The organism is Nocardia brasiliensis NBRC 14402 (assembly GCF_000308475.2).
In the GTDB taxonomy this organism is placed as follows: Bacteria; Actinomycetota; Actinomycetes; order Mycobacteriales; family Mycobacteriaceae; genus Nocardia; species Nocardia brasiliensis.
Genome location: NZ_BAFT02000098.1, coordinates 1 through 57,671, shown reverse-complemented (window position 1 = coordinate 57,671; position 57,671 = coordinate 1). Strand labels below are relative to the sequence as shown.

Here is a 57,671-nt window from a genome sequence, read left to right as displayed (position 1 = left end):
TGTCGCAATGGATCTGGTGGTACTGCTCGCCCCGATCGCGCTGGCGTTCGTGGTGTGGGCGGGGACGAGCTGGTTGATCACCGGCCAGGCGTTCCAGCAGTTCACCTCGCAGTACGGCAACACCGCCATTCTCGCCCAGTCCGGTGCCACGTCGGCCGCGGAAAAGACCGCGGCGCTGCACTATTCGATCGCCTCGATGCTGGTCCTCGGTCCCGCGCTGCCGTTGCTGCTGCCGCTGGCCTGTGCGCTCGCGGCGCGCAGAAGGGACCTGGCGGTGACCGTCCCGATCCTGTTGTGCGGCGCGGTGCTCGCCTTCCAGACGATGAGCTACCTGTCCGGGTCGACGTTCGCGTTCCTGCGCTTCTATGTGGCCGCCATCCCGTTGGCGGCGGTGCTCGCCCTGTGTATCGCACCGGCACGGGATCGGCCGCCGAGCCATCGGCCGGGCCCGCACGCCCTCGCCCCGCCCCCGCGGCGCCACGCGCCGGTGGCGGCGTTGGTCGCGACCGTGGTGCTGCTGGGGGCGGGACTGCCGGTGACCGTGGCGGGGATGAACAACCATGACCTGGCGGTGCAGGAGTACGCACTCGGGGCCGTCGTGTTCCCGCAGCGGGACAACGCCTCTGCGCGCTACGCCGACAAACGCCGGATCGCCGCGACCTTCGGCACCGGACGCAAGGTCGCCGAGTATCTCGATGCGCTGCACCTGCCGCGCGGGTCGGTGCTGATGGACACCGTTTTCGGGTTCTCGGTGGTGATCGCCTCGGCGCGCCCGGACCAGTTCGTCGTGCCCTCGGACCGGGATTTCGTGCGGGTGCTCAACCGGCCCGCCGAACGCGGTGTGCGGTACATCCTCGCGGTGCCCGCCACCGGGCGCGGCGTATCGGACGCGGTCAACCGGCGCTATCCGACGCTCTACGAGAACGGCGCGGAGATCGCCACGTTGACCCTGGAGGTGCCCAACGATGGTGCGGGCGAGCCCGATTGGCGGTTGTACCGGGTGCTCGGCGCGTCCTGAACGGGCTCAGCCGACGGTGCTCCGTTCGGCGATCAGTGACCAGAGCGGATCCTCGGGGCCGACGTCGAAGGTGCACTGCTCCGGCCGGGGGTCGGGCACGAACGCCCAGACCAGCGCACCCGCCGAGCCCGCGGCGCGCTGACCCGCCATGCTCGTCGCGATGCTGTCCCGCCGGGCCGACAGGCTGCGGCAGGATCCCGCGTGCTCGCCGATCTCGGCCACCAGCAACGGTTTTCCGAGTTCTCGCGCCTGCCGCAGCCTGGTCGCCAACCCGTCACGCTGGTCGCCCGGCAGCGCGACGTCGTCGTCGGAGTAGTCGTGGTACTCCAGCACATCGATCTGCGGCGACATCCCGACATCCGCGTATTCGGTACCGGCCGTGCCGCATTGGCCGCCGCCGATGAAGCCGGCGAAGATCAGGCGCTGCGGGTCGAGGGAGCGGATCAGCGCGCCGGAATCGTCCATGAACCGTCGTAGCACCAGCGCGGCGTCGCGCGGACAGCTGCGAGCCCGTTCGGAACAGTTGCCCGCGCCGCACATGCTCGGCTCGGGCTCGCCGACGACCTCCCAGCCCGCGAGCACCGGGGAACTGCGCCACCGGTGCACGGCGGCGGTGATCCACTCGCGAGTGCTGAACACGTTCCGTCCGGGAATCGGCGTCGTCTCGGTCCAGCCGTGTACATACCAGCTGCGCTGCTTGAACGTCTGGTCGTCGCAGTCGCCGTTCTGCGGTACGAGCACCGGCAGGAGCAGCTGACCGTGCCGCTGTGCCGCCGCGAACACCGCGTCGGCGGCCGAAAAGTCCAGTCGCCCGGTCGATTTGCTGACGGCGAGGGCCTGGAAGATGCCGACCCGGGTCAACGCGTTCGGCGGTAGCTTGCCGAAATAGTCGTCGAGATCGACCTGTGCGCCGCAGCCGATATTGATCGCCCAATCCGTGGCCAGCTGCGGGGCGTTGAAACCGGCGGGCCACCAGGGCTGTCCGCGGAGCAGCAGTGTGCTGCCGTCGCGGCCGACCACCGCTTCGGCCGGCGGTGCGCTCACCATCGATTCGGTGGACGGTGTCAGTGGGACGGATTCCGGGCCGCGCTCGGCGCAGCCGGTGAGCGCGCTGCCGAGCAGCAGCGCCGCGACGAAGCGAGCGGTTGTCATGGCGGGTCCGCGCCCGCGGTCGGGTCCCACCCGGTCATTCCACCACAGCGGCCGCGGCCCGGGCCGTACCCCGCGTGCGGCCGCGCGTCGCTGTGCTGCGCCTCAGCTGCGGATGAGGGTGGCCAGGGTGCGCACGAGATGGTCGATGTCCTGGGTGGTGTTGTAGCCGTGCGGCGAGACGCGCAGCCCGCCCGCCCGGGCCGAGACGGCGATGCCTGCGGCTTGTAAGCGACTGGCCAGCAAGGGGATCGGGGCTCCATCGAGGTGCACCGAGACGATGCCGGAGCGGCCCTCGGGGGAGCGATCCGTCAGCACCGTGGCGCCGATCGCGGTGAGTTCCGCGCACGCCTGCTCGCACAGCCGATCGACGTGCGCCCAGATGGCGTCGATGCCCGCGGCGAGCAGCAGCTCGATCGAGGCGCCCAGCGCGGCGATGCCGGTGACGTTGGGCATGCCGCCTTCCAATCGTCGTGCGGTGTCGTCGAATACCAGCTCGAGGTTGTCCCAGTCTTCCCGATGCGCGACCGAATTCCAGCCCGGTTCCAAGGGACGCAGCAATTCCAACCGGGAACCGCGGACGTAGAGCACGCCGCTGCCCTCCGGGCCGAGCAGCCATTTGTGCCCGTCCGCCATCGCGAAATCGACGCCCCAGCGTGCCAGTTCGGCCGGTATCACGCCGAGGCCCTGGATCACGTCCGCGCACAGCAGGGCTCCCGCCGCCCGGCACACCCGGCCCAGTTCGGCCAGGTCGACGCGCCAGCCGCGGCCGAACTGCACCCAGCTGGTGACGACGAGTTTCGGCGGCGGCCCCGCCTGGATGCGTTCGGCGAATGCCTCGACCGGGAGTTTCCCGCCCGGTCCGACGGGTCGGACGCGATCCACCACCACGCCGCGATCGGCCAGCGCGAGCCAGGGATACAGGGTGGACGGGAATTCCAGATCCGGCACAACCACCCGATCACCGGGCGACCAGTCGAGTCCGTTGGCGATCATGCCGAGCCCGGTCGTGGTGTTCTTCACGAACGCGACGTCGGTCCCCGGTACCCCCAGCAGCCGCGCTGCCGCCGCCCGCACTCGTTCGATCTCCGCACTGTGTGCCGCGTAGCTGAATTCGCCGTCCAGGGACACCTCGGTCGCGCGCCGGTGCATCGCGTCGACCGACGGCTGCGGGAGCGGGCAGATGCCCGCGTGGTTGAGGTAGGTCCACCGCTGCGTCGCCGGAAAGTGTGCACGCGCAAGGGGGGTGCCGCCGTCTGCCGCGATTGATCCGGTCATCTCTTACTCTCCGATAAAGTGGACGTAATGTCCAGTTAGGGCAGCATACGGCTAAGTGGTCAGTGTGTCCACATAACTCGTGACGGATTTCGGCATTGTGCACAACGGGTACGCGGTCACGCTGGTGCGCCTGCCATTGCGGGAACGGGCCGCGGATCGCAGCATGGTTGCCGGGCGGGCGACCGCCGACCCGACGTGTTATGCGAGGATCTGCCGACCGGCGAGGGAGCGATGACCGTATGACCATCGATCGACACAGCACCGAACGCCGAACCGCGACGAGAGGCGGTGTGGTCGCACTCCTTTCGGCCGTCACGCTCGCCGCGCCGACGCTCGCCGCCGCGCGCGAACCCGCGCCGGACGCCGCCATCACCTGCGACGACCACGTGACATCCGAAAAGTCCTTCTACAACGGTCCACGTGCCTCGGACACCTACGACAAGCACTTCGCGGGCAGTCACACCGTGCCCGATCTCGATACCCATGTCCCGCAGGGCCTGGCCACCTGGTCCCACTGGAACGGCACCGACGATCTGCTGTTGATCACCGCGTACGCGCCGAAAAGTCAGGACGATGCCTACATCATCGGTCTCGACGCGAAGACGGGCCGCCGGGTCGGCGCCGCGCGGATCGACGCGACCCACGCGGGCGGCATCGCGGTTTTCGAGCAGCAGGGCTGGGCGTATGTGTCCGGCAGTCAGGGCAAGCGGGTCCGGAAGTACTCGTTGGCCCGGTTGCGTGCGGCGATCAGCAATTCGGCCCATCTGGCGCAAGTGGGGGACGACATCGTCGTAGAGGGCGGGTCTTCGTTCCTCGGCAAGCACGGCGACTCGCTGTGGACCGGGCAGTTCGAGACCGACACCAGGGGAGCGATGTATTCCTACCGGGTCGGCCCGAACGGTGAGCTGACCGGTCGCGAAGGTCCGTGGGAGGTGCCCGAGAAGACGCAGGGGCTGGCCGTCACCGACGATCTGTTCCTGTACAGCACGTCCTACGGCCGACCCAATCGCAGCAACATCTACGTGGTCCGGCGCGGCGCCGGCGACCGCACGCTCGATACGGCGCGCCTGTCGTGCTTCCGGGCGCCGAGCATGTCGGAGGGGATGTCGGTCTACGGCGGCGCGGCCTATGTCGTGTACGAGTCGGGCGCCGCGTACTACCGCAGCGATCCGAAGAACAAGCCGCGCAACATCATCGAACATCTGCACCGCGGCGCGCTGGCGCAGCTGGGCGAGTTGCCGCCGAAATGATATGAGCGGCACCATGGCGGATCGCCCGCCATGGTGCCGCTGTCCTACTGCGATCAGGCCGGGGTGAGCCGGCCCATCGAATGGATCTCGTTCACATCGCTACCAGTGATGAAAGACCATGGGGCGGTGAAGAACCCGTTGTTGCCCCAGTTCGAACCCCAGGAGTTCTCGATCGTCACGCCTTTGGCGTCGTAGCCGACGATGGTGACCTCGTGCCCGCCGAGAATGCGCTCGCTGCGCGACGGATTGTAATTGCTGTTGGTGCTGTCCAGGCTTTCGAAACTTTCCCTGACCTCGAAGCCGAACGGCACCGGCAGGCCCGCGGCGATCGCGCCTTTGATGTTCGCGACGATATCGCCCTTGGTGAGGTCTTTGGCGCCGGACAGCTTGTAGTGCGCGGCATTCGCGCGTTCCGCCGCATCGGGCTGGGTCGTATAGTCGAAATCGCCCTGCCAATAGTCGGATTTGGTGTCTATGCCCTGTTGCTGCTCCAGCGGCAACGCGACACCGGCGTAGGTGCCCTCGTCGTCGCCCTTCGCGATCTGCGAGTAGATGAACATCGGCGCCATCGGGCTGCCGGCGATCTGCTGTTCGTGCATCAGGATGCCGTACCCGGTGTAACCGGTCGCCCAGGTGACGCACGAGCCGACCGGCCCCTGATCGCCGGGCGGTAATGCATACTGCCGCAACGAATACGAGGCGGGCGGCGTGCCGATCGCGCCCACCTGGACCGGCAGGGCCAAGCCGACGGTGGTGTCCCGGCTGAGGCTGTCGCGGGCGGCGGTCCGATCGAGACCGAACGCGTGATGGGCGATTTCGGGTTTCTCCGGCTCCGCGTGCGCGAGGGCGGGCAGGGCGAGACTGATCCCCACTGCGCAGACGACCGCAGTGGACAGGCGCGATTTTTGCAAGGTTCCTCCAGCCGATAAATGGACGGGAAGCGTCGAACAGATAGGGGAGTGTGTGACCGACCGCTTCCAGATGGAACTAGCAGCGAACTGAACACGGAGTGTTTCACGTCGTTCGCGCGGCGGCAACGTATAACTCACTGTGATTCATTTAAGGAATCGTTAACGGCAATGTCTCGCAAGTAAATTCAGGCAACTCGCCCAATTTGCCGTTGCGGCCCGGTGTACATATTGCGGCCGGAAACGGGAATGTGTAGCGTGCCGGTACATTTCCGCCGGGAAGTAGCAGGGGGATTCGGAAGGACGGGCTGTGGCATCGAAATGGAAACTGCTGTGCGGCCCGGCCGCCCTGTGCCTGGCGCTCACGGTGCACGGATCCGCGGCCGCCGATCCGGACCGGTCCGAATGGGCCGCGGGACGTTCCTATGGTCTGGTGGTGACGCCGGACCTACCGCCGGTACCGGAACCACGCTCGGCCGTCTTCGGCGCGCAGACCCTGCCGTATCTGCAGCAGACGCAGACCGCGGCGCAGTGGTGCTGGGCGGCCGACGGCTCGTCCATCGCGACGTACCTGCACAAGCCGATCAGCCAAAGTCAGTACTGCGCACTGGTGCACGGTGCCGACGCCGCCGGCAGCTGCCCCGACCAGCAGGCCTCGCTGGAAGAGATCGCGGCCGCGTTCCGGAAGATCGGCTTCGGCGCGGCCGTCGGCGCGCCGCTGTCGATGACCAAGGTGGTCGACGAGATCTCGGCCAACCGGCCGATTCTCACGGGTATCGCGTGGACGGCCGGCGGCGGGCACGCCCAGGTCATCTACGGCTTCGACGTGGACGCGGGCACCATCACCTACGGCGACCCGTGGCCCAGTTCGCGCCGCAGCGTCACCCAGGCCCTCGATTCGTATACCCAGAACGCGGATTGGGTGTGGTTCGGCGAGGACTACGGCATCGCGGCCCGATGAACGGCCGGCGTCTCGCCATCATGATCGCGGCCGGTCTGCTGCTGACCGGTTGCGCGAATCATGCGGTAACGGTGCAGGATTGGGTGAACGAACCGGACCTGGTAGCGATCGATCAGGCGATCGACGCACCGGCGGCGCAGCGTCTCGCGGGCTCGTTCCTGCGCTCGCAGGACCCCGCCGCCGACGGTGCGACGGTGCGGCTGCAACGGGTCGGCGCGCCGGTCGTGGTGTACGCGACCAACCCGCGGGCCGACCGGGCCGGCGATCTCGAACAGGCCGGTATCGAGTCGTATATCGCTGTGCCGGTGCGGGTTTCCGGCCGCGATGCCGCCGACACCATGCAGCTGGAGCCGCGCCCGCCGTATCGGCCCCGCGCCATGGCGACCGGGGTGGAGGAAACGAATCTGCCGCGGCCCGCCGGCGCCCGGCTCCTGCTCGACTATCCGACTCACACGTGGTTCGCGTGGACGCCGGAGAAGGCCACGGTGCTGTCCTCTGGGGCGCTACCGGACTTGGCGGGCAAGGAATTCGACGCCGCGGGATTACGCGCCGACTTCGGGCGCAGGGTTCCGTAGCGGCCGCCGCCCCGTGCCGCGCGGGATGGGTGCCGGGCAATCCCTCAGCAATGAATCTTGTTCCTGGGACAGTCGTATCGGAATTCGGTCACCCTTGAGGGGTGGAGCGCGAACAGTACCCAACGGCCACCTCGGCCGACGCCGTGGCCGCGCGGCAGAGCGCGGCATCGCACCGGTCCGCCGGGGGGACCTGGTTCGACCGCATAGTGCCGCAGTTGGAGAAAATGGCGCACGAAGTGTGCGATCAGCAAGCGGCCCAGCAGATCCGCGAGATCAAGCGCCGCCACACCGGCACCCTGTTCCCCGACGACCTCGAGGCGTGTACCGGTGTCGACCTCGCGCAGTTGCGCGCCGTGCTCGGCGCGGTCCGCACCGAGCTCGAGGAAGACGAGCCGGTCGAGCAGCCCGACTGACCGGCCGCCCGCCAGGCGCTGGTCGAGTTGCTCCGGGGGCGTGGCTGGACCGGATGGACCAAGGTCGGCCGGGGCGATCCGCCCGCTCACCCCGCCTGACGCCGCAGCCGCGCCGCCAGCCACAGCACGACGCCGTAACCGAAGGCGGCATCCGCGCCGGAAACCAAAGCGGCCGTGGGAAACACGATGGCATGTCGCAGACCCGCGTCGGACAGGGCGCGGATACGGCGCAGAATCTCTGCGGGAGTGCCGATCATGAGCCACTCGTGCAGCACCTCGTCCGGTACCTCCGCGATCGCCGCCTGCACCTCGGCCCGGGTCAGCTGGTGCGGCATCAGATCCAGGAGCCCGCGGAAACCTTCGCCGAACGGATGTTTCGCGCCGCAGCGCGCCCACACGGCGTCCGGTGCGAGCAAGCCGAGATAGCGGACCGCGGGTGCGCGCAGCAGCCGACGGAGGCCCGAATGAGTTCGCGCGGTGAGCATTTGGATCATCTGCGCGGGGACGATCGCGTCCGGGTCACGTCCGGCGGCGCGGGCGGCGGCGTGCACCAGTCGCAGTCTTCGCTCGTACTCCGGCGGGGACTGGGTCTCCCACGGGTACCAGCCGTCGGCGTATCGTCCGGTCAGCTCGAGCATCCGGGGGCCGTGCGCGCCGATCCAGATCTGGGGCATCCGGCCCGGCGGCGGCTTCAGATCCATTGGGGCCCGGTCGATTCGGTAGTACTTTCCGGCGAACTCGAGTGGTTCGGCCGACGTGAGTGCCGCGCGGATCACCTGGAGTGCCTCTTCGAGGCGGTCGACCGGGCGATTCCACGTGAACCCGTACGGGTCGAGGTTTTCCCGTTCGCCCGACCCGATGCCGAGGATGGGCGGGGCCTTCGTCATGTGCGCCAGCGTGGCGAACGTCTGCGCCAGCAGCACCGGATGCCGGCGATGTGGGTCCACCACCCCGACGCCCAACTGCACCCGTCCGGCTCCGGCCGCCAGATGTGCCAGCAGCGGAGCGTAATCGAATTGCTCGTCCGGGCTGGCGATCGCTTTCGCCTGCGGGGTGAAGTCGGTATCCCAGATGGCCCGCGGGAAAATGCTGATCAGATGATCCGGGGTCAGCACCGAATCGAGCTTGCCCAGCCGGGCCATCCGCACCACGAAGCGTCCGGCGCTCAGCGGTGGATTGACCCCGGCCATCGTGCCCACTGCGAACGATCGTGCCTCCGCCACCGGCGTCCCCTCTCGACCAGCATGCCCGCACCGGGCATCCCCCCGATTATCCCGACCCCCATCGCCCCCGTCCGCCGATTGCGCGGGTCGGTCGGCAGCAGCTACCTACAGGTGCAGGCGGGGGTCCACCGGTGCTCGCCGCCGCGGACGGCACGCTTGAAACCGTTGCCGCAGTGGCGGAACGATGCTCAGCGCTCGTCGGCCATCGCGCTCGCGCAGCCGCCTGCGGGGGTGAAGGGGTAGGTGAGTTGGGCGAGGTAGTCGACGGGGTAGTCGGGTTTGGCGGCCATGCCGAGGTGGGTGCTGGTGAAGCGGCGGTCCGGGTCGTAGGAGAAGGTGCGGAACAGGTGGTCCCACAGCAGGGTGAACAGACCGAAGTTGACGTCCCCGATACCGGCCCACTTCAGATGGTGGAAGCGATGACCTTCGTTGAGCGCCAGCACATATTTGAATGGTCCGACTCGATAGTCCGCATTGGAGTGTTGCAGGAGCAACTGGATTGCGACGGCGAGAGCGAGCGCGGCGGCGACCTGGACCGGCAAGCCGATGAGGAGCAAAGGCGCGACACCGGCGGCCATTTCCACGGTCTGGTGCAGCGGGTGCTTCATCAGGCCGTTCAGCCCGTAGAAGCGGGTGACGCTGTGATGCACGGCGTGGAACCGCCAGAGCAGGCCGATCTTGTGGCTGGCCAGGTGCACCAGCGTGATGCCGAAATCGGCGATCAGCACCGCGAGGAGCACCTGCAGCACGAACGGCAAACCGCTCGGCCAGAGGTCAGGCGCGGGCACGATGGCCGCCAGCGCGGGAATGGCGGCGACACTGACGAGGAGCAGGCTTTCGTTGACCACGGTGTGGATGCGGTCGCGACGACTGTCCGCCTGTTCACCGTTCCACTCCGGTTCGTACGGGATGATCCGTTCCACCAGGAACGAGGCGGCGACGGCCACCGCGAGCACCGACAGCAGCCAGTATTCGGGAGTGTGCGCGGCAGCGAGCGCAATCCCGACCCCGTTGAGGCCGAGCAACATGAACGGGACGTAGGCGTATCGAGTGAGCTGTTGCCACGCGGTGGGCGTGTGTGTCGTGCTGGTCATGGGGACGATCGTGGCGGCGGACGGCCCGTACCGGCTTGAACGTTTCGGCTACGGCGTATGCGCGATGTCCCAGCGCAGGTTCCGGCTCAGCGCCGACGGCGGCAGGCCGAAGATCTCGCGGCAGGTGCGCGTCAGATGGGCGCTGTCGGCGAACCCGGCGGCATGCGCGGCGGTGGTGAGGTCCGCGCCCGCCGCGGCCGTGGCGATGGCGCGGCCGAGCCTGAGCCAGAGAATGAAGCGGCGCAACGGAATTCCGACCTGCTCGGTGAACAGATGGGTCAATCGGGTCGCGGAGAGACCGACGTGTCCGGCGAGGTCGCGGGTGCTGACCGTGCCGGCGGCGACCAGGCCGGGCAGCAGTGCCATCGCCGCCTCGACGGCGGGGTGGCGGTCGGTCCGGTGCTCGGCGGGCAGCAGTGCGGTCGTCACCGCGGTGACGAAGGTGTCGAGCCCGTGTTCGCAGCCGGTGTGGGCGGGAAAACCGAACTCGGCGTGCCAGCCGTCGGTGCGGGCCCGCTGATGCGCGGCGCGACCGGGCTCGCTGTCGGGATCCAGGAACACGGCGGTGCCGACGGGCGCGCCCGTATCGATGCGGTGCACCGCATCGGCCGGAATGATGAAATGGGTTCCGCTGTGCTGCTTGCCGTTTCCGTCCACGACGAGCAACTCGGTCGGCGCGGTCATCAGCTGCACCGCGTGGTGCGCGTGCGCGGCGGTGGTCCCGATGGCACCGGCGAAGGCAAGGGTGCCGGGTCGGAGCAGCGCGGTGCCCTGCCACCGTCGCACCCTGGCCTCCTGCCGCCCGCGTCGCCGGGCTACCTCGCTTGTCGCACACCCCGCGCGGGGTGCGCGCTACAAAGTAACCCGGCGTCGTTCGGCTGCTGGAGCGGGAGCGGTCAGTCGTTGTCCTCGTCGATGGAAACGATGGTGCCGGTGCGGGCGTCGACCGCCACCTCGTAGCCGCCGCCGTCCCGGGTCTTGACGTCGATCTCCCACTTGGGCGTGCCGTCCGAGGTGTCGAATTCGATGGACTGCACGGTCGCGCCCATCAGTGCGTTGCGGGCCGCGTCGAGCGCTTCCTGCTCGGTGACGGCGGGTTCCGCGCCGGCCACCGCGCCGCCGCCACCGATCAGTGCGACGGCCAGCGCCGCACCGATGGTGAGTTTGCGCAGGCCGGAGCCGGGACGGCGGGGTGCGTAGAGCATGGTGATCCTCCTCAGTCGGTGACGCCGATGGCGCGATCCGAGGCCGATGGCGGCTGCCGCGCCCTTTGCGGGGGAACTACCACCTGAGCTCTGTTCTATGCGTTCGGGCCCTCAGCGCTGCCGGGCGAGGCGGCGCTTTGCCCGGTACGGCTGGACGAACATGTACCAGCCGGTGCCCAAAAGCAGGAAGAGCGGCAGTAACGGGAGGTAGAAAATCCACACGGCGGATTCGGTCAAGCCGAGGGCGGCCGCGACGAACGCTATGACGACGGTCGCCGTGAAAGTCATCGACATCCAGCGATGCAACTGCCGGTTGTTCTTACTCCAGCTCATTACCTTCTCCTTTTGCGGACGGCGCGGCACGCCGCAGGTGTTGATCTGGATTATCGCGATACGGGAATCGGCCCGCCGTTATTCGAGCGAATCAGCCGCAAATTCAGCGTGGCGGTCGATTCATGTCCCGATTCATCTGCGGGATTTCTATGCTGATCGGCAGCCGGAGTTCGGCCAGGTAGATCAGGGCCGCCTGGCGCAGGAATTCGTCGAAGAGCCAGTAGGCGTCCGGCGCGAGCGGTACCACCGGGAGCAATCCTTCGCGCACCGCGATGAACGGCCCCCAGCTCACCCGGAGCAGCGGGTCCCAGACCGGTTCCCTGGGGATGGCCAAACCGTCGGCGATCTTGTCGCCGAGCAGGAATCGGGTGAACGCGCCGAGCACGGGCTTGCTGAGGATCGCCAGGTCGAGGTTCACACCCAGTCGCAACAGCCGGTCGGCCAGCGCGGCGCCTTCGGGGGTCGGCGCGATAATGGGGTCGAGTACCTGTGCCGCTTGGGAATTCGCCTCGGCCCACGAATTGGGAATGTACTCGTCGCGGACGCCGAGCATATGCGCACAGACCTGCCACGAATGCAGGAAGGCGTCCGATTCGTGCGCCGGTATGGGCACCTGCCACGCTCGCAGGTGTTTCATGACGGTGGTCGGCAGACTGTGCCAGGTCACCATCAGGTCGTTCTGGCTGATCGGAACGTCTTCCTCGGCCGCGTGCACCCAGTGCGGGGACTGCGGCAGCAGGTGTCGTACGGCGGCGTGCACCAGCCGGGTCTTGACGCACGTGACGATCATTTCGCCCTCGGGCGCATAGGCATTCGCGGTGCCGATGTCGTAGCCGAGCTTCGCGGTCTTGGAGATCCGGTCCTTCAGATCGTGACCACCCTTGGAGTAGTAGACCGCCCGCGCCTCCTTGGGGATGACGGTGCTCATCATGCCGCTGGCCAAGCCGTACAGCACACCGAGATACAGGCCGCGCTTCTTGTTGAACTCGACCGCGGTGCCGAGCCTGCCCGGATCGGTCCACTGCGGAAGCCGGCGGGCGTACTCCATGAAATCGCTTAGCTCCGTGGGCAATCCGGCGGGCAGGGGCTGGCCGTTGCGGGTCCACGTCCGCAACAGCTCGTTCACCCGGCCCACTTCGTTGCGTTCCAGGAGCTGCGCGACCACCGGATCGGCCTCGGGATCCCACACGGTCATGGGGTCAGCGCCGGCCCCGCTGCCCGCCACCGAACCGTCCGGTGACCAGCTCCACGGTTGTGCCCGCGCCGGCGCCACCCGCGCGATCGCGCCGGCCGCGCCCAGCGTCGCACCGACCTTCAACGCGTTTCGCCTACTGATTCGATCCACGGCGATACTCCTCACTGAGCTGACGCCACCCTGCCGCGCAGGGCCGGTCGCGTCGCGCCGAGCCGCGCATCGAGTGGAAGAATAGTCATTAACTTAGCAAGGCGCGTACGGCACCGAGTAGGCTTCCGGGAAATTGGCCAAAATCGATGCGAGAGTTGGATACTTGCCGACTGTCGGCCATGGGCAGGGGGATGGCGATGCGGTAGTAGTAGAGGAAGTATCGATAACTTAATGCCCCGCCGTGTGGCGCGGGCTGGACAGTGGCCTAGGTTCTGTCTCGAGGCGGTGAGTTTGCCGAAGCGGGTGGCCCGTACGCGACCGGCGCTTCGCGCCACGGTGACCCCACTCGCGTGCGGCACCGGATCCCATCGATGAGCTGATGTTTCCGTCCACTTCGGCGGGCGCCCCGCCTTCTTCCAATGGGGCACCGGCTCCGCCCGCTTCTTGGCATCTGCACCACTTCTCGGATTCTCACTATTTCTGGGCGTCCAGAAGGGGTGTGAATCCCGAGAAGCGGTGTAGATGTGGGACTTTCGCGTGTCGACACGGGGCTATCTGTCGCTTGGTTTGGTTGCGTTTGGGCTTGTTGGCTGGCTGCCGAAGTGTGACTTGCCCGGATTGGTGTGCCTGCCGCGGGCGTTACGTGGATAGTGCTGAGCACGTCGGGTGGGGTTCCCGGCTTTAGGTGCACGTCAGGTGCGTGAAGGTGAGTTCCGGCGTGGTCGTCTGGCTGTGGTGCTGTTTTCGAGAGTTCGTTGACGAGGTGTCAGCGGTTTCGGGTGAATGGGGTTGTGGCTCGGCGTGTTTCGCTGGGGGAGTCGCGGGGTCACAGACCTTCCGTACGGTTCACAGCAGCTATAACCCCTGTGAACCGTAGGAAACCTCTGTGACCCTCAACCTATCTGTCGCTTGGTCCATACCAACCGGTCCGCTATCCAACCGTGCCTCTCTTTCCCAAGCCGCTCGAGACGCCACCACCGCCAGACGGCCACGCCGGAATCCGCCTCATGCACCTAACCTGCACCTAAAGCCGGGTACGGCACACGACGTGCTCAGCACTATCCCGGTAACTCCCGTGGCAGGTACACCGAACTAGGCAGGCGCAGATGGGACTTCGAGACGGAACCTAACCGAGCACCGGGTAGTTCGCGCGGATCACCGAGTGCGGATCGCGCGCCTGCTTGATCTCGCGCAACCGGGCCAGCGTGGCTTCGTCGAAGGCCGCGGCGGCGGACTCGTCCGAGCCGAGAAAGGTGTACGGCTTCAGCCCGCCGAGGTGCCCGCCGATCGCCGCAACGATCTCGGATCGCTTGGCGCGCACCGCATCCGCGAGATGCGGTAGGCCGAGCCCGAGCAGATACAGCAGATACGGTTCTGCTACCGGCCCGCGCGCACCGCGTTCGGGCCGGGCGGCGGCGAGCGCGCCGCCGAGGTGGCGGACCTGAAAGTTCACCAGCGGTGCGACCGGCTGGTCGAGCAAGGTCTTGACCACCGCGTCGCCCAGATCGGTGAGCAGTTCACCGTGCGACAGTGACGGGCTGGGATCGGTGGGCTCCGTGGTGATCTCGCCCAGTCGCGCCACCGGCAGCGGACCGCGCTTGTCCACCACGGCACCGCCGATCGCGTCCAGCGGGGCGAGCAGGGCGCGACCAACCTCGGGGTCGCCGAGGTAGGCGGCATCGAGCGCGACCATGGGCGGCGCGTCCGGGAACTGGAAGCGGTGGAACCACACCGAGAGTTCGTCGGGCGCACCGGCGGTGAGCGTCTGGAACAGGTCGAAGACTTCGGCGGTCCGGGTGCCCGGCCACATCGTCCGGCCGCCGTAGAGGCCGGGCGCCGGGAACAGGTCGAATTCGAGTCCGGTCACCACGGCGAAATCGCCACCACCGCCGCGCAGCGCCCAGAACAGCGCGGGATCCTCGGCGGCGGTGACCCGGGCGTGGGTGCCGTCGGCGGTGACGATCTCGAAGGCGCGCACCGCATCCGAGGCCCAGCCGTATTTGCGGCTGAACCAGCTGAGCCCGCCGCCCAGCGTGTAACCGGTCACGCCGACCACCGGATTGCTGCCGGCCAGTCCGGTGAGTCCGTGCGCGCCGGCCGCGACCTGTACCTGCCCCCACTTCGCGCCCGCGCCGACGCGCGCGATGCGCTGCGTGGCGTCGATCACCACGCTGTCGAGGCGGCCGGTACGCACCAGGATCGCGTCCTCGACGCAGCCGGTCGCACTGTGGCCGGTCGGCTGGGTGAGGACCGGAATGTTCGCGGTGCGGGCGTGGCGCACCACCGCGGCGATATCGGCCGCGTCGGCGGCCTCGACCACCGCCGCCACCGGCTGGGCGACGGTGAGATTCCAGGGTTGTGCCGCAGCGGCGAAGTCCGCGTCGCCGGGAACCAGTACCCGGCCCTGCACGGCGTTGCGAAGATCGGCGAATGTCATGTTGCGTCCTGACTTTCCGGAATGCGTTCGGGTGGCGCGGTAGCGGTCCGCGCCGGGGAAACGGGCTGTTCGTTGCCCGGCACCGCATTGACGAATGAGCGCAGGAAAGTGTGACACGGACAAGATCTCGCCAGGTCGTGGCGAAGTCGACAGGATTCAGGTCAGCGCCAGGGCGGCGAGGGCGCCGCGGTTGATCTTGCCGGTGGGCGTGCGGGGCAGGTCCTCGACGAATCGGACATCGCGGGGGACCTTGAAGCGGGCGAGGTGGTCCCGGACGTAGGTGCGGACCTCGTCGCCGCTGAGATCGCCGTGCGCGATCAGGAACGCGGCCAGGCGCTGGCCGAATTCCTCGTCCGGCACGCCGATCACGGCCGCTTCGGTGATCTTCGGGTGCCGGTAGAGCAGATCCTCGACCTCACCGGGGAAGACGTTCTCGCCGCCGGAGACGATCATGTCGTCGTCGCGGCCGTCGATGAACAGCCGGCCGGCCGCGTCGAAATGCCCGACGTCGCCGGTGCTCATCAAGCCGTCGACGATGTTCTTGCCGCCGCCGCCGGAGTAACCGGTGAAGGCGATCGAATTGCCAACGTACACAGTGCCTTTGGCGCCCGGTCCGGTCACCGGCCGGCCGTTGTCGTACAACCGCACGACGATGCCGACCGGTGGTTTGCCGACGGTGCCCGGCGCCGCGATCCAGTCCCGCGGGGTCGCGATGGTGGCGGTGCCGGTCTCGGTGCAGCCGTAGAAGTTGTAGAGCACCGGACCGAACAGCTCGATGGCCCGGGACCCGAGCGCCGACGGCAGCGCGGCGCCGGCGGAGAAGACGATGCGCAGGCTGCTCGTGTCGTAGCCGCGGATCTCCGCGGCGCCGAGATCGAGTATCCTGCGCAACATCGTCGGCACCAGAACCACTGCGGTACAGCGGTATTCCTGGATCTGCGCCACAGCGCGACGGGCGTCGAATCGGCCGTGCAACACCACCGTGCAGCCCAGCGAGAGCGACATGATGAACTGCGTCAACGCCGTCCCGTGGAACAGGGGAGCGCACAGCAGGGTGACACCCCCGCTGCGATAGGGCACCCGATCCAGGAATTGCGCTGCGGCCAAGGGGGTTTCGACCTTGCGGGGGACACCCTTGGGGGTGCCCGTGGTGCCGCCGGTGAGGATCACGAAGCCGCCCTGAGTGGCCGGAGCGGGCGGCCGGGCGACGACGCTGTTCTTCGTGGCACGTAAGTCGAGACGCCGGATTTCCGGGCCGAGAGCCGCTGTGGCCGAGTCGAATTCGTCGTCGGCGAGGACGGCTCCGACGCCCTCTCTGGCGACGACGTCCGAGAGCTGGGTCGCGCCGAAGCCGGTGTTCAGCAACACGACCCGGGCGCCGATCTTCGCGCCGGCGATCAGGGCCTGCACCATGCCGCGGTGATCGCGGCACAGCACGCCGATCGGCGTGCGCGCGGACACGCCCTGGGTCAGCCAGGCCTGGGCCAGCGCGTTGGTGCTGTAGGCGAGTTCGCGATAGGTCAGCAGACCCGATTCATCGATGAGTGCGATCCGGTCCGGGTAGCGCAGCGCCGCGATCTCCACCGTCCCCGCGATCGGTCCCAGCGTCCGCACCGACCGGCTCGTCCGGACTATCTGATCGGGGCGGCGCAGGTCGATCACCCCCGCCCGCTGCAGTACCGCGACCTGCCGGAGCTGGGTCGGCAATGTGCGGGCGCCTCGGGAAAACGGCAGGTGCACTCGTTCCATGGGTCAATCCCAATGCATCGCGCACACACCGCGCTATTGACAATCGACTCAATGTGACTGTGCGAATTCTGGCAATACGTAGACCTGCCCGCTCACCGTCGTTCCGGCGTCTCCCGGCGCGCGGACTCCGGTCGCGGCACCGGCTCGGCGATCACGACGGCGTTACCGCCCAGCTGTTTTGCGCGGTACATCGCCGAGTCGGCGGTGTGGAACACGGTGCGGTCGATCGGTACACGGCGGGAGTCCCCGGTATGGACCGGGTCGATCCGGGCCGCGCCCACGCTGGCCGTGATGGTCTGCGGCAGCCGCGGCATGGACTCGACCGCCTGTCGCAGTCGTTCGGCGACGGCGCCGAGGTCGGCGCCGTGCAGCCGGCCGACGACCACGAATTCCTCGCCGCCCGTGCGCACGACGACGGCGCCGGGCGGTGCGGCGGCGCACAGGCATTCGGCCGTGCGCACCAGCACTTCGTCGCCGAACGAATGCCCGAAGGTGTCGTTGACGGACTTGAACCGATCGAGGTCCAGGGTCACGACGTAGACGCCGTGATCGCGGCCGCGGGCGCGGAACAGCCTGGTCAGGTGCGAATCGAGGCCGCGCCGGTTCAGCACCTTGGTCAGCGGATCGGACAGGGCGTCCAGGCGCAGCAGCCAGTTGCAGAACTGGACGACCGGCAGCACCACGCCGGTCACCACGAGAATGACCAGCACGACCATCGCGCCCAGCGCGAGATCGCCCCGGCCGTGCCCGCTGCCGCCCGGCCCACCGGCGACCATCATGGCGGCCAAGGCGAGGATCGACAGCACGGCGAAGCCGACGTGCAGGGCCAGCACCGGTGGACCGTGGAAAATCGTGATGTACCCGCCGGTCGTCACCAGCAGCACGCAGCCCATCGCTCCGAGCAACCTGTCTTGGACCATCACATTGTTCGCGGTCACGGCGATATCGACCACGGCGACCCACATGAGCGATTCGGTTTCGCGCGGCCACGCGAACAGCCACCAGCGCAGGGTCCACAGTGCGGCGGTGACGGCGACGACCACGGCTTGGATATCGCCCGCGACGCCGCGCTGGCCGCCCTGGGAGGCCAGCGCCAGCAGGGTGATCGACCCCATGACGATGCCGCCCCAGCCCATCATGAACTTCAACGGCCCGAGCGCCGAGTGCGCCTCGAACGTCTCGATCAGCCATCGGTAATCGACCCGGTACCGCCACCAGGAGCGCACCATCGATCGGCTGCTGGTCACCAAAGCCACCGCCCTCACGTCGGCAAGAGAGTCTCCGGTCTGTTTGTGCACCCCGACAAGATTCGTGCCCGTCTCCTGTCTCGCACAGTAACTGAGCATTTGCCGTGGATGGAACCGTTGATGCGGAGAGATGTGAGGACTGTCACCCGGGCCTCGAACCCGTTTCTGTGCGGCGTAAGCCGCTCAGCAGGCCACGGTGGTGAGCTGGCGCGCGCGGTGGGTGGCGCTGGCGCGGACCGCGGCGGCGATCGCCACCACCGGCGGCACCCAGCGGGCCTCGTCGGGGGCGATCTTCCAGCACGCCGCGCCGTGGGCGAGCCGGGTCGGCGGCAGCGGGATGCTCGCGCCGTCGGTGTGCACGACGGCGCCCGCGTCCCGCAGCGCGGCGATGGCGAGCGCCGCCTTCGCGGCGCCGACGACCAGGTGGAATTCGCGACGCTGCGCGCCCGGCAGTTCGACCACCGGGCCGAGCAGGTTGTTCGCGTGCAGGAAGCGGGAGACCTCGCCGGCGAGCGCGCCGGTCAACTCGACGGCGGCGACCTGCTCGTCGGTGATCAGGCAGACGCCGTTGGCGGTTTCGGTGACGGTCCAGCCACGGTCGCAGTAGTCGTGCGCTGCGTTCACGGTGGCCACGGTGACGGGACTCTGGAACGTCGCAGGCACTGTCTTCTCCATTCATCAGGTGGCTCGGGAACTCTGGGGGCGGGGTCGTGGTGGGCACCCGCATCTGTCGCACCTGTATCAAATCCGCTGCGGCTAACAGTTTTCCTACAGAATGCTTGTGATCACGACCGGCACCACAGATTCTGCGTGGTCAGGACTGCTCGGGGCATCGCCCGCGGGTCGCTGGCCGGGTCGTCATTTGGGAGGACACGGCTGCGCGTGCGTCATACCTGACGGTGTACGGGACCCCGACACGAGTCCGGGTGTGTTCGGTAACGCCGCAGGTCAACAGGATCCGGGCGGCGGTATGGCCGGCTCGGTCACCTCCGATGCGAATCAGGTTGAGCGCCGGGACCTTCCGGTGCGCGCACGATGCGTGCGGTGCGCGCGCAGCGGGTAGGGTCGATACCCGGGTTCGGCGTTGGGTATCGAGGAGGGCTGCGATGGCGGATTGGTTCGGCGAAGGGCACACATCGTCCTCGTTCTCCGAATACCTGCAGCGGAACGCACCGGAACTGTTGCCGTCGCACCGGTTCGGCCGCGCGAGCACGGCGGCGGACATCGCGCCGCACGGCACCACGATCGTCGCGGTCACCTATCGCGGCGGTGTGCTGCTCGCCGGCGACCGGCGGGGCACCATGGGTCATCTGCTGGCCACCCGGGACATGGAGAAGGTCTTCATCACCGACACCTATTCGGCGGCCGGCTTCGCGGGCACCGTCGGCACGGCCGTCGAGATGATCCGGTTGTTCGCGGTCGAGCTCGAACACTACGAGAAGATCGAGGGCGCGCCGCTGACCTTCGAGGGCAAGGCCAATCGGCTGTCGAAGATGGTGCGCGACAACCTGCCCGCGGCCATGCAGGACCTGGCGGTCGTCCCGCTGCTCGTCGGCTACGACCTCGACGCCACCGACCCCGACCGGGCCGGCCGGATCTTCTCCTACGACGTCGTCGGCGGCCGCAGCGAGGAGCGCTTCGGTTACGCCGCGGTCGGCTCCGGTTCGCTGTTCGCGAAGTCGTCGCTGAAGAAGACCCACACCCGCGACATCGATGCGGATCGTGCCCTGCACATCGCGGTCGAGGCCCTCTTCGACGCCGCCGACGACGACACCGCCACCGGCGGTCCCGACGTGGTCCGCGGCATCTACCCCCGCGCGGTGATCGTCGATGCCGAAGGTGCCCAGGAGATCCCCGAATCCCGCCTCGTCGACATCACCCGCACACTCCTGGCTACTCGCTCCGCCGAGCGAAGCACATCCTGAGCGCACTCATTCGTCTGTCCGTGTGGACGCGTAGAGCCCGAGTGCGATCGCGGCCAAAGCGGCGGTCACCGAGAGTGTCCAGAAGGCCGGGCCGAAGCGGAATCCACCGCCGGTGGCGATCCGGTCCTGCCAGAAGTTGCGCAACCGCAGGACCAGGTACACCGACGTCGCCGAACTGAGCAGCAGTGCCGCCGCGACGATCGGCCCGGCGGCTCGCCCCGCCGACGTGGCAGCGCATCGCGTCAGCAGCACCGGCGCGACAAGCACACCCAACGCGCCGACGACGATCAGCACGACCCCGAGGTGATCCAGCCCGTACGGATAGCCGCTCGGCGCCCGCCACGGAGTCACGTCGACCTCCGGCAGCCTGCGACTGTTGTCGAACCGGAGCCGGTCGCCGCCCCGTACCGACTCGGCGACCGGCACCAGCCAGGTGACCGCCAGCGTCGATTGCGCCGCAACCAAACTCAGCACCCCCGCGACCGCGACGATCCACCCCGCCCACCGCCGAGGTCGAAGGTCCCTGGAAGGCAACGTCATCAGGTCGGCACGCGCACCGCGGTGAGCACATCCATGGTCGATTACGCACCTTTCTGTCGAACAGGCCGTCGAACCATGCGGTTCGCCTAAGGAAAACGCATGGGCAAACTTCTGGCAACCTTTACCTGGTCGCGGGCGCTGCTCGTGGTGGCCTGTGGAGCGTTCCGATAGCGGAGTCCCGCTGGCCGGAGTGGGTCGTCGAGATTTCAATCGGTGAATTGTGGAGTGCGTCACGTCATCTCCGTCCTGGGCGACCGGAGTTCCGATCAGCGTGCGGCAGACCAGGGGGCGACGGGAACCGGCTGCTCTACTATCTCTGGTTTCGTGCGGTGCGGCGGACGGGAGGCATGGATGGGTCGCGCAGGGTCGGGCTGCGGGGCACGGCTGAGCCGGCGAGCGGTGCTGGCGGCGGGAGTCGCCGCGACGTGGTTCGTCGCCGACGCGTCGGCCGCCGCGCCCCGGCGTGCCGAGCCTGATTCGGCCCATACCGACGTGCTGTTCATCGGTGCGCATCCCGACGACGAGTCGAGCAACCTGTCTACCTTCGGGCGCTGGCGCGAAGAACTGGGCTGGCGCACCGGTGTCGTGACGATCACCCGGGGCGAGGGCGGCGGCAACGCGGCCGGCCTCGAGGAGGGGCCCGAACTGGGTCTGCTCCGGGAAATCGAGGAACGCCGGGCCACCGCGTCGGTCGGCATCGAGAACATCTTCTACCTCGACAAACCCGACTTCTGGTACACGCTCTCCGCGCCGCTGACCGCGCGCGTCTGGGATGCCGAGGACACTCTGGCGCGCCTCGTGCGACTGGTCCGCGCGACCACCCCGCACACCATCGTGGTGATGGACCCGCGGCCGTTCAACCAGCATGGCGGTCACCAGCTTTCGGCCCGCCTAGGCATCGAGGCGTTCCGCTCCGCCGGTGACCCGCGAGCCTTTCCGAGCCAGCTCGCCGACGAAGGACTGCGCGTGTGGCAGCCCAGGAGCTTGCTGGCGCAGAACTATGGATTCGACACACTGCTCGGGCCGGACGCGGCCGAGCGTCGGCAGATCGATCCGGCCAGCGGCCTTCCGGTCCTCGGCGTCTGGTCCGGTGGGCTGTCGCGGGCGCACGGCACGAGCTGGGCGCAGGTCGAGCGCGATGCGGCCCGTATTTATCTGACCCAGGGTTTCGCGGCGATGCCGCCGCGGGTACCCGCGGATCCGCGGCAGCTCGGTTCGGATTGGTTCACGGTGCTCGCCGAGGACGGCCGTTTCGTAGAGGCGCCGGTGCTGCGGCAGACCGGACTGCGGCCGCTGTACGCCGAATTCCGCGACTGGGCCGAGCGAATCGGATTGCCCTGGTTGGCCAATCGCGCCCAGCCCGGCTATCCGCCGAACCCGCGCACGGTGATCCCCGCGGTGCCGGTCGCGCCCGTGCTCGACGGCGTCGAGGGTCCGGGCGAATACCCGGGTCCGGCACTGCCGCTGGCGGTCTGGCAGGGCGGTGGCGACTGCACGGCGACGGCGAAACTGTCCAGGCACGCCGACGATCTGTACGTGCTGGTGGACGTCACCGACGACCGCAAGGGCGCCGAGTTGGCGGCCGACGACGTCAAGCGGCACTGGCGCACCGACGCGGTGGAGATCGCGCTCGACCCCCGGGGCGACTCCGACGACACGTCGACCACGTTCAAAACCGGCATCCTGCCCTACACCGCGAGCGGGGGCGGCCCGGCCGCCGAGCGCGACGCCGACAACGATCAGGGCGCGGCGGGCGAGACGGCACCGGGCATGCGGGTCGCCGCTCGGGTGCGCGAACCGTACCGCGGCTACACGGTCGAGGTGAAGATTCCGCTGGCCGAACTGCCCGCCCCGGTCGATCCCGACAGGTTCGCCGTGAACATCCTCGTCTACGACTCCGACACCGCGGACAAGACCGGGCACACGCGCCTGGCGTGGTCGCCGTTCGGCAGTCCACAGGCCGACCCGTACGTGTGGGGGACCGCCGTGCTCGCCGATTACCAACCGCCCGCAGGGTTTTCCTCGACCGAACAACCGCCGGTGCTGCCGCGAACCGCCGCCCGCAGTGCGGATGCACCGGCCTCGGTGGCGCAGGCCGAGCGCATCGGGGTGCCGATTGCGGGAAATCCACGCACGACCCGCTAGGACGCACGGGATGCGCGCTTTCCGTATCGCGCCGCGGCGGGACGCGGTAGACAGGATATTCATCGCCCGCAATGGACGGTGACGTGCGCGACGCGAAGTGAGGAGTGACGATGGAACCTGTCGTCGCGGTGACGGGCGGCAAGATCAGCGGCCGGACTGCCAACGGGATCAGCGCCTTCCTGGGTGTGCCGTACGCGGCGCCGCCGGTCGGGGCGGCGCTGTTCCAGGCGCCGCAGCCGCCGGTGCCGTGGGACGGGGTGCGCGAGGCGGTCGAATTCGGCGGCAGCTGCCCGCAGGCGCCGTACCCGCCGGCGCTCGCGGCGATCTTCGGGGTCCAGACGGTGCCGGGCGCGGAGGCGCTCAACGTCAATGTGTGGACGCCGGATCCGGGCGGGTCGGGACTGCCGGTCATGGTGTGGATCCACGGCGGCGCGTTCACCCGTGGCTCGAATGCGTTGCCCGCCTACGACGGTGCCGCGTTCGCGCGCGACGGCGTGGTGCTGGTGTCGCTCAACTACCGGCTCGGCGCGGCGGGTTTCGCGGTGCTCGACGGCGCGCCGTCCAATCGTGGTCTGCTGGACCAGCAGTACGCGCTCGCGTGGGTGCAGGAGAACATTCGCGGTTTCGGCGGCGATCCGGACAACGTGACGGTCTTCGGCGAATCGGCCGGCGCGATGAGCATCGCCGCGCTGCTCGCCTCACCCCGCTCGGCCGGACTGTTCGCCAAGGCGATCATGCAGAGCGGTAACGGCGAGGTCGTGGCGTCCGAAGCCGACGCGCGCAAGGTGTCCGCCGAGATCGCCGCGACGCTCGCGATCGCGCCCACCGCGGCGGACTTCGCGGCGGTGCAGCCGGAAGCCTTGATCGCCGCGCAGGAGAAAACGGTCGCGGACCTGATCGCGGATACCGATCCGGCGCGCTGGGGCGCATCGGTGATCACCGGTGGACTCGCCTCGATGAGCCTGTTCCCGGTGCTGGACGGCGTCGTGCTGCGCGAGCGGCCGATCGACGCGGTCGCCGCCGGGTCGGCCCGCGGGATCCCGCTGCTCATCGGGCACACCAGCGAGGAATTCCGGCTCTTCATCGTCCCGACCGGCGTCGCCGCCGCGCTGACCATGGACGCGCTGCCCTTCGTGCTGGCACGGTATCGACTCGACGCGTCCTGCCTCGAGCCGTATATCGCGCAACAACCCCGAGCGTCGGCGGGTGATCTGCTGGCCGCGGTTCTCACCGATCACGCGTTCCGTTTCCCGGCAAGGCAATTGGCGCATGCCCAGGCGGGCACCGGCACGCCGGTGTTCGCCTTCGAATTCGCTTGGCGCCGAGTCGATCAGGATTTCGGCGCGTTCCATGCCCTGGAACTCCCCTTCGTGTTCGACACGCTCGACGCGGTGCCCGCGCTGGTCGGGCCGAATCCCGCACAGTCCGTCGCGGACGAGATGCACGCCGCCTGGGTCGCTTTCGCGCGCACCGGCGATCCGGGCTGGCCGCGGGACAGTGCCGAACACCCGTGGGTGCGGGTGTTCGACGCACCGGACCGCCTCGGCGAACGGGGCCCGGTCAGTCCGTGAGGCGGGAGGCGAGCGCGAGCAAGGTCCGCAGGGTCGAGAGTTGCTGCGCGTAGTCGCCGTCGAGTTTGGCCAGCAGGCCGGTGATTCCGGCGGCCCGGTAGCGCCGCAGCCGTTCGGTGATGTCGGCGGGCGTGCCGATCAGATTGGTCAGCGCGCCGAGTTCGCGGGGCACCGCGCGCCGGGCGGCGTCCTTGTCGCCGGCCTGCCAGAGCCGGGCGACCTGCTCGATCTCCTTGCCGAAGCCCAGCCGAGCGAAGGCGTCGTTGTAGAAGTTCCGGCCGCCGACGCCCATCGCGCCGATGGTGAACGCGTAGCCCTCGGCGTGCTTGTCGATCATGCGCACGGTCGCCTGCTCGTCCCCGGTGATCTCGACCGCGACCGGCGCCACCAGATCGAGGTCGGTCAGCTCGCGACCGCCTCGAATCGCGCCCTCGCGCAACGGATCCAGGAACACCTCGGCGGTTTCGGGGATGAAGGCGTTGCCGAGCCAGCCGTCGGCCAGCTCGCCGGTCAGTCGCAGGTTCTGCGGTCCCATGGCCGCGTTGTAGATCGGCACGTGCGCCGGGCGGACCATGGGTTGCAACGCCCGGCCCGGCCCGTCCGGCAACGGCAGCGGGTAGATCTCGCCGGTGTGCGCGAGCCGTTCGCCGCGGCTCACCGTCCGGATGATCTCGATGGTCTCGCGGGTGGTGCGCACGGGGCGGCGGAACCGGACGCCGTGCCACCCCTCCATCACCCGCGGTCCGGACACGCCGATGCCGAGGTCGAACCGGCCACCGGAGAGCTCGTGCAGGCTCAGTGCGGACGTCGCCAGGAGCGCGGGGGTGCGCGACCCGAGCTGAACGACGAACGTGCCCAACCGGATCGAGGAGGTCCGGGCCGCGAGATAGGCCAACCCGGTCAACGCGTCGTAGCTCCATACCTCCGCGACCCACAGCGACGAGGCCCCCGCCGCCTCGGCCGCGACCGCGAACTCCACCGCACCGGGTAACCGCGGTTCGATCAACACCCCGATACGCACTGTGCCTCCTCGGCCTGGTGGACCGGAGCCCGGCCCCTCCTCTATGTTCTATGCAATAGCGTATAAGGAAGCCGGCGCGGAGCAGGCGGGAAGGGGTGCGGTGCGGTATCGCGACTGTCCCACTATCGAAGTGGCGGAACGGATTTCCTGCGACGCCGGGACGGCGTGGGCCCTGGTCACCGACATCGAGCTGCCGGTGCGCTGCTCTCCCGAGCTGGAGGCGGTGCACTGGGAAGGCGACGCCGACCGGGTCGCCCTCGGCGCGCGGTTCCGCGGACACAGCCGTCATCCTGCGCTCGGGGCCTGGGAAACCGTGTGCGAGGTCGTCGAGGTCGAACCCGAGCGCCGCTGGGTGTGGAACGTGGTCGGCCCCGACGGCATCAGTGCCACCTGGGGTTTCGAGATCGACTCCGCGCGGGAGGGCGTGATCGTGCGGCAGTGGGCGCGGATGGGGCCCGCGCCGTCCGGGCTGGTCGTGGCGATCACCGCGACGCCCCAGCTCGAAGGGCGCATCGTCGCGCGGCGGCTGGAGGAGTGGTCGGCGGGTATGCGTGCCAACCTGGCGGAGATCCAGGCCCGCGTGCAGCAGTGAGCGTGCCGCGCTCAGGGTGACCGGCCCGAGACCGGCGCGGGCGCGCCTCCCTCGACCAGCCGGAACACCCGCTCCAGCGCCGTCCGTCCGGCGGCGATCTGCTCGATCGCCTTGTCCTGCAAACGATCACGCAATTCCGGCGCAGCGGTCCAGAGTTCCCGGACCGCGTCGGTGAGCTGCTGTTCGAGGGCACTGTCGTCGAGCCGGACGATGCGCAAGCCGGTGCCGAACATGCCCGCCAGGCCGTGGAACTTGTCGTCGTAGTACTGCGACGCCGAGAGGGCGACCGCCGGAATCCCCTGGGACAGCGCGAAAACCGCGAGATGGTAGGTACTGGTCACCAGGACGCGGCACCCGGAGACCTGGCGCACGACATCGGTGGCCGTCCCGGCCCGGCGCACCGCGGGACGGACGTGACCGGCGCCGGTGAGCAGCGGCAGTGTAGCGCGACGGTCCTCGGAGTCGTACTCGCTGACGATCAACGGTGCCAGTGCCGCACCGAATTCTGTGGCACAAGAACGCAACACGGTGGTGAGCACGGCGCGGGCCGCCTCGCCCACCCGCGAGTAATCCGCGACCCGCAGGCACACACCGAGATCGGTGCCGAGACCGGTGCGGCGCAGCCCGTAACCGAATTCGACCGCGTCGTCGCCGGTTACCAGGATGCGCCCGGGAGCAACGCCGAGATCGGCGAGCAGGCCGGGACCGCGCCGCCCCTCGCGTAATGCGATGACGTCGACACCGGGAAGGACCGTGGCCGCGTGTTTCAGCAGCCCCGCATCCCGCATCGGGCCGATGCCCTGGCCGAGCATGACGGTGGGAATGCCCAGGGCGGCAGCCTGTTCCAGCAGATCCAGGGCGCGGTGGGCTTGGTACAGGTCGACATCGGTCAGGTAGCCGCCGCCCTGCGCGATCACCAGGGACGCGTCGGCGAGCGCCGCCGGACGTTGCGCCGCTTCGAGAGTCGCCGCGGGGGCGTCGGCGCCGGGCGGCCGGAACTTCGTCTTCGCCGCCGCGCGGATCCGGCGCAGTCGTTCTTTCGGCACGTCCGACGCCGCTCGCCAGTGCAATACGGCGGAACCGATCAGCTTCGTGCCGGTTGTTCGGATGTCCTCGCTCGCGAAACCCGAACGCGCCCAATGCCCGCCGGACGCGGCGCACACCGGTTCCGCCTCGGGCAGCAACGCCCGCAGTACCCGCGGCTGGTCGGTCAGCATCCCGATGCGCGCGTCCGGCCAGCGTTCCCGCAGCCGCCGCACGGTGATCGCCATCATCGCGAGATCACCCCGATTGCGCAGGGCGTACTCGCCGTTCTCGACCAGCACCCGGATCGGGCCGCCGCCCGGCACGCTCAGTACGCTCCGTCGCCGCTGGCAACGGTGGTGATCGTTCTGGCGAGGATCGTCAGGTCGAGCCGCATCGACCAGTTGTCGACATAGCTGACGTCCAAGCGCATGGACTGCTCGAGCGATAGATCGGACCGCCCGCTCACCTGCCACAGCCCGGTGATCCCGGGTTTGACCAGGAGCCTGCGCCGCATCGCGTCGTCGTAGGCGTCGACCTCGCGCTGCACCTGCGGGCGCGGACCGACCACGCTCATCTCCCGCCGCAGGACATTGAGGAACTGCGGCAGCTCGTCCAGGCTGTACTTGCGCAGGATCCGGCCGACCGGTGTCACGCGCGGGTCGTGTTCGAGCTTGAAGAACACCGGGTTGCCGCCCGCCTCGTCGATCAGCGCCCCCACGTGGTCGTCGGCGTCGAGGTACATGCTGCGGAACTTGATCATCGCGAAAGGCTTGCCGTGCATGCCGATCCGCTCGGAACGATAGAACACCGGGCCCGGGCTGGTGATTTTGATCAGCAGCGCGATGACGAGCAGCGTCGGCGCGGTGGCCAGCAGTGCCAGGGACGCGAAGCACAGGTCGAAGGCGGCCTTGGACCGCGATCTGGCCAGGGGATGACGGGGTTTCGCGATGTGCAGAACCGTCATGTTCGACACCGAGTGCCTGGTCACCCGGTCCGCGGCGACGTCGATCAAGCCGGTCGCCAGCAGCAGTTCGGCGCCGAGCGCTTCGAGGTCCCAAGCGAGCCTGCGGAATTCGTCGGGCGCGCAGACGTCGCCGCCGGTCAGCACGACGGCATCGGCGCGGGTCCGATAGGCCGCCTCGGTCACCGATCGGAGGTCGCCGACGATCGGCGCCTGCAGGCCGGTAGCGCCGATTCCGTGGGAGCAGGCGCAGACCGGTGCCGGGGTACACACGCCGATCACCCGGTAGTTCGAGGCCGGATCGGCGGTGAAGGCGGCGGTGACCGCCTGTGCGGCTGCGGGATTGCCGACCACGAGGACGGAAGTGGGATGGGGGCGATCGGTGCCGGCGTGTTCGGCGCGGCGGCGCAACAGCGTCCGGCTGCCGAGCAGGCCGAGCAGGCCGACCGGCAGCGCGAGCGCCAGCAAGTCGCGGGTGGTATCGAGCGGCATCAGCAGTGCGGCGAGCGCGATCAGGGCGAACAGGTAGCGCAACGCCTGGCAGCCGGCCGCGAACTCTGTTGTGCCCGAGGCGCGGACCCGGCCGGCGCGCAGTCCTCGCCGCACGGCCGAAGGCGGATCGACAACAACCCCTGACCCGCACATATCTAAACGCATGGAGACGTTCCTATTTTCATCGACGAGCGTGGCGATAAACGCTGAAGCGATTCCCCTGATACCGCCGGGGAATTGCTTCCGAACAGAACCGCGAAGCGAGTGTTGCAGATCGATCGCTGGATGAGAACGGGCGCACAATCCAGTGCGACGCACATCACAGGGAGAGGTGATAGCTATATCTTTGCGAAAACTCCCTGGCCATTGGTTTACGGGTTCAGTGAAGCTGTGACTATTGAAGCGTTGATTTCAGGTGGGGCTTAACGGGGCGGATCAGTCCGCGTCCCGGTGCTACTGTCGGGTTCTAGCAGGTATGAAAGGCTCCTATTGCCTGCTGGTTTCGATGAGGTTATGGTTGCGCCGAGCTCGCGCGGTGTGCAGAAGCCCAAAAATATGCGATCGTTGCTGTGAGTATGCTAGCTCGGGGAGAATGGCGGTTATTGGTATTGTTCCACCCGATTTGTTGTGGCGTTGCCGCCGCTTCAGGTGCTGGTCGATCCGAGTGGGAGCATGCGTGATTTGTCGGCTTTGTGAATCCCCGCTGGTAAGCGTGCTCGATCTGGGCGCTTGTCCACCTTGCGAGAAATTCTTGACCGCGGCGGAACTCGACCACCCCGAAGCGAACTATCCACTGCATCTGCGCTTGTGCGCGAACTGCCTGCTGTTGCAAATCCCCGCCCTGATCACGCCGCAGGACACCTTCACCGAGTACGCGTACTTCTCGTCCTACTCCGACAGCTGGGTGCGGCACGCGAAAGCCTTTGTGGATCAGGCGATCACCCGCTTCGAGCTCGGCTCGCGATCGTTCGTGGTCGAGGTGGCCAGCAACGACGGCTACCTGCTGCAGCACGCGGTCGCGGCCGGCGTGCCGTGCCTGGGTATCGAGCCGTCGGTGAACGTGGGCGCGGCGGCGCTGGCCCGCGGCGTGCCGACGATGTCGGCGTTCCTGAACGAGGAGACGGCGGCGAAGGTCCGGGCCGAGTACGGCCCTGCAGATCTGGTGGTGGCCAACAATGTGTACGCCCACATCCCCGATCTGCTCGGCTTCACCCGCTCGCTGCGCGAGCTGCTGACCGACGACGGCTGGCTGGCCATCGAGGTGCACCATGCGTTGAACCTGGTGCGGCTCGGGCAGTTCGACACCATCTACCACGAGCATTTCCAGTACTACACGGTGCTCTCGGCGCAACGAGCGCTCGCCACCGCGGGATTGACGGTGGTCGACGTGGAACATCTGGCCACCCATGGGGGTTCGCTGCGGATCTGGGCCCGGCCCGATGCGGTCGCGGTTCCCGGCCGCCGGGTGGCCGAGGCGCTCGCGGTCGAAGCCGAGGCCGGCCTGCACGAGGCCGGCGGGTACGCCGCGCTGCGTCCGCGCACCGAAGCGGTCCGGCACGACCTGCTGCGCTATCTGCTCGACGCGCGCGGTCAGGGCAAACGGGTGGTCGGCTACGGCGCGCCGGGCAAGGGCAACACCCTGCTCAACTACTGCGGCATCCGCCCCGACCTGCTCGAGTACACCGTGGATCGAAACCCGTACAAGCACGGGCGATTCACCCCGGGCACCCGGATCCCGATCCATCCGCCGGAGCGGATCGAGCACGACCGGCCCGATGTCGTGGTCGTCCTGCCCTGGAATCTCGAAACCGAGATCACCGCGCAGCTCCGCCATATCGGTGGCTGGGGCGGCGAACTCGTCTATCCACTGCCCACCTTGCGTCGCGCGGAGCTCTCATGAAGGTTGTCCTGTTCTGTGGTGGCTACGGCATGCGCATGCGCAACGGCACCGACGACGTCATCCCCAAGCCCATGCAGATGGTCGGTCCACGCCCGCTGATCTGGCACGTCATGCGGTACTACGCGCACTACGGTCACAAGGACTTCATCCTGTGCCTCGGCTACGGCGCCACCCACATCAAGAACTACTTCCTGACCTATCAGGAATCGGTGTCCAACGATTTCGTCATCCGGGACGGGCAGGTCGAACTGCTGCAGTCCGATATCAGCGACTGGACCATCACTTTCGTCGACACCGGCGTCGACTCGGCCATCGGCGAACGATTGCGCCGGGTCCGCGGGCACCTGGACGGCGAGCAGTACTTCCTCGCCAACTACGCCGACGTGCTCACCGATGCGCCCCTGGACCAGATGATCGAGAGGTTCACCGCGTCCGGGGCAGCCGCGTCGATGCTGATCGTCCCGCCGCAATCGTCGTTCCATTGCGTGGACATCAACGCCGCGGGCGCGATCAAGAACATCACACCTGTTGCGCGACTGCCGATCTGGGAAAACGGCGGCTACTTCGTGCTGACCCGGGAGGTGCTCGACCTGCTGCCGCCGGGCGGCGATCTGGTCGAGGACGCCTGTGGCGCGTTGGCGAGCCAGGGCAGGCTTTTCGGCTATCAGCATCTCGGATTCTGGAAGCCCGCCGACACGTTCAAGGAACGCGCGGAACTCGACGACGGTTACCACCGCGGCGATCGTCCGTGGATGATCTGGGAGGGCAGCGAAAGCCTCGAGGGCGTTTCGTGAATGTGCTGAGCCCGCAGCGGATCACCGAGGTCGCCGTGCTGGGAGCGCACTGCGACGATATCGCCATCGGCCTGGGTGGCACCTTGCTCACGTTGGTGAAAAACGCTCCGGGACTGGTGGTTCGGGCGCTGGTGCTCAGTGGCGGCGGCACCGCCAGGGAGGCCGAGGAGCGGGCCGCGCTCGCGGCGATCTGTGCGGGCGCGACGGTAGAGCTGACCGTGCTGGACGTTCCCGACGGTCGCGCACCCGCGCACTGGGACCGGGTCAAGGACGCGGTGGCCGCGCTGCGCCGCCGCGGCGAGCCGGATCTCGTGTTCGCGCCCAATCGTGCCGACGCGCACCAGGATCACCGCCTGCTCGCCGAACTGGCGCCCACCGAATTCCGGGATCACCTGACGCTCGGCTACGAGATCCTCAAGTGGGAGACCGACACCCCGCGCCCCACGCTGTTCCATCCGCTGCCCGCCGGTGTCGCCGTGGAGAAGGCGCGACTGCTCGTGAAACATTATCCCTCGCAACATGATCGAGACTGGTTCGCCGAGGATGCCTTCCTCGCCGCGGCCCGGGTGCGCGGGGTGCAGTGCCATGCCGAATACGCCGAGGCCTTCGTGGCCGAGAAGACCGTCGTCAGTTTCGGAGGTTTGTGAAGATGCGTGTGCTCGTCACCGGACATCAGGGTTATCTGGGCACGGTCATGGTGCCGGTCCTGCGCGCCGCGGGGCATGAGGTGACCGGGTTGGATATCGGCTACTTCGCCGATTGCGTGCTCGGCGCGGCACCGGCGGATCCGCCCGGGATCGCGGTGGACCTGCGCGATGTCACGGTGGATCAGCTCACCGGGTTCGACGCGGTGGTGCATCTGGCTGCGCTGTCCAACGATCCGCTGGGCGCGCTCGCGCCCCGGATCACCCACGACATCAACCATCACGCCTCGGTGCGGCTCGCCCGCCTGGCCAAAGCGGCCGGGGTGCGCCGATTCCTGTACGCCTCGACCTGCTCGGTCTACGGTGCGGCGGGCGACGAACTGGTCACCGAGGAGGCGCCGCTGCGGCCGTTGACGCCGTACGCCGAGAGCAAGGTCCGGGTGGAGGACGATCTGCTCGCGCTGGGGGATCCCGGATTCGCGCCGGTATTCCTGCGCAACGCAACGGCTTTCGGCTTCTCGCCGCGTTTGCGCGCGGACATCGTGCTGAACAACCTGGTCGGCTACGCGGTACTGACCGGCGAGGTCAAGGTGCTCTCGGACGGGACGCCGTGGCGGCCGCTGGTGCACGCGCAGGACATCGCCCGCGCCTTCGCCCGCTGCCTGGTCGCCCCGCTGGAGACGGTGCACGGCGCGGCCTACAACATCGGCACCGAGGTCAACAACCTGACCGTGGCCGATATCGCCCGTGCCGTCGTCGATGCGGTGCCCGGCGCCCGGCTGGTGATCGCCGGTACGTCCGGTTCCGACGCGCGGTCCTATCGCGTCGATTTCACGAAGGCGCGGGAGAAGCTGGCCTTTCAGGCCGAGTGGAGCGTCCCGGACGGCGCTGCGGAGCTGTCTCGGGAGTACCTGGCCCGCGGCCTCACCGCGGACGGGTTCTTCCAGCGGTTCACCCGGCTCGCGCACCTGACCGCGCTGAAAGACGATGGCGTGCTGGACGACTCGCTGTGCCGGGTCAGGATCGGGGCGTAGCGTGCGCCAGCGTCGCGAGCAACGCCCGCCAGCTGCCCGCGGCCGCGTCCCGGGCCGAGACCACCGTCACCGGGTGCGGCCACGCGATGGCCAGGTCCGGATCGTCGTGTGCCACCGCGAGGTCTTCGGCCGGAGCGTGCGGACGATCGATGCGGTAGCACACGTCGGCGACCGCGGTGAGCGCCTGGAAGCCGTGCAGGAACCCCGGCGGTACATACAGGTGCCGGAAGTCGTTGTCGTCCAACAGGAACGCTTGCTGCTGTCCGAAAGTCGGGGACTGCGGGCGGATGTCGACCAGCACGTCGTGCACGGCGCCGTGCGCGCAGCGCACCAGCTTGGCCTCGCCGCGCCCGGCGCGCCCGTGCATACCGCGGATCACGCCGCGCGCCGAGCGGGACTGCGAGTCCTGGACGAACGTCGCGGACTTCCCCGGCGTGCCCAGGTGGTCGTCGAACTCGACGGCGTCGAAGGTCCGGGTGAACAGGCCCCGCTCGTCCCGGAACGGCTCGGGGACGAGCACCAGGACGTCGGCGAGGTCGCTCTGCTCGATGCGCACCAGGCCATGGTGCCCGACGGGACCCGCGGCGCGCCATCGCGTGCGCCGATTCGCCCGCCCGCCGGAGGACCGCGATGAACGAGTGCCGCGCGTGCGCGGATACCCGGTTGCGCCGGGTGCTGGACCTGGGACGCATGCCCGCCGCCGATCACTTTCCCCGCGCCGACGCGCCGGTGCGGGCGGACGAGGCGGCGCACCCGCTGGCGATGCAGCTGTGCCTGAGCTGCGGCCTCGCCCAGCTGACCGAGGACGATACGCGAACCGCCGAACCGCGCGGGGTGGAGCCGCAGGCGCTGCGGGACCAGGCGGCTGCGGCGGTCGCCCGGGTCCGAGCGGACGGCTGGCTGCGCGGTGCGACGGTGCGTGAGTTCGGCAGCCCGCACGGCGGCAGTTGGTTGCCGCACCTGGCGGCGCACGGTTTCGAGACGGTCGCGGACGAGGCCGAGGTGGTGCTCGACTGCTTCGGCATCATGCACGAGGCCGACCAGCACGGTGCCTTCGCCGAACGGGCGAAAGCCACTGCGCCGGACGGGGTGCTGCTGGTGCAGTTCCATTCGCTGCGCACGATTGTCCGGCAGCACCAGTGGAATGCGCTGCGCCACGGCCACTTCGCCTATTACTCGCTGACCGCGCTGCGCGAGCTACTGCGCCGCGCGGGGATGAGCGTGGCCACGGCTTGGGAATTCGCACTGTACGGCGGCACCGTACTGGTGGCGGCCGTGCACGGGGTGCGTGCGCCGGACGCCACGGTGCGGGGCATGCTCGCCGCGGAGGCCGGGATCACCGATCCCGCGGTGGTCGGCGGACTGCAGGCAGCGGCCGATGCGCACGCGCGGGCATTGCGTCGTCGCCTCACGGCCGAAATCGGCGCGGGCCGTTCCGTTTACGCCTACGGTGCGGCCTCGCGCGCAGTGGCGCTGTTCGCCCTGGCCGGGATCCATCGCGGCCTGGTACGCGCGGTCGCGGACGCCTCGCCCGCCAAACAGGGCAGACGGATGCCGGGTACCGACGTGCCGATCATCTCGCCGGCGCAGCTGGTGCGCGCCGCGCCCGACCGCGTGCTGCTGACGCTGCCGGATCTGCGGCCCGAGCTGGAGACCCGTTTCCCGGCCTTGGCCGGCCGCTGGATCGACGCCGAATACGCCCCGACGAACGAGGAAATCGAGTGATGACCGAGCTGTCCGTCTGCGTGCCCGCCTACAACGCGGGCCGAACCCTGGCGGCGACCATGCGGTCGATCCTGGCGCAGGACGTAGATTACGAACTCGTCGTGCTCGACAACGCGAGCACGGACGAAACACCCGCTATCGCAAGGTCGTTCGATGACGCACGGGTTCGGGTGTGCCGCAACGAGCGGGTGCTGCCGATCGGTGCCAACTGGAACACCACCATCCGGCACTCCACCGGGCGGCTGGTGAAGGTGGTCTGCGCCGACGACGTGCTGCTGCCGGGATCGCTCGCGGCCCAGCTCGCGGTCATGGCCGATCCGGCGATCTCGATCAGCTCGGCCAAGTTCCAGGTGATCGACGAGGGCGGCGCGGTCCTCGAGACGGGACTCGGCCTGCCCGGCTTGCTGGGCCCGCATCCGGCGGGCCCGGTCCTGCGCACGATCGTGCGGGCGGGCCCGGCCGAATTCGGCCCGACGGCCGCGGCGATGTTCCGGCGGGCGCACTTCGATCGGGTCGGCGGCCTGCGCGGCGATCTGGTGTTCCCGATGGACGTCGATCTGTTCGGCCGGATCGCCTCGCTCGGCCACTTCTTCGGGATGCCGGAAGTGCTTGCCGCGTGGCGTAATTCGACGTTCAACCTGTGCAGCCAGACCTCGACGGTGAGCAAACTGGTGGAACTGTTGCGTTTCCATCACCGGATCGCGGGCGAGTATCCCCAGCACGTGGGCCGCCGGGACGTCCTGGCCGCCGACGGCAGGCTCGTGCGGACGGCCTTGCATCGGGCGAATGTGCGTGCGCGAGCGGTGACCGGGGACCTGGTGGCCCGCGTGCGAAGGACGCGGACATGACCGCGCGCTCCGCGCCGGTGACGGTGCATATGACCGGTGCCGAGTGGTTCGGTTCCGCGGCGGGCGGACTCAACCGGTACTTCACCGATCTGTTCGGTGCCCTTCGACGGCATCCGGATACCGAGGTATCGGCGGCCGCCTTCGGCGATCCGCCCGCAGGTGGACGGTCCTGGGGCGGGCTCGGCGGCTCCACGCTGCACCGCGCGAGCCGCTCCGTCGCCGCTCGTCCCGCGCCGCGCCGGCCCGCCGTGCTCGATCGGCATTTCTGTTTGTACGGGCCGCCGGTGGTCGGTCGCGCCCGCGGTCCACGACTCGTCGTGCATTTCCACGGCCCGTGGGCCGCGGAGAGCCGGATCGCGGGTGCATCCGAATTCACCGTGCGGGCAAAGTATCTCGTGGAGCGGATCCGCTACGCGGGCGCCGAGCGCTTCGTGGTGCTGTCCGAGCAGTTCCGGCAGGTGCTGGTGACCGACTACCGAGTGGCCGCCGAACGGGTCGAGGTCATCGCTCCCGGTGTCGATCTCGCGAGATTCGCGGTGACGCCGCCGCCGGGCGTGGCCGAAGCGCCTGTCGTGCTGTGCATTCGGCGGCTGGAACGCCGGATGGGTATCGACCGGTTGATTCGAGCCTGGCCCGCGGTGCTGTCCGCGCACCCCGGTACCCGGTTGGTGATCGTCGGAACCGGTAGCGCCGAGCGGGAATTGCGGGATCAGGTGGTGTCGAGCGGTCTGCAGCGCTCGGTCACTTTCATCGGGCATCTCCCGGACGATCAATTGGCGGCACAGTACGAGCGGGCGCACTGCACCGTGGTGCCATCGGTCGCACTCGAAGGCTTCGGACTGATCGCCCTCGAATCCCTGGCCTGCGGGCGCGCCCCGATCGTCACCGACTGCGGCGGCCTGCCCGAAGCGGTACGCGGGCTCGATCCGTCGTTGATCGTGGCGGCGGGCGATGCCGAGGCGCTCGCGGCGCGTATCGTCGCCGCCCTCGCGGGGGCGGTACCCACGCCGCAACGCTGTCGCGCGCACGCGGAGTCGTTCTCCTGGACGGTGGCCGCCGCCCGGCATCATGCGCTGTACACGGAGCTACGCGGATGATCCGGGCACTGTTCCTCGCACACACCGCGGCGCCGTCGGGGGCCGAACTCGCCACCATGCGGTTGCTGTCCGCGCTGAGCGAGCACACCACCGTCGAACCGGTGATGCTGTTCACGGAGAACGGTCCCATGGTGCGCCGGGTCCGGTCCCGCGGTATCCGGACGTTGGTGCTGCCCAACGGGTTCGACGGCCGGTCGCTGACGATCGAGGCGGCAGGCCTGCGCAAGGTGCTCGTCGGCGCGCTCGCCCTGATCCGGTTGGGGCGCAGGCTCGGTACGAAGACCCGGCGACTCGACGTGCAGGTGCTGGTCGCCGGGAGCACCAAGGCCATGCTGATGGGTGCCGTCGCGGCGCGGCGCGCCCGCGTCCCCCTGATCTGGTCGGTGCACGACCGGGTTTCGAGCGAATACTTCGGCCGGTGGCTGGCCTGGGGTATTCGCCTGCTCGGCTGGGCAGTCAGCGACGGGTACCTGGTGAACAGCCGCTCGACCGCGAGTTCGCTGATCACCTGGCGCAGACCCGTGGCGGTGGTGTATCCCGGCATCGAACCCGATCCGACGCCGGCCGACCGGTCACCGCAGCGCGCGCCCGCCGACGTGGTCGTCGCGATGGTCGGCCGCCTGACGCCGTGGAAGGGGCAGGACGTCTTCCTGCGGGCGCTGGCGGAAGTGAAAGTGCCGCCGCGCCAAGTCTTCCTGATCGGCGGCACGCTGTTCGACGAGGAGCCCTATCGGCGCGAACTCGAGCGCTCGGCGCGCGCACTGCGGCTGCCCGTGACCTTTACCGGACATGTGGACGATCCGCGAAACCACCTGCGCCAGGCCGACATTCTGGTGCACTGCTCGGTGCTGGCCGAGCCGTTCGGACAGGTCGTCGTCGAGGGGTTGCAGGCAGGCTGCGCGGTGATCGCCAGCCGGCCCGGCGGCCCCGCCGAGATCATCGAACCCGGCGTGAACGGTGTCCTGGTCGAGGGCGGTGACGCCGCCCAGCTCACCTCCGCGCTGGACCTGCTGATGACCGATCCCGCGTTGCGCACCAAGCTCGCCGAGGCGGGCGTGCTGCGTGCCCGCGAGTTCGATATCGTCGAATCCGCGCACGTCGCAGCGGATTTCCTGACCGCGGTGACGAAGGCCTGCCATGGCTGAGACCGGTACCGCCGTACGAGCTGCGCCGCGCCGCTGGCGCGGGACGGCCGTGGTGCTGCGCGACATCGGTTTCGTGAGCTTCGGCAAGTACGGGCAGTACCTGATCACGGTGGTGACCCTGCCGATCATCGCCAGGGTGCTCGGCGCCGAAGGGCTCGGCCTGCTGGCGATCGGCATGTCGGCCTATTTCATCGGCTCGCTGGTGGTGGATCTGGGTATCACGTCTTTCCTGGCCGCTCGAGTGCACGAAACACGCACGGACACAAGACGAATCGGGCAGCTGCGCGGCGACTACCTGGCGATCAGGCTGACGATTCTCGGTGGTCTCGGCGTACTGCTCACGATCGGCACGATGGCCGGAGCGCCCGCTCGATTGCACATGGTCCTGCTGGGATTGTTCGCCGGCGGTGTCTGGTCGATCTCGGAGGACTGGCTGCTGATCGGCCAGGGCCGGTTCGGGGCCTCGGCGGTGTACCAGGGGGCCGGACGGATCGTCTACCTGCTGCTGCTCGTGCTGCTGTTGCCTCGCTGGCCCAGCGCGCCGATGGCGCTGCTGTGCCTGCTGGTCTCGGCTGTCGTCACGGTCGCGGCGACCTGGGCGGACGCGTGGCGCCGCTTCGGGCCGCCGGCCCGGCCGCGCGCGGTCCGCGCGATCCTGCGGCTCGGCGCACCGGTTTTCACATCCCGGCTGCTGGTCACGGGCTACGGCCAGGGTGCGCCGGTGGTCTACGCGGCGGTGCTCGACGCTGCCTCCCTCGGGTTGTATTCGGCCGGTGACCGTTTGGTGCGGGCCATCCAATCACTGCTGGACACGGTCGGATTCGCGTTCCTGCCGCGGATGGCCCGGCGCAGCGCGCACGACCGGTTCTGGCGCAACGCGATACAGGTGCTGACCGTGTGCGCCGGTATCGCGGGCTTGGCCGCGGCAGGTGTGTGGCTCATGGCGCCGATGCTGATCCAGCTGATCTTCGGCAGTGGATTCGACGGCACGGTACCGCTGTTGCGAGTAGAGGTACTGATCCTGCCCGCGATGACGGTGACCTCCTTCATCACCACCGCGCTGCTGCCGGTGCGGCAGGACACGGTCGGCGTGTTGGTCGGCGCGCTCATCGGCACCTGCGTGGCGGCGTCCGCCCTGGCCGTCGCCTTCCGGAACAACTCGGTGTGGGCGCTCGTCTACGGCACCGTGCTCACCGAGATCGCGGTGGCGCTCTGGTATCTCGTCCGGGTCCGGCAGCTGATCGTGCGCGAGCGCGCCACCGCGGTGCCCGTCGCGCAGGCGCCGGCGCGATGAAGATTCTGTACGTCGGTGACGACTGGATCGGCAGCAACGCGCGCTCGCTGGCCGACGGGTTCCGCCAGGCCGGACACGAAGTGGTGGTGATCGATTCCACCCCGGTCACGCTGCCCACGCGGCTGTCACCGAGCTGGCTGTACGCCAAGGCCGCCGGTCGGCGGGCCGGCTGGACGACCGCCGCGTTGCACGACCGAATCGACCGTGCCGCCGCGGCATTCGAGCCGGACCTGCTGTTCGCGTTCAAAGCCGTGCACCTGGACCAGGAACGCCTGTTGAGCACGCCCGCCGGCCTGCGGGCGCACTACAGCCCCGACGACGTCTCGAATCCGGCGAACACCAGCGCGGATTACCTGGCGTACGAGTCGGAGTGGGATCTGGTGGTCACCACTAAGCGCCACAATGTGCCCGAACTGCACGCGCGCGGCGCGCGCGGCGTCCGGTTCGTACGCAGCGCCTACGACCCGGCGTGGCACCATCCGTGCGCCCGCCGGGGCGCCCGGCGATACCTGGCGGGGTTCATCGGCGCTCGCCGCCCCGACCGCACGCCGCTGCTAGTCGACCTGGCTCGGGAGTACGGCTCCGATTTCCTGGTGCACGGGCCGGGTTGGCGGCGGGTGCGCCGATTGCGTGGCACCGCCGCCGAACTCGGCGGGGGAGTGTACGGCGAGCGCTTCGCCGCGGCCGTCGCCTCGATCACCGCCAACCTGGTGCTGCTCAATTCCGACAACCGGGACACCCACACCTGCCGATCGTTCGAGATACCGGCAGCCGGCGGGCTTTTCGTCGGCGAGCGGACCGCGGAACATGCCGAACTGCTCGACGAGGGCACCGAGTGCTTCCTGTTCTCCGATCGAACCGAGTTGCGCGAGATCCTCACTCGATGCGCGCGCCGGCCGGAGGCAGTCGAGCAGGTCGCCGCGGCGGGCTACCGGCGGATCACCGCCGAGCGGCATCGCTACGTCGACCGGGCGGAGGAGATCATCGATGCGCTCACCTGAATTCCCCGGCCCCGGTGCGGCTGTCGGAGGCCGCCGATGACCGCCGTCACCGCACTGATCACGATCGCCGCGGCGCTGGTGACGATGGTGGTCGCGGCGCTGACCGTCCCCGGCGTGGCCAGGGTGCTGCTCATCGCGCAGGCCCTGTACTGGGCGATGTCCTACCTCGCCAGACCCGTTGTGCTGCTGTGGGTGCAGCCCGAACCGCGTTTCGGCGACAATGTCGCCGATCCGCGCCTCGCCGCCCTCGGATACGACCACGGCATCGCCATGGTGCTGCGTCCGGTGGTGTTCGGGTTGTGGGTGTACGCGGGCCTGGTCGTCGCCTTCGCGATCTGGCTGCGCCGTCGCCGCGCGCCGCAGCGCGCCGCGATCACCGGCGATCCGAACTTCGTGCCGGCCCTGTGCGTGCTGTATTTCCTGGGCGCGCTCGGACGCTTGGCGATGGTCGCCACGGGCACCGCGGGCAAGGCGGGCGAGGTCGAAACATCCAGTCCGGCATTGACCTTCGTGACGATGCTGGGCACGCTCGGTGTGATCGGGCTCATCGTCTTCGTGCGACTGGCGAGCGCCCGGGCCACGGTGACCGCTGTCGGTCTGCTGCTGGCCGGTGAGCTGCTCTGGACCGTCGCCGTCGAATCCAAGACCCCGATCATGGGTGCCGCGCTGGCGATCGGCGTGCGCTTCGCGCTCGGCGGCTGGACGCGGCCGAAAATCGTTGCCATTCTGCTCGTCTCGATCCTGGGCATGGGCGGCTTCGGCTGGTTGCAGTCGCTGAAGGCCACCGGGCAGATGCAGGCCGATGCCGCGGTCACCGATGCCGCGTATCCCGCCGCGGTCCGGCCCATGCTGAGCGTACTGCGCCGGTTCGATCTGCTGGAGGCGGCGACCGACGTGTACTACACCCCGCCCGGCTCCTGGTTGTCCCCGGGTGAGGCGGCCGAAAACGCCGCGCGCAGTCTGATTCCCGCGCAACTGCTCGGCACGGAGAAGCTGCGCTCGGGCACCGCGTGGGCCGCCGACGTCCGGGGCGCCTCGGTGGACATGAGCCAAGTGTCGGTGTCGCTGGCCGAGGGCGGGATCAGCGAAGGCTATCTGCTCGGCGGATACACCGGAATCATGGTGGGCGCCGCATTCACGTTCGCGCTCTTGGCCTCCTGGGCGCGGGCGCTGTACTCGCGGCATATCGCGCTCGTCGTGCTGGGGCTGGCGCTCATCGAGATACCGGTGATCTTCGAGCGCGGAATTCTGGGCAGCATGGAGATGCTCGGCAAATATCTCCAGGCCGTCGTTCTGGTGTGGTTCATCTATCTGCTGGTGGGTTTGTACCGCGGTTCGCGCGGGCAGTTATCGGCGCGTCGATCGTGGGAGCGGGCCGAATCCGTTGTCCCCGTTACACAAAGGACTGGGCAATGGGTTTGATCGAGTATTGGCGCGTCCTGCGGCGCCGTTGGATCGTCGTCGTCGCGGCGGTGCTGGTCTGCCTGCTCGCCGCCGCGGGTTACGCGCAGACGATTCCGGTGACGTACAAAGCCTCGAGCAGCATGTACGTGTCGATGTCCACGGGAACGTCGGTGAACGACTCGTATCAGGGCGGTTTGGCGGCCCAACAGCGGGTCCGGTCGTATCTGGACCTGCTCACCAGCGCCACCGTCGCACAGCGCGTGATCGACGATCGCGGGTTGCGGCTCAGCGTAGGCGAACTGCGCGGCCGGATCTCGGCGAGTTCGCCGCCCGCGACCGCCGTGCTCGTCGCCACCGTGTCGGCGCCCGCAGCGGCGGAGGCACGCGATCTCGCCGATGCCGTGGTGGCGCAATTCCGGCGGCTGGTGGACGAATTGGAGACCACCGAACTCGGCGCGGCACCCGCGACCCGGGTCGCGGTGGTCGACCGGGCCGAGTTGCCCGCCGCGCCGAGTGGCCCGCGACGGACGCGCCTGCTCGCACTCGGCTTGTGCGCCGGCCTCGCGCTCGGCTTCGCGGCGGCCCTGCTCCGCGATCGGCTGGACCGTCGGCTGCGCACCTCCAACGAGCTGGAATCGGTACTGGCGGAACCGGTTCGGGTCGGCGGGTCCGGCGCACCCGACCGGCCGACCGTGCCGATTCTGGCGATACTCGACATCGGCTTGCCGGGCGAGGTGGGGGAGACGCGTCGGCTACGGGCCCGTCTCGCCGATGCCGCCGCCGGGAAGAGTCCGAAAACGATTGTACTGACCAGCCTTTCCGTGCGGTCGGCTCCTGACATCGCGGCGCGGCTGGCTCGGTCACTGGCCGCCACCGGTGCCCGGGTGGTGCTCGTGGACGCGGACACCACCGGTGCAGGCAGTTCCGGTCAACTGCTGGCGCACACCGGTCCCGGGCTCGCCGAAGTCCTGCGCGGGGGGCCGAGACTGAGCGATGCAGTGGTGCGGCTACCCGACGACGGCATCGATCTGCTGCCGCTCGGCTCGCCCGATCCCGGGACGCCGGATGCGTTGACCACCGAGCGTTTCGGGGCACTGCTCGCCGACCTGCGATGCGATTTCGACCACGTGGTGGTCGAGGTGGCACCGGTCACCGCCGCCGCGGACGCGCTGTCGATCGCCCCGCGCGGGGACGCGACGATCGGCGTCGTCGAACTCGGCACCACCGACACGGCCCAGCTGCGCGGTGCGCTGGCGACATTCGGCGCCGCGGGCGCCGCCCTGGTGGGCGTCATCGCGGTATCCCGGCCCGGTGACCGGCCGCGCCTGAGTCAGAGGTTGCGCCTATGAGCGAAGACTCGGTGAATCGTCGTCGGCTGCTCGCCGGTTCGCTCGGCGCGGCCGCCGCGCTGCCCCTCGCCGCGTGTGCGGCCAAGTCCGACGCCGACGAGGAGTTCCGCTCACCGCGGGTCACCGACGCGCCCGCTGCCCGCAACATCCGCGATTTCGGCGCGGTGGGCGACGGGAAGGCCGACGACACCGCCGCGCTCGCGCAAGCCGCCGCAGTGGGCGACGGACCGCTGGTGCTGTATCTGCCCGCCGGGCAGTACCGGGTGAGGTCCTGGCCTCAATTGCCCGACTATGCCACGGTGCTCGGCGACGGCGGCGACGTCAGCATGATCAACTACGAGGGCGGTGGCACGCTGATCGCCCTGCGCAAGCGGCAGCGGGTGCGCTTCGCCCGGCTCGGCATCTTCGTCTCCGACCCGGCGGTGACCGCCGTATCGCTGTCCGAATGTTTCCGGTGTTCGTTCGAATCGGTGGTGTTGCGCGGTAATCACCTCAGCGAGAACTTTCCGCGTTATGCCGAACAGCGCGGTGTCGTGCTCGATCAGAACACCGGTGGCACCGCGTTCGTCAACTGCGATATCAACAATTTCGGGTACGGGCTGGTGACCTCGTGCATCCAGAATTACGTGACCTCATCGAAATTCACCAACAACCGGATCAGCGTGCTGGGCACCGGTGGCGACCACAATGCCGGATTGGCCTTGAGCAATGTCGAATTCGTCTCCGATACCGACCCGCGCACCACCGACCGGCACCTGGTGGTGGACGGCGCGGCCAACGCCTGGTGGTTGACCAATGTCTGGTTCGAGGGTGCCGACACGGCTCTGGCGATCGGGCACCGGGAGCGCGGGGGGCCCGCACAGTTCGGACTGGTCAACTGCAAGGTCGCGGCCCGCACCCTCTGCGTGGACCTGACCTATTGCCGCCAACCGTATCTGGCGAACGTGCAGTTCGACGCCGACTTGGACAAGCCGCCCACCGAACTGCGGATCGACTGGCGGGGATGTCCGGAAGGTACTGCGGTGAGCCTCATTTCGAGTTCGGCCCGCGATATCGATCCCGCGACGTTCCCCACCGGATGGCATGTGATCGGGCGGGATCGGATGCTGGGGGCGCGATTCGCCGGGACCACCGTCGCGCAGGCGGGCCGCCCGGACACCGACATCCTCCAGGTGCAAGGCGCCGACGGTGCGGTGGCGGCGGCGGTGCTGTCCAGCGGCGCTTGGCTTTCCGATCGCGCCGAGGGCGGCATCGTGCTCAAGGACGCGGACGGCGGGTACTGGCGGCTGGTGGTCACGCCTACCGGTGCGGTGAGCGCCGCGCCACTGGGCCGGGACAGGCCGACGAGGTGAGGCCGTGAACGCTGTCGTCGACGCACCCGATGCGCTGCGGCGTCCGCCGCGGCGGACGCGGCGTGCGCTGCTCGGTGTCGGCGCGTTGATCGCCGTCGTCGCCGCGGTGGCGGCGCTGGGCCGGCCGGTGTACGTGCGACCGCAGGTGGATCCGCTGCGACCCGCCGACGCCATCGTCGTGCTCGGCGGCACGCCGTACGAACGCTTCGACGTGGGACTCGAGCTCGCGCGGCGCGGCTATGCTCGGCAACTGCTGATCTCGCGCTCCACCGGAGCCGACGATCCCGCCATGGACAAGTATTGCGCCGGGCACTTCGATTTCCAGGTCAGCTGTTTCGTCCCCGACCCGTGGACCACCCAGGGTGAGGCACAGGAAATCGGCCGCAGGGCAAGGCAATACGGCTGGCGGCACATCATCGTGGTGACCTTCACCCCGCATGTGTCGCGCGCGCGATACATCGTGCAGAAGTGCTTCGCCGGCGAAGTGACGATGGTCGCCAGCCCCAGTCCGTCGGGGCCGGCCTTCTGGTCGTGGATGTACCTGCGCCAATCGGCCGGCTATCTCAAAGCGTTCACCGAACGCGGGTGTTGAAGGAATGAGGAACGTGCGTGACGAGTCTCGACAGCCGACGTGATTTCGCTCGTAGCAACGGCATCCAAGCGCGGTTGCACGACCTGATACCGGGTGGCGCGCACACCTATGCGCGCGGCGCCGACCAGTACCCGGAACACATGGCCCCGATTCTGGTGCGCGGCAACGGCTGCCGGGTCTGGGACAGCGACGGAAACGAGTACGTCGAGTACGGCATGGGCCTGCGCTCGGTGACGCTCGGGCACGGCTATCGCCCGGTGGTCGAGGCGGTGAGCGCCGCCATCACCGACGGGGTGAACTTCTCCCGGCCCACCGAGCTGGAATTGCTCGCCGCCGAAGACTTCCTGTCCTTGGTCCCCGGGGCCGACATGGTCAAGTTCGCCAAGAACGGCTCGGACGCCACCACCGCGGCGGTCCGGCTGGCCCGCGCCGCCACCGGCCGGGTGGTGGTCGCGGTGTGTGATCAACCGTTCTTCTCCGTGGACGACTGGTTCATCGGTACCACGGAGATGGACAGCGGCACCGACGACACCGCCACGGTGAAGTTCCCGTACAACGATCTCGGCGCACTGGCCGACGTACTGGCCGCGGTGCCGGTGGCATGCGTGGTCATGGAGGCGGCGACCGCACTGGCCGAACCCGGCAGCGGGTATCTGAACGGTGTTCGCGCACTGTGTGATCGGTACGGGGTGTTGCTGGTGTTCGACGAGATGATCACCGGGTTCCGCTGGTCGGCCGGTGGGGCGCAACAGGTGTACGGCGTGCGCCCGGATCTGTCGTGCTGGGGGAAGGCGATGGGCAACGGGTTCCCGATCTCGGCGTTGGCGGGCAAGCGTGAATACATGGAGCTGGGCGGGCTGCGGACCGACCGGGACCGGGTGTTTCTGCTCTCGACCACGCACGGGCCGGAATCTGCGGGACTGGCCGCGTTCCGCGCGGTGGTCCGCGCCTACGCGGACACCGATCCGATCGGCCGGATGGAGCGGGCCGGACGACGGCTCGCCGACGCGGTGAATGCCATTGCCGCCGAGCTGGGTATCGCCGATTTCCTCCAGGTCGCCGGACGGCCGTCGTGCCTGGTCTATCTCACCAGAGACCCGCGCGGCAGGCCGTCGCAAGCGTTCCGGACGCTGTTCCTGCAGGAGTTGCTGGCCCGCGGGGTGCTGGGGCAATCGTTCGTCACCTCGGCGGCGCACACCGACGACGCGGTCGACGCGACGGTCGCCGCCTGCCGGGAGGCCGCGCTCGTCTACCGGCGTGCGCTCGAACAGGGCAGTGTCACAGGGCTTTTGGTGGGGCGCCCGGTCGCGCCCGCGCTCCGGCGGACCGCCGCGCCGCGCCGGATCGCCGCCGCCTCGCAAGGCGGAGCGCGGCACTCGTGACCGCGCCGCGAATCGGGCTCGTGCATGAGCGATTCACCGAATACGGCGGATCCGAAGCGGTGGTCGCGGAGTTCCTCCGCACCTGGCCGGGCGCCGCGGTGTTCGCGCCGATCGTCAGTCGTGCGGGGCAGGCCGCACTGGCGGCGCAATGTGCTGCGGGAGAGCTGGATTCGATTCAGGACAGCTGGCTCAGCGGGGTACATGCGGCGCTGGGCGCCCGTGCGCACGCCCCGCTGCTGCCGTTCGTGCCCCGGGCGCTACGTCGCCTCCCGCTGGCCGGGCGGTTCGACGCGGTGCTCGTCAGCCATCACGCGTTCGCCACCCAGGCCGTATTCGCCACGGACGCACCGGTGATCGCGTATGTGCACAGTCCGGCACGCTGGGCCTGGGACAGCGCCTTTCGTGCCCAGGAGGCCGGTGGGCGGTCCGGTCAGCTCGCTCTGGCGGCCCTCGGCCATATCGCCCGCCGGGCCGAATTGCGGGCCGCGCCGCGGCTGGCGCACGTGATCGCCAATTCGCACGCGGTCGCGGCGCGCGTGCGTGACTGGTGGGGGCTGCCCGCCACCGTGATCAATCCGCCGGTGCGGATAGATCGGTTCACCCCGGACCCGTCGCTGCCGCGCGAGGACTTCTTTCTGTTCGCCGGTCGTCTCGTGCCCTACAAGCGGGCAGACCTCGCGATCAGGGCGGCGCGGCAGGCGGGTCGCCGGCTGGTCGTGCTCGGCGACGGCAGGCACCGCCCCTACCTCGAGTCCATCGCCGGACCGGAGACCACGTTCCTCGGCGCCGCCTCCGACGCGGTCCTGCTGGACAGCTATCGCCGCTGCCAGGCTCTGCTCATGCCGGGAGTCGAGGATTTCGGCATCGTCCCGGTGGAGGCGATGGCCTGCGGCACCCCCGTCCTCGCGGTCGGCGCGGGCGGCGCACTCGACACCGTCCTGCCCGGCATCACCGGCGAACATCTCGACCCGGGCGACGACCAGGCCGTCATCGACAGCCTCGCCCGCCGCATGCGCGATTTCGATGCCATCACCTACGATCCCGCCACCATCCGCACCCACGCCACCACCTTCACCCCGACCGCCTTCCGCACCCGCCTAGCCGCCACAGTCACCCAAACCCTCACCCGCGGCGTCGGAGCGGCGGGACGCGGAGCGGGTGCGGCTTGCGGGGAATCGTCACCCTGAGCGATACCGCCGAACGTCGCGGTTGTATGGATTGTCTGATTTATCCCGGGCGTGTGTGAAACCGCTTATATGTTCTTCTAATTCGATTGTCATCGCGTTAGCAAAATTACGGAATCGGAACTGTAATCCGCGTCACATTGTCCGATTTGCTGGTAGTCGTCCGGTTGCCGTCATGTTCGAATGTGCTGAGCGGGGCTAAGTATCAGGTTTCAGTGGGATTTGCCGGAAGATCCAGGAGATTGGATGTTCGTCTCAACGCTCGGCAGACTGCAAGTCACCGTGGACGATGGTGAGATTACACCGACGGCGCCGAAGTTGCGCAGCCTGCTCGCGCTGCTCGCGGTGCGGCGAAACCGAATCGTGCCCACCGGAGTTCTGGTCGAAGAACTGTGGAACGACGAAGCGCCGATCAGTGCGCTCGCGACTTTGCAGACCTATGTCTATCAACTGCGGAAACTGCTGCAGGCGCACGGCGCCAACGGGCGTGATGTGCTGCGCTGGCATCCGCTGGGCTATGAAATCCGGCTGGCCGACCACGAACTCGATATCGCCGCGTTCGAGCAACTCGCCGAGCGGGCACGCGATCAACTGTCCGACGGCGCGGTGGTGGAAGCCTTGCAGTCCGCCTCGAACGCGGCCGCGCTGTGCACCGGTACGCCGCTGTACGACATCTGTGCCGGCCCGATTCTGGAACCGGAGATCAACCGGTTGCGCGAGTCGTTGTTACAGGTCACGCAGTTGCGGGTGGAGGCGCGGATGCGTCTTGGCCATCACCGGGATCTGATCGGTGAGCTGAAACTGCTGTGCGGCGAACACCCTTATCACGAGGGGTTGCACGGCAACCTGATGACGTGCCTGCATCGGTGCGGCCGCAGGTCCGAGGCGCTCGAGGTGTACCACCTGCTGCGTTCGAACCTGAGCGCCGAGTTGGGCATCGAACCGTCCGCCGCCATTCAGGAGTTGCAGCGCGGATTGCTCGACGGCGCACCGGAACAGGCCACCGCCGAGGTGCGCACCGCCGTGGCGCCGGCGCAGTTGCCGCGCGATCTGTCCGATTTCTCCGGTCGTGCCGACGAAAAGAAACGACTCACCGAACTGCTGACCAGTGACGTGGCCGTCACGGCCGCCGTGGTCACCGTCTCCGGCGGGCCCGGTGTCGGCAAATCGGCGTTGGCGATCCACGCGGGACATTCGGTGCGCGGCCATTTCCCGGACGGTCAGCTCTATGTCGATTTTCGCGAAGGCACGCACGGTTCGTTCCGCATTCTCGGCCGGTTCCTGCGCGCGGTGGGTTTCGCTGCCGGACATTTGCCCGATGAACTCGACGAGCGCGCGGAGTTGTTCCGCAGTTGGGCCGCGGGCCGCCGGGTGCTCATCGTGCTCGACAATGTCACCACCCGCGGCCAGGTGCGGCAACTGCTCGCGGGCGGTCCCGGCAGCGCGGTGCTGATCACCGGCACCTTCCGCGCGGTCGCGGGTATCGAAGGCGCGGCGCCGATCGAATTGGAAGCGCCGGACGTGGGGCAGAGCAACGAGATACTTTCCGCGATCATCGGTCCGGATCGGATGAGCGCGGAAACCGCTGCCGCGGAACGCATCATCGCCTACTGTGATCGGAATCCGCTGGCATTGCGCATCGTCGGCGCGAAATTGGTGACCAATCGATTGCTGTCGTTGTCCATGCTCGCCGACCGGCTCGCGGATCCCCGGCGGCGGCTGCACCAGCTGGAGTTCCTCGACTGGAGTATGACCCGCACGGTGTCGGCGGGCTATCGCGAGTTGGACGCGCCCGCGCGTGCGCTGCTGAACGCCGCGGTCGCCGCGGGTTCGCGCACGCTGACCATGACGCGCGCGGAACAGCTGTGCGCGCCGGGACAGTGGTCGGCGGACAACGCCATCGAGCAATTGCTCCAGAACGGGCTGGTGCGCTGCAACTGGGGTGTCGTCGGGGTGGACAGCTTCGACATCCCGGACCTCGTCGCCTGCTATGTGGCCGAGGTGGCGGGCCCGAACACCGAGGCTTGCTGACCCGAGTCGTGCAACGCGCCGGCCAAGGCGCCGAGTGTGGTTGCCGCGAAGAACATTTCGTGCGGGATCGCGGTGTCGAGCGCGCCCTCCAAGCGGGCGTGCACCTGCACCATCTGCACCGAGGTGCGTCCCAGCGCGCTGAGGGGTGTGTGCGCCGACAGCGGCAGGCCGGTGAATCCGTCCAGCGCCCGGATCATGTGCCCGAGGGTCGCCACAGCCACCGGTGCCAGGTCCATCGGCGGTGCCGTCCCGGCCGGTTCGGTCAGCGCGAGGTCGCGGGCGTCGTCGACGAGGGCACGCACATCGGTGCCGCGCCGGTCGATGCCGATCTGATAGTCGCCGGGCGGCCGGCACAGCGTCTCCACGGTCAAGCGGACCGCGTCGTCGGGCCGCAGTGCGAGGAAACCCCGTGCGGCCGCGGCGGCTTCGTACCGATTCCCGGCGTTGACCCCGGTCTCGCGCCAGAGGCTCCAGGCGAGCCGGGTGATCGGCGTGCCGTCGCGCCGGCGCAGTTCCGCGGTGAGCGCGCGCGACAGCGCGTTCGTGGCGGCGTATGCCGCGCAGCCCGCCGCGGGAAACTCGCCCATCAGTGAGGAGCCGATGATCAGCTGCGCGCCGGGGCGCTCCCGGACGAGATCCGCGGCCACCAGCAGACCGCGAATGTGGCCGGTGGCGGTGAGGTCCCAGTCGGCGGGCTGCTCGGCGCGCAGCGCGCGCAGGCGGTACTCGCCCGCCAGGTGGATCACGCCGTCCAGCGCAGTACCCCAACGGTTTTCGGCGGCCGCCACCGCCGCGCGCACGGCGGCCTCGTCGCGAAGATCGACGGCCGCGTAATCGGCCTGTGCGGATGCGTCGCATAGTTTGCGCCAATTATTCTGCAATGCCGTGTTATTCGGTGTTTCGAGCGCGCGCCTGCCGATGATCAGAAACTGGGCGCGCGAGGTGACGGCAAGATTACGCACGAGTTCGGTGCCGATACCGCCCGCGCCGCCCAGCACGACGTAGCGTCCATTCGTGCGCAGCGGGCTCGGTTCGGTGACGGGCGCGTCGACCCGAAGCAGGGCGGGGAGATGCGGACGCCCCTGCCGCCAGGCGACTTCCGGGTACGCGGTGCTGTGATCGGCGAGCGCGATGGCCAGGTCCCGGGCGGTGCGTTCCGGTGCGCTCTCGGCCAGATCGATGTGTACCGCCTCGCTACCGGGATACTCCTGCCGGTACACCGCGGTGACGGCCGGGGTGGCCGCGGCCGCGACGATGCCGGACTCGGTTCCGGTCAGCACGCGCGCACCCCGGCTCACCGTGATCAGTCTCGGGCCGGCGCCGTCATGTGTGCAGCACTGGATGGCGCTGACGAGATGCTTTGCACACGAATCTGTTTCGGCGGCGAGGCTCCACAGGTAGACGACTGTCTGCGGTGTGCCGAGCAGCGACCGAACCGCCGCCCAATGCTCATCGAGGTTCGGATCGATGACGTAGCCGTCCTCGGTACGCCGGAAGGCGGTGCCCTGCCGGACGAGTAGGTAGTCACCCGGCACCTGCCTCGTGAATTCCTCCGCGACACCGGACTCGTCGGCGAACAGCACAATGGGCCCGCGCAAACCGGTGGCGTGCCGCGGAGACGGCGGCACCGGCCGCCACCGGGTGACATAGACACAGTCGGGCGTCGTGCCGGACGCACCACCCACCCTGTCGACGACGCGGTCGGCGAGTTCGCCGTCGGCGAGCCGTCGCGCCAAGACCGCCCGCTGGATCTTCCCGCCGGTGGTACGCGGGAATTCGGCCGTGGTGATCGCGGCGATCACGCCGACCGGCAGGCCGAGCCGCTCGCCGACCGTCGCGGTGATCCGTGCCGCGGTCTGCCTTTGGTCACCGGAATCGCTTGGTACGTAACAAATCCCGAGCAACTCGGTGCCCAGCTCGGGATCGGCGACACCCACCGCCGCCACGTACCCGCGCCGGACGCCCTCGATCTCGTGCACCAGCTCTTCGATGGTGTGGCTGTGGTACTTGGCCCCGTTGACCACCACCACGTCTTTGGCGCGACCGGTGATCACGAGCTTGCCATCGGCGAGGAATGCCAGGTCGCCGGTGTCGAGCCAGCCGTCGACGGTGAACGCGGCGGCGTTGGCCTCCGGGCTGTCCAGATACCCGGGCGTCACCCTGCTGCCGCACACCTGTAGCCGGCCGATCGTGTACTCGTCTTGCGGCAGCAGGTTTTCGTCGACGATCCGCAACCGGCTGCCCGGCGCGGGTGCACCCATGCTGATGTAGTCGATGCCGGAATGGGTCACGATATTGTCCGCGGCGTCGAAGTACGCGCACGAGGCGGCCGTCGCGGTTTCCGCCATGCCCCACATGTGCACGAAGTTCGCCGCCGTGACACCGAAACGCCCCAGCTCCCTGAGGAATCCCTCGACCACCGCCGGGATGCACTGTTCCCCGGCATTGAGCAGGGTGCGCAGGGCCGAGAGGTCCCACTGCCGCTGCGGCGCCTGTTCGAGGGCCGCGGTGAGCATCCGGTAGCCGAAGTTGGCCGACCAGGTGTGCGCCACTCGGTGCCGCTCCAGCAAGTCGAGCCAGCGCAGCGGTGCCGCGGTGAGGTAGCTCGTGCTCGCGTGCACACTCGTGCAGCCCAACACCGCGTCCCGCAGCAGGTACATCACCAGGGCGGGAGCATGGTCGAAGGGCAGCCAGTTGAGACTGGTCTCCCCGGCGCGGATCAGGTCGACCTGGCGGGCCGCCAACGCGTTCTCCACGATCGCGCGATGGGTGAGCTGAATCAGCTTGGGGCGCCCGGTGCTACCGGAGGAGAGCACGAGCACCGCGACGTCGTCGGGGTCGGGCGCGTGCACGTCGGCCACGGGCAGCGCTGCCGCCGTGCACAATTCGCCGACGGTGACGGCCGTTTCCAGCGCTTCGGCGAGCGCGGGGGAGGTGAGTATCGGCGCATCCGACAACCGTTGCGACAGCGCGACGAGCACACCCACGTCGTCACGCTTCGGCTCGACCGTGGTGACCGGCACGAAGCCGCCCAGCAGACAACCCCAGACCGCCACGACGTAATCGGCGAGATCATGCAGCGCCAGTACGGCTTTCGCGCCGGGCGGCAACCCACGCCCGGACAGTCCGGCGGCGAGCCGCAGTCCGCGCTCGAGCAATCGGTTGTAGGGCATGCGGGTCTCGCCGTCCGGCCCGACGGTCACCACCGAATGCGCGGTGATCGCCGCCGCGCGCAGCGCCTCCGGAAGAGTGCGCGGATCGGTGCGGGTGACAACGAGTTCGGGGCCTGCCGCCTGTGCGAGGCGCCGTACCGTGGACGCCGCGTGATCCTGCGCGGGGCGGTGGACCCAGACCCGGCGGTGGCCGAGCGGATAACGCACCGGCACCCAGTCGTCGGCCGCCTGCGCCTCTGGTAGTGCCGCGAGGTCGGGCTCGCCGTCGGGGCGCCGTGGAATCCGGCGCACTACGCGGACCGCGATCTTCGGTGTCCGGCTCAGCTCCCGCTGCAGTTCGATCGGATCGGCGTCGGCCGAGGGCACGACGTAGACGCGGTATTCACCGGGCACCTCGGCGGGAATCGCAAGACAGTCCAGCACGTCCGGCCTGGCGAAGATCTGCTGGACGAATGCGGTGCTCATCGGGTCGCGTCGGCGTCGGCTCCGGCGCGGGCCGGGGCCCAGTCGTCCCGGAAGCGTTGCGCCGACCATTCGGTGACCACGCACTGCCACAACGCTTCCCGCTTGTCGCGCGCCTCGGGGACCGTCAGCTGGAAGACGGTGGCCAGAGTGTCGAAATAGTCGTCCCGGTCGCTGATCGTGCGGATGGTGCGACCCGCCGCGGTGACCTTCGACAGCTGCGTGCCGATCAACTCGTCGAACCCGGACTCGTCGTGCCGCTTCACCCAGCCGTAGCGGAAGAAGATCGCCATATCGGTCTCCGCCATCCGGGTGTAGATCTCGGCCAGTGCGGCGTAGGCCACCTCGGTCAGCGCGAAATCGACGCCGCGGCAGGACTCGTGCCGGTCGTAGTCGAAGCGCCACCAGCGCGGGTCGAGATCGGACGGACGTAGCCGATAGCGGAACTCGCCGCGCGCGTAGTCACCCGGGATCAGCGGAAGCGGCCGCGAAAAACCTTCGCCCGCACCGACATCGAGCAGCCAGCGCCCGGCCGGATTGTCCGCCGTGGGTAGGTTGTCGACGGTCAGCACGACGTGCGTGCCGGTGGGCGGCTGGGCGCCCGGGGCGAACCGGCTCTGGGTGGCCGCCGGACGTAGTCGTACGTCGTAGCCGAGCTGGTCGAGCAACCAGCCGAACGCGCCGTTGAGGTGGTAGCAGATGCCGCCCAGGCCCTGCTCGACGATGCGGTCTACGGCATCGTCGACCGCGATCGACGGTGTGTGCCAGAGCGTTTCGAACGGCACCCGGGCGGTGTGGGCGGCGTGCAGCTCGGCGAGCGCCGCGACCGAACGCTCAGGGATCCCGTCGAATCCGAGCCTGCGCAGGTAGGCGCCCACTCGTGGGTCGTCAGTGGCTGCGGACATGCTCCACCTCCCGTAACGCGCTCGTGCAGCGGGACAATTCGCTGAGCCACAGCTCGCGCAGCGATTCGACGCGATCGCGGGTCAGGATGTCGGTGCGATACCAGAGGCGGCCCTTCGGCTCCGCGCCGGACCACACCTCGAGCGTCAACTCGTACGACGACTCCTGTTTGGGCCGGTGCAGGTATTCGACCTCGGTGCCGGCGAGCGCGAGGGTGACGCTCGCGCCGGTCTGCACCACGAACCCGGCCTGGCAGAACGGCATCCGGCGCGGATCGCGCTGTGGGTCGAGCCGGATGATCTGCTCGAGCGGCATGAACTGGTAGTCCATCGCGTGCAGCAGACCGGTGGTCGCGGTGGCGAGGTCGGTGCGCGGATCGTCGTCTCCGGTGTGCCGGAATCGCAGCGCGATCGCCGAGGCGAAGCAGCCGACCGCGTTGATGCTCGACTCGGCCGCCCGGCCGTTCACCGGCACACCGATCGCGAAATCGGCTGCCCCGGTAAATGTTCGCAATGCCCGTGCCCAGGCGGCGAGCATGATCATGCTCGGCGTGGTGCTGCCGATATTGCGAAACGCCGCGCTCGGCAAGGCGAACCACAATTCGTCCACGGCCCCGCTGCTCAGGTCGGTGCCTGGCGAGTCCGGGTGCGGGAGCGGCAGATCCGGTACCCCGACGAGCTGGCGCCCCCACCGCAACAGCTCGTCCTGTTCGTCCGGGCCCGCCAAGCGCTCCTGTTCGGCCCAACTGGCGCGGAAGTCGGTGGGTGCCGGGACCGGATCAGGTTGTCCCGCGAGCGCACGGGCGTATGCCGCGCCGAGCGCGTCGAACAGGATGATCGCCGACCAGCCGTCGAACGCGGTGTGGTGCACGCTCACCACTAGCAGGTGCTGGTCGTTGTCGTCGGTGCACAGCAGCGCGCGGATCGGCAGTTCGGCAGCCAATCGGAAGGGCGTCGCCGCGAAGGCACGCACCGCCGCCGAGTCGGCTTCGGCCTCGGTCCGGCGTACCGTCAGCACCGAAGGCGTCGCTTCCGGTGCGATCACCTCGATCCTGGTGCCCCGAGCGCCGACTCGGATTATCTTGGTGCGCAACGCGCTATGGCTCGCGATCACCCAGCGCAAGGCCCGATCCAGTGCGTCGGCGGACACTGCGCCGCCGATCCGGAAGGCGAAGGTATCGATGCCGTCGCGATAGCCGGGCTGCTTCTGCTCGCGATACCAGAACCGCCACTGTGGCACGGGAAGTCCGGCCAGCCAGCGAATGCCCGAGGTGTCGGTCATCGAGGGGCGTCCGCTCGCTGGGGCGCACCCGCGCGCGCCAGCCGCTCGAGTCGCTCGACCACGGCCAGCGGAGTCGGGCGGGCCAGCATATCGTCACGCAACTCGCCTGCCGCGGTGTGGAATTCGTCCTCGAACAGCCGATCCACCGCGGCCGCGATATCGGCGTCGGCGAGGTCACCGCCGGGCAGGTTCAACCCGGCCCCGCTGTCGCGCACGTGATGTCCGTGGAAGACCTCGTCCGGCATCTGCGAAATGACCAGCTGTGGTAGACCGTTCACCAGCGCGGTCAGCACGCCGCCCGCACCACCCTGGTCCACCAGTACCGAGCAGGTCGAGGCGAGCTGATGCAGCGGGGCCGGGCCCAGGTGCACCACGTTGTCGGGGACGTGATCGAACAGCTTGCGTTGGTCCGCGGTGACCGCGACGGCCAGTTCGACGTCGTGCCGCGCGAGCGCCCGCACCACGCGGGGCGCGAGCACCATGTGGTCGAAACCGAGGCGGCTCTGCGAAGTACCCCATGTGATACCCACCCGCGGCCGGGCGGGCGGTTCGAGCAGCCATGGTTCGAGTACCGCGGGGCCGTTGTAGGGGACGAAGCGAATCGGGTCGCGCACTTGACGATCCGCCACCTGCAGGCGCGTCGGCGCGGGATCGAGGGTGCTGTCGCCGTTCACCCCGATGCGGGTCAGCCCGTAGGGGGCGGCGAGTTCCCCGATGAGGTCCTCTTCGAATTCCGCGATGGGCGCGGTGAAGTCGATGCTCCACAGGTGTCGCACGGTCGGCACGTCGAGCAAGGTTCCGATCAGCGGGCCGACGAAACCGGCGGGCTCGAAGACGATCAGATCCGGCTGCCAGCGCCGCGCGAACGCGACCGCTTCGGGCGCCTGCGCCTGCGCGGCGGCCGCGGCGAGCCGGAATCCGTTGAGCCTGCGGCGCCGGGCACGCTCCGCGGCGGCGACCGGATCCGCGGTCGGCGCGGGCGCGGCGGGCTTCCAGGAGCGGCGCTCGAGTTCGTCCCGCAGCCGGGCGTAGGAGTCGAACTCGGGGCCCGCGCCCAGCGCGGGCAGTCCGGCGCCGACGATCGCGGGGACCAGATCCGGGTTGCTCACCACCACGACGTCGTGACCGCTGGCGCGTAGTGCCCAGCCGAGCGGCACCATCGGGTACAGATGGCCCGGCATGTTCCACGTCGCCAGCAGGACGCGCATCCTTCGCCTCCGTCCGAGAGAGAATCGGTGCGCACAGCGTCCACGGGCCCGCTCGAAGATCACTCCAGCACCGCTGTGCGGCTGCGGCGGTACGAGACCGGCAGCGGCCTCGTCGAGTACGGCACGGTTGATCCTCGAGTGGCGCGGCGGATCGTTCGACCTCGCAGTACCCGGCACGACGAGGAGAAACGATGCGGCTCGCGGTGTTCCTGACCCCACGACACGCCCTTCGCCTCGCTCCCGCCGCCGAACGACTGGGGCTCGAGTACGCGCTCGCACCCGAAGGGTTTCGCGGTGACGGCGTGAGCGTGCTCGGCGCCGCCGCCGCGGTCACCTCGCGGCTCACCCTGGCCTCCGGGCTGCTCCAGGCGCCCGCCCGCAGCCCGGTGCTGACCGCGCTGACCGCACTGACCCTCGACGAACTGTCCGGCGGGCGGTTCGAACTGGGGCTCGGCGTCTCGGCCGCGGACGTGGCGCGTGGCTGGTACGGGGCGGACATCCGCCGCCCCCTGGGCTGGCTGCGTGAATACGTGGAGGTGGTGCGCTGCGCGCTGTCCGGCGCACCGGTGCGCTACACGGGTGCGCATTGGCGGCTGCCACCGGACGATCCGGACGACACCGCGGCCGTCGCCCAGCTGCGCGCCTTCGAACCACGCCCCGAACTGCCCATACTCCTGGGCGGGGTCGGCCCGCGCGCGCTCGAACTCGCCGGTGCGATCGCCGACGGCTGGATCGGCGCGTTCTGCTCACCCGAACGCATCTCGTGGGCGCTCGACCACGTCCGGATCGGCCGGTCCCGCGCCGGGGCGAGCCTCGACGGCTTCCGGGTGCTGCCGTCGATCCCCATCGGCGTCGGACCCGATGCCGGATCCGCCGCGGTCGCGTTACGGCCCTACTACGCGAATTTCCTTGCGCTCGGACGTGGTACGGGCGTCTACGCGGCGGTGGCGACCGACATGGGTTACGGCGAGCAGGTGCAGCGGGTCCATCGACTGGTGGCGGCCGGTGACCGGGCCGCCGCGGCAGCGGCGGTACCGCTGGACCTGATCCGGCGCACCGCGCTACTCGGCGACGCGCACAGCATCGGCGCGCGAATGTCGGAGTACGCGGCGGCCGGGGTGACCACCCTCGGCTTGACCGTGCTCGCCGCTGATTTCGATGACCAGCTCGACGTAGTGCGCACCGCCGCACAGGCACTGGACCTCGCACAGGGGGTGTGCCGGTGACCCGAACAAATCGCGCGTTGTTGATCGGTGATCCGACCGCACCGCCCGCCGACTGGCCCCGCACCCTCCAGGCGGCGCTGGATCGGGCGGCGCAGGACCTCAGCCGGGGCATCACCTACGTCGACGACGAAGGGCTGGAACGGTTTCAGAACTATCGGCACCTGCGTCGCGCGGCCGGGACGCT

General features: G+C 69.0%; 50 protein-coding genes (1 of these 50 running past the window's edge). 28 read left to right on the top strand and 22 right to left on the bottom strand.

Features of this window, described 5'->3' with window-relative positions:
* A protein-coding gene (locus TY25_RS32745) for an ArnT family glycosyltransferase (protein WP_042262775.1) crosses the window boundary here: on the top strand, positions 1 to 1,018 show its 3' portion. It extends 641 nt beyond the left edge of the window; the window shows 1,018 of its 1,659 coding nt (coding positions 642-1,659); its start codon lies beyond the left edge, outside the window; the stop codon is at positions 1,016 to 1,018.
* A gap of 6 nt (positions 1,019 to 1,024) precedes the next feature.
* On the opposite strand, the gene TY25_RS32740 is transcribed toward TY25_RS32745, so the two are convergent.
* Both TY25_RS32740 and TY25_RS32735 read right to left on the bottom strand, forming a co-directional pair.
* Complete coding sequence (locus tag TY25_RS32740) at positions 1,025 to 2,170, bottom strand: glycoside hydrolase family 5 protein (RefSeq protein ID WP_042262771.1); 1,146 nt, start codon at positions 2,168 to 2,170, stop codon at positions 1,025 to 1,027.
* 102 nt (positions 2,171 to 2,272) lie between these two features.
* Positions 2,273 to 3,445 (bottom strand): aminotransferase class V-fold PLP-dependent enzyme, encoded by a 1,173-nt coding sequence (locus TY25_RS32735; RefSeq protein ID WP_042262769.1) that lies wholly within the window; start codon positions 3,443 to 3,445, stop codon positions 2,273 to 2,275.
* A 239-nt stretch (positions 3,446 to 3,684) separates the two neighbouring features.
* On the opposite strand from TY25_RS32735, the gene TY25_RS32730 reads away from it, so the two are divergent.
* On the top strand, positions 3,685 to 4,695 hold the full coding sequence (locus TY25_RS32730) for a hypothetical protein (protein WP_042262767.1): 1,011 nt from the start codon (positions 3,685 to 3,687) through the stop codon (positions 4,693 to 4,695).
* Positions 4,696 to 4,748: 53 nt separating this feature from the next.
* On the opposite strand, the gene TY25_RS32725 is transcribed toward TY25_RS32730, so the two are convergent.
* Positions 4,749 to 5,567, bottom strand: a complete 819-nt coding sequence (locus TY25_RS32725; RefSeq protein WP_201773735.1) for a C1 family peptidase — start codon at positions 5,565 to 5,567, stop codon at positions 4,749 to 4,751.
* 346 nt (positions 5,568 to 5,913) lie between these two features.
* On the opposite strand from TY25_RS32725, the gene TY25_RS32720 reads away from it, so the two are divergent.
* From TY25_RS32720 to TY25_RS32710, 3 genes are all read left to right on the top strand, one after another.
* The gene (locus TY25_RS32720; protein ID WP_052383349.1) at positions 5,914 to 6,564 is read left to right on the top strand and encodes a papain-like cysteine protease family protein; all 651 of its coding nucleotides are present in this window, start codon (positions 5,914 to 5,916) and stop codon (positions 6,562 to 6,564) included.
* Positions 6,561 to 7,139: a hypothetical protein gene (locus TY25_RS32715; RefSeq protein ID WP_042262765.1), complete on the top strand. Its 579-nt coding sequence runs from the start codon at positions 6,561 to 6,563 to the stop codon at positions 7,137 to 7,139. Before TY25_RS32720 ends, TY25_RS32715 begins: the two co-directional genes overlap by 4 nt.
* 101 nt (positions 7,140 to 7,240) lie before the next feature.
* Positions 7,241 to 7,552 (top strand): hypothetical protein, encoded by a 312-nt coding sequence (locus TY25_RS32710; protein ID WP_042262763.1) that lies wholly within the window; start codon positions 7,241 to 7,243, stop codon positions 7,550 to 7,552.
* A gap of 86 nt (positions 7,553 to 7,638) precedes the next feature.
* Here TY25_RS32710 and TY25_RS32705 read toward each other — a convergent pair whose 3' ends face one another.
* From TY25_RS32705 to TY25_RS32660, 10 genes are all read right to left on the bottom strand, one after another.
* Entirely contained in the window at positions 7,639 to 8,775 is a 1,137-nt protein-coding gene (locus TY25_RS32705; RefSeq protein WP_146154008.1) for an LLM class flavin-dependent oxidoreductase, read from the bottom strand.
* Positions 8,776 to 8,963: 188 nt separating this feature from the next.
* Positions 8,964 to 9,869, bottom strand: a complete 906-nt coding sequence (locus TY25_RS32700; protein WP_042262761.1) for a sterol desaturase family protein — start codon at positions 9,867 to 9,869, stop codon at positions 8,964 to 8,966.
* A gap of 48 nt (positions 9,870 to 9,917) precedes the next feature.
* A complete protein-coding gene (locus TY25_RS32695) occupies positions 9,918 to 10,655 on the bottom strand; it encodes a helix-turn-helix domain-containing protein (protein WP_042262758.1) in 738 nt (245 codons plus the stop codon).
* A 110-nt stretch (positions 10,656 to 10,765) separates the two neighbouring features.
* On the bottom strand, positions 10,766 to 11,074 hold the full coding sequence (locus tag TY25_RS32690; RefSeq protein ID WP_052383347.1) for a PepSY domain-containing protein: 309 nt from the start codon (positions 11,072 to 11,074) through the stop codon (positions 10,766 to 10,768).
* Positions 11,075 to 11,185: 111 nt separating this feature from the next.
* A complete protein-coding gene (locus TY25_RS32685) occupies positions 11,186 to 11,407 on the bottom strand; it encodes a hypothetical protein (RefSeq protein WP_042262757.1) in 222 nt (73 codons plus the stop codon).
* 103 nt (positions 11,408 to 11,510) lie between these two features.
* Positions 11,511 to 12,752 carry an oxygenase MpaB family protein gene (locus TY25_RS32680; RefSeq protein ID WP_042262755.1) on the bottom strand — a complete coding sequence of 414 codons (1,242 nt, stop codon included), beginning with the start codon at positions 12,750 to 12,752 and terminating at the stop codon, positions 11,511 to 11,513.
* Positions 12,753 to 13,878: 1,126 nt separating this feature from the next.
* Entirely contained in the window at positions 13,879 to 15,189 is a 1,311-nt protein-coding gene (locus TY25_RS32675; RefSeq protein WP_042262753.1) for an FAD-binding oxidoreductase, read from the bottom strand.
* A gap of 156 nt (positions 15,190 to 15,345) precedes the next feature.
* Positions 15,346 to 16,938: an AMP-binding protein gene (locus TY25_RS32670; protein ID WP_042262751.1), complete on the bottom strand. Its 1,593-nt coding sequence runs from the start codon at positions 16,936 to 16,938 to the stop codon at positions 15,346 to 15,348.
* A gap of 92 nt (positions 16,939 to 17,030) precedes the next feature.
* A complete protein-coding gene (locus tag TY25_RS32665) occupies positions 17,031 to 18,185 on the bottom strand; it encodes a GGDEF domain-containing protein (protein ID WP_081869262.1) in 1,155 nt (384 codons plus the stop codon).
* Positions 18,186 to 18,368: 183 nt separating this feature from the next.
* A complete protein-coding gene (locus TY25_RS32660; protein WP_088607230.1) occupies positions 18,369 to 18,848 on the bottom strand; it encodes a hypothetical protein in 480 nt (159 codons plus the stop codon).
* Positions 18,849 to 19,291: 443 nt separating this feature from the next.
* Between TY25_RS32660 and prcB the strand changes: the two genes are divergently transcribed.
* A complete protein-coding gene (prcB, locus tag TY25_RS32655) occupies positions 19,292 to 20,110 on the top strand; it encodes a proteasome subunit beta (protein ID WP_042262744.1) in 819 nt (272 codons plus the stop codon).
* Between the two features lie 6 nt (positions 20,111 to 20,116).
* Here the strand turns inward: prcB and TY25_RS32650 are convergent, their stop codons facing one another.
* Complete coding sequence (locus tag TY25_RS32650) at positions 20,117 to 20,584, bottom strand: hypothetical protein (protein WP_042262743.1); 468 nt, start codon at positions 20,582 to 20,584, stop codon at positions 20,117 to 20,119.
* Between the two features lie 417 nt (positions 20,585 to 21,001).
* On the opposite strand from TY25_RS32650, the gene TY25_RS32645 reads away from it, so the two are divergent.
* Together TY25_RS32645 and TY25_RS32640 are read left to right on the top strand one after the other, a co-directional pair.
* Positions 21,002 to 22,795 carry a sugar-binding protein gene (locus TY25_RS32645; RefSeq protein ID WP_226887401.1) on the top strand — a complete coding sequence of 598 codons (1,794 nt, stop codon included), beginning with the start codon at positions 21,002 to 21,004 and terminating at the stop codon, positions 22,793 to 22,795.
* A 110-nt stretch (positions 22,796 to 22,905) separates the two neighbouring features.
* Positions 22,906 to 24,366, top strand: coding sequence for a carboxylesterase/lipase family protein (locus TY25_RS32640; RefSeq protein WP_042262739.1), 1,461 nt, complete (start codon positions 22,906 to 22,908; stop codon positions 24,364 to 24,366).
* Here TY25_RS32640 and TY25_RS32635 read toward each other — a convergent pair.
* Positions 24,356 to 25,387, bottom strand: a complete 1,032-nt coding sequence (locus TY25_RS32635; RefSeq protein WP_042262736.1) for an LLM class flavin-dependent oxidoreductase — start codon at positions 25,385 to 25,387, stop codon at positions 24,356 to 24,358. The two genes, TY25_RS32640 and TY25_RS32635, sit on opposite strands and share 11 nt — an antisense overlap.
* Positions 25,388 to 25,517: 130 nt before the next feature.
* Here TY25_RS32635 and TY25_RS32630 point away from each other — a divergent pair, with 130 nt between their 5' ends.
* On the top strand, positions 25,518 to 25,979 hold the full coding sequence (locus TY25_RS32630; RefSeq protein WP_236639163.1) for an SRPBCC family protein: 462 nt from the start codon (positions 25,518 to 25,520) through the stop codon (positions 25,977 to 25,979).
* An 11-nt stretch (positions 25,980 to 25,990) separates the two neighbouring features.
* On the opposite strand, the gene TY25_RS32625 is transcribed toward TY25_RS32630, so the two are convergent.
* Both TY25_RS32625 and TY25_RS32620 read right to left on the bottom strand, forming a co-directional pair.
* A complete protein-coding gene (locus TY25_RS32625) occupies positions 25,991 to 27,328 on the bottom strand; it encodes a polysaccharide pyruvyl transferase family protein (RefSeq protein ID WP_081869248.1) in 1,338 nt (445 codons plus the stop codon).
* A gap of 2 nt (positions 27,329 to 27,330) precedes the next feature.
* A complete protein-coding gene (locus TY25_RS32620) occupies positions 27,331 to 28,572 on the bottom strand; it encodes a sugar transferase (protein ID WP_226887400.1) in 1,242 nt (413 codons plus the stop codon).
* A gap of 562 nt (positions 28,573 to 29,134) precedes the next feature.
* Here TY25_RS32620 and TY25_RS32615 point away from each other — a divergent pair.
* Genes TY25_RS32615 through TY25_RS32600 form a run of 4 tightly spaced genes read left to right on the top strand, consistent with a single transcriptional unit; the run spans position 29,135 to position 32,830 of the window.
* Entirely contained in the window at positions 29,135 to 30,358 is a 1,224-nt protein-coding gene (locus tag TY25_RS32615) for a class I SAM-dependent methyltransferase (protein WP_042262734.1), read from the top strand.
* The gene (locus tag TY25_RS32610) at positions 30,355 to 31,152 is read left to right on the top strand and encodes a sugar phosphate nucleotidyltransferase (RefSeq protein WP_042262732.1); all 798 of its coding nucleotides are present in this window, start codon (positions 30,355 to 30,357) and stop codon (positions 31,150 to 31,152) included. The genes TY25_RS32615 and TY25_RS32610 overlap by 4 nt, the downstream gene beginning before the upstream one ends.
* Positions 31,149 to 31,799: a PIG-L deacetylase family protein gene (locus tag TY25_RS32605; RefSeq protein WP_042262730.1), complete on the top strand. Its 651-nt coding sequence runs from the start codon at positions 31,149 to 31,151 to the stop codon at positions 31,797 to 31,799. Before TY25_RS32610 ends, TY25_RS32605 begins: the two co-directional genes overlap by 4 nt.
* A gap of 2 nt (positions 31,800 to 31,801) precedes the next feature.
* Positions 31,802 to 32,830, top strand: a complete 1,029-nt coding sequence (locus TY25_RS32600; protein ID WP_042262729.1) for an NAD-dependent epimerase/dehydratase family protein — start codon at positions 31,802 to 31,804, stop codon at positions 32,828 to 32,830.
* On the opposite strand, the gene TY25_RS32595 is transcribed toward TY25_RS32600, so the two are convergent.
* A complete protein-coding gene (locus TY25_RS32595; protein ID WP_042262726.1) occupies positions 32,814 to 33,386 on the bottom strand; it encodes a dTDP-4-dehydrorhamnose 3,5-epimerase family protein in 573 nt (190 codons plus the stop codon). The genes TY25_RS32600 and TY25_RS32595 overlap by 17 nt on opposite strands.
* Positions 33,387 to 33,460: 74 nt before the next feature.
* Between TY25_RS32595 and TY25_RS32590 the strand changes: the two genes are divergently transcribed.
* The 13 genes from TY25_RS32590 to TY25_RS32530 all read left to right on the top strand — a co-directional run bounded on the left by TY25_RS32590 (position 33,461) and on the right by TY25_RS32530 (position 49,234).
* Positions 33,461 to 34,555 (top strand): class I SAM-dependent methyltransferase, encoded by a 1,095-nt coding sequence (locus TY25_RS32590; RefSeq protein WP_042262724.1) that lies wholly within the window; start codon positions 33,461 to 33,463, stop codon positions 34,553 to 34,555.
* Positions 34,555 to 35,403 carry a glycosyltransferase family 2 protein gene (locus TY25_RS32585; protein ID WP_042263006.1) on the top strand — a complete coding sequence of 283 codons (849 nt, stop codon included), beginning with the start codon at positions 34,555 to 34,557 and terminating at the stop codon, positions 35,401 to 35,403. Before TY25_RS32590 ends, TY25_RS32585 begins: the two co-directional genes overlap by 1 nt.
* Before the next feature lie 29 nt (positions 35,404 to 35,432).
* The gene (locus TY25_RS32580) at positions 35,433 to 36,500 is read left to right on the top strand and encodes a glycosyltransferase family 4 protein (protein ID WP_042263004.1); all 1,068 of its coding nucleotides are present in this window, start codon (positions 35,433 to 35,435) and stop codon (positions 36,498 to 36,500) included.
* Positions 36,497 to 37,645, top strand: a complete 1,149-nt coding sequence (locus TY25_RS32575; RefSeq protein WP_042262722.1) for a glycosyltransferase family 4 protein — start codon at positions 36,497 to 36,499, stop codon at positions 37,643 to 37,645. Before TY25_RS32580 ends, TY25_RS32575 begins: the two co-directional genes overlap by 4 nt.
* On the top strand, positions 37,638 to 38,939 hold the full coding sequence (locus tag TY25_RS32570) for a lipopolysaccharide biosynthesis protein (RefSeq protein WP_042262720.1): 1,302 nt from the start codon (positions 37,638 to 37,640) through the stop codon (positions 38,937 to 38,939). Before TY25_RS32575 ends, TY25_RS32570 begins: the two co-directional genes overlap by 8 nt.
* Positions 38,936 to 39,940, top strand: a complete 1,005-nt coding sequence (locus TY25_RS32565; RefSeq protein WP_042262718.1) for a CgeB family protein — start codon at positions 38,936 to 38,938, stop codon at positions 39,938 to 39,940. Before TY25_RS32570 ends, TY25_RS32565 begins: the two co-directional genes overlap by 4 nt.
* A 36-nt stretch (positions 39,941 to 39,976) precedes the next feature.
* The gene (locus TY25_RS32560) at positions 39,977 to 41,362 is read left to right on the top strand and encodes a hypothetical protein (RefSeq protein ID WP_042262716.1); all 1,386 of its coding nucleotides are present in this window, start codon (positions 39,977 to 39,979) and stop codon (positions 41,360 to 41,362) included.
* A complete protein-coding gene (locus TY25_RS32555) occupies positions 41,353 to 42,693 on the top strand; it encodes a Wzz/FepE/Etk N-terminal domain-containing protein (RefSeq protein WP_042262714.1) in 1,341 nt (446 codons plus the stop codon). Before TY25_RS32560 ends, TY25_RS32555 begins: the two co-directional genes overlap by 10 nt.
* Entirely contained in the window at positions 42,690 to 44,045 is a 1,356-nt protein-coding gene (locus TY25_RS32550; protein ID WP_042262712.1) for a glycosyl hydrolase family 28-related protein, read from the top strand. Before TY25_RS32555 ends, TY25_RS32550 begins: the two co-directional genes overlap by 4 nt.
* 4 nt (positions 44,046 to 44,049) lie before the next feature.
* Entirely contained in the window at positions 44,050 to 44,637 is a 588-nt protein-coding gene (locus TY25_RS32545) for a YdcF family protein (protein ID WP_042262710.1), read from the top strand.
* 17 nt (positions 44,638 to 44,654) lie between these two features.
* Positions 44,655 to 46,019, top strand: coding sequence for a glutamate-1-semialdehyde 2,1-aminomutase (locus tag TY25_RS32540; protein WP_042262708.1), 1,365 nt, complete (start codon positions 44,655 to 44,657; stop codon positions 46,017 to 46,019).
* Complete coding sequence (locus tag TY25_RS32535; protein ID WP_042262705.1) at positions 46,016 to 47,206, top strand: glycosyltransferase; 1,191 nt, start codon at positions 46,016 to 46,018, stop codon at positions 47,204 to 47,206. Before TY25_RS32540 ends, TY25_RS32535 begins: the two co-directional genes overlap by 4 nt.
* Positions 47,207 to 47,449: 243 nt before the next feature.
* Complete coding sequence (locus TY25_RS32530; protein ID WP_052383345.1) at positions 47,450 to 49,234, top strand: AfsR/SARP family transcriptional regulator; 1,785 nt, start codon at positions 47,450 to 47,452, stop codon at positions 49,232 to 49,234.
* On the opposite strand, the gene TY25_RS32525 is transcribed toward TY25_RS32530, so the two are convergent.
* From TY25_RS32525 to TY25_RS32510, 4 genes are read right to left on the bottom strand one after another with little or no spacing between them, the layout of a single operon-like run.
* Positions 49,192 to 52,872, bottom strand: coding sequence for an SDR family NAD(P)-dependent oxidoreductase (locus tag TY25_RS32525; protein ID WP_042262703.1), 3,681 nt, complete (start codon positions 52,870 to 52,872; stop codon positions 49,192 to 49,194). The genes TY25_RS32530 and TY25_RS32525 overlap by 43 nt on opposite strands.
* The gene (locus TY25_RS40935) at positions 52,869 to 53,774 is read right to left on the bottom strand and encodes an arylamine N-acetyltransferase family protein (RefSeq protein WP_081869247.1); all 906 of its coding nucleotides are present in this window, start codon (positions 53,772 to 53,774) and stop codon (positions 52,869 to 52,871) included. The genes TY25_RS32525 and TY25_RS40935 overlap by 4 nt, the downstream gene beginning before the upstream one ends.
* Positions 53,758 to 55,053: a condensation domain-containing protein gene (locus tag TY25_RS32515; protein ID WP_042262701.1), complete on the bottom strand. Its 1,296-nt coding sequence runs from the start codon at positions 55,051 to 55,053 to the stop codon at positions 53,758 to 53,760. Before TY25_RS32515 ends, TY25_RS40935 begins: the two co-directional genes overlap by 17 nt.
* Positions 55,050 to 56,261, bottom strand: a complete 1,212-nt coding sequence (locus TY25_RS32510; protein ID WP_042262699.1) for a nucleotide disphospho-sugar-binding domain-containing protein — start codon at positions 56,259 to 56,261, stop codon at positions 55,050 to 55,052. Before TY25_RS32510 ends, TY25_RS32515 begins: the two co-directional genes overlap by 4 nt.
* A 191-nt stretch (positions 56,262 to 56,452) precedes the next feature.
* Here TY25_RS32510 and TY25_RS32505 point away from each other — a divergent pair, with 191 nt between their 5' ends.
* Complete coding sequence (locus tag TY25_RS32505) at positions 56,453 to 57,487, top strand: LLM class flavin-dependent oxidoreductase (RefSeq protein WP_042262697.1); 1,035 nt, start codon at positions 56,453 to 56,455, stop codon at positions 57,485 to 57,487.
* Positions 57,484 to 57,671, top strand: a 188-nt coding sequence (locus TY25_RS32500; RefSeq protein WP_156055150.1) for a hypothetical protein, incomplete at its 3' end; no start/stop codon positions are given. The genes TY25_RS32505 and TY25_RS32500, both read left to right, overlap by 4 nt.

Bases quoted from the DNA above. Each gene is read 5' to 3' on its own strand.
- TY25_RS32530 (WP_052383345.1), top strand. From the start codon at position 47,450: ATGTTCGTCTCAACGCTCGGCAGACTGCAAGTCACCGTGGACGATGGT.
- TY25_RS32735 (WP_042262769.1), bottom strand. From the start codon at position 3,445: ATGACCGGATCAATCGCGGCAGACGGCGGCACCCCCCTTGCGCGTGCA.
- TY25_RS32675 (WP_042262753.1), bottom strand. From the start codon at position 15,189: ATGACATTCGCCGATCTTCGCAACGCCGTGCAGGGCCGGGTACTGGTT.
- TY25_RS32510 (WP_042262699.1), bottom strand. From the start codon at position 56,261: ATGCGCGTCCTGCTGGCGACGTGGAACATGCCGGGCCATCTGTACCCG.
- TY25_RS32565 (WP_042262718.1), top strand. From the start codon at position 38,936: ATGAAGATTCTGTACGTCGGTGACGACTGGATCGGCAGCAACGCGCGC.
- TY25_RS32730 (WP_042262767.1), top strand. From the start codon at position 3,685: ATGACCATCGATCGACACAGCACCGAACGCCGAACCGCGACGAGAGGC.
- TY25_RS32585 (WP_042263006.1), top strand. From the start codon at position 34,555: ATGACCGAGCTGTCCGTCTGCGTGCCCGCCTACAACGCGGGCCGAACC.
- TY25_RS32570 (WP_042262720.1), top strand. From the start codon at position 37,638: ATGGCTGAGACCGGTACCGCCGTACGAGCTGCGCCGCGCCGCTGGCGC.
- TY25_RS32685 (WP_042262757.1), bottom strand. From the start codon at position 11,407: ATGAGCTGGAGTAAGAACAACCGGCAGTTGCATCGCTGGATGTCGATG.
- TY25_RS32580 (WP_042263004.1), top strand. From the start codon at position 35,433: ATGACCGGTGCCGAGTGGTTCGGTTCCGCGGCGGGCGGACTCAACCGG.
- TY25_RS32575 (WP_042262722.1), top strand. From the start codon at position 36,497: ATGATCCGGGCACTGTTCCTCGCACACACCGCGGCGCCGTCGGGGGCC.
- TY25_RS32525 (WP_042262703.1), bottom strand. From the start codon at position 52,872: ATGAGCACCGCATTCGTCCAGCAGATCTTCGCCAGGCCGGACGTGCTG.
- TY25_RS32550 (WP_042262712.1), top strand. From the start codon at position 42,690: ATGAGCGAAGACTCGGTGAATCGTCGTCGGCTGCTCGCCGGTTCGCTC.
- TY25_RS32740 (WP_042262771.1), bottom strand. From the start codon at position 2,170: ATGACAACCGCTCGCTTCGTCGCGGCGCTGCTGCTCGGCAGCGCGCTC.
- TY25_RS32690 (WP_052383347.1), bottom strand. From the start codon at position 11,074: ATGCTCTACGCACCCCGCCGTCCCGGCTCCGGCCTGCGCAAACTCACC.
- TY25_RS32590 (WP_042262724.1), top strand. From the start codon at position 33,461: ATGAACGAGTGCCGCGCGTGCGCGGATACCCGGTTGCGCCGGGTGCTG.
- TY25_RS32555 (WP_042262714.1), top strand. From the start codon at position 41,353: ATGGGTTTGATCGAGTATTGGCGCGTCCTGCGGCGCCGTTGGATCGTC.
- prcB (WP_042262744.1), top strand. From the start codon at position 19,292: ATGGCGGATTGGTTCGGCGAAGGGCACACATCGTCCTCGTTCTCCGAA.
- TY25_RS32505 (WP_042262697.1), top strand. From the start codon at position 56,453: ATGCGGCTCGCGGTGTTCCTGACCCCACGACACGCCCTTCGCCTCGCT.
- TY25_RS32640 (WP_042262739.1), top strand. From the start codon at position 22,906: ATGGAACCTGTCGTCGCGGTGACGGGCGGCAAGATCAGCGGCCGGACT.
- TY25_RS32700 (WP_042262761.1), bottom strand. From the start codon at position 9,869: ATGACCAGCACGACACACACGCCCACCGCGTGGCAACAGCTCACTCGA.
- TY25_RS40935 (WP_081869247.1), bottom strand. From the start codon at position 53,774: ATGTCCGCAGCCACTGACGACCCACGAGTGGGCGCCTACCTGCGCAGG.
- TY25_RS32715 (WP_042262765.1), top strand. From the start codon at position 6,561: ATGAACGGCCGGCGTCTCGCCATCATGATCGCGGCCGGTCTGCTGCTG.
- TY25_RS32560 (WP_042262716.1), top strand. From the start codon at position 39,977: ATGACCGCCGTCACCGCACTGATCACGATCGCCGCGGCGCTGGTGACG.
- TY25_RS32515 (WP_042262701.1), bottom strand. From the start codon at position 55,053: ATGACCGACACCTCGGGCATTCGCTGGCTGGCCGGACTTCCCGTGCCA.
- TY25_RS32670 (WP_042262751.1), bottom strand. From the start codon at position 16,938: ATGGAACGAGTGCACCTGCCGTTTTCCCGAGGCGCCCGCACATTGCCG.
- TY25_RS32645 (WP_226887401.1), top strand. From the start codon at position 21,002: ATGGGTCGCGCAGGGTCGGGCTGCGGGGCACGGCTGAGCCGGCGAGCG.
- TY25_RS32600 (WP_042262729.1), top strand. From the start codon at position 31,802: ATGCGTGTGCTCGTCACCGGACATCAGGGTTATCTGGGCACGGTCATG.
- TY25_RS32610 (WP_042262732.1), top strand. From the start codon at position 30,355: ATGAAGGTTGTCCTGTTCTGTGGTGGCTACGGCATGCGCATGCGCAAC.